The following is a 56,421-nucleotide window of genomic DNA, read 5'->3' on the forward strand; positions in this document are numbered from 1 at the left end:
CCGGTTCCCGACCCGCTCGAACAGCGTCACGCCCAGAAATGCCTCGAGCCGCCCGATCTGGCGACTGACGGCGCCCTCGGTGCGCGCCAGCTCGTCGGCGGCGCGCGCGAAGCTGCCGTGTCGGGCGGCCGCCTCGAAGGCCAGGAGCGCGGAATTGCTCGGGATCTTGCGTCGCATCGGGTCTCGCCGGTTGGGGGCATGTGACGTCAGCTTGAGCAAATATCACTGAAGGCTGACTTTAAGTCGATATATACACGGGAAACAGCAGATTAGCATTACGTCACTGCACTGAACATCAAGTGTTCGCCGAGCAGGATGCTTACCCGTCACGAAGGACAGCCAGATGATCTACACCGTCGAATGCAGCTTCGCCGATCCCGGCAGCGAAGCCGAATGGAACGACTTCTACAGCCTCGAAAAGCTGCCGGCCCTCATCTCGGTGACGGGTTTTCACTCGTCGCAGCGTTTCAAATCGATCGGCGACGGCTGCCCCGTCTATCTGGCCATCCACACGATCGACGGTCTCGACGTGCTGACCGGGGATGAATATCGGCAGAAAGGCGGCGGCAATTTCGCGCGGTGGCAGCAGCACATCACCGACTGGCACCGCAATCTCTACAGCGATATCGGTCTTGCGCCGGCGGTCGAGGCCGACGAGCTGCTCGTGCTGAGCGCAAGCAGCCCCGATTCGCTGATCGGGATCGGGCTCAAACCGCTGGCCATGCAGGCCGTTGCGCTGGAGCAATGTCCGGCGCGCCGCTGGCTTGCCGTGCTGCCGCGGCGCGACGCCCCGCTTGTCGAGAATGGGCCGGCCGACCTTTACCTTTACGCACCGATGACGGAGCAACTGACCAGGGAGGCATCGCGATGCCAAACGTGACTTTCCATATCGACGCGGAACGCATGCCGGCTGACGAGCCGCTCGTCGGGCTTTCCGGCGACTGCGTCGGCCTCTGTACGGACATTCTTCGGGCAGAACGCAGAAACGTCCACATCGTCTATGTGAGCGTCCGGCACGGATACGGACATCCCGTTTTCGTGGAAGTCCAGTACCGTGCGGAGTCGTTTCGTCCGCCCGCGGTCATGAACGCGTTCATGGAAGCGCTGGATCACGCGATCGTCCGCCGCACGGGCCTGACGGCGCGCATCCGTTGCTTCGGTCACGCCGCACCGAACGTTCACGCCCGAAACTAGCCGGTCAGGAGAAGAGCCGTGTCCACCGTTACCTTTCCCGGCCAGCAGGTCGGCGATTTCACGATCACCGCGATCAGCGATGGCTACCTCGCGGCCAGCCTCGATTTCCTGTCGAATATCGACGCGTCCGAGGCGTCGAGGATGCAGCACGATGCGGGGCAGGACGAGCCCTCTGCAGTGCATATCAACTGCTACGTGGTGCGCGGCAAGGGCCGCACCGTTCTCGTCGACGCCGGGGCTGGCGGCATCAAGCAGTGGGGCGGCCGCCTGCAGGACAATTTACGGCTTGCCGGCATCGAACCTGCCGATATCGACACCGTCCTGCTCACGCATGCGCATCCCGATCATGTCGGCGGGCTGGTGAATGCCGCCGGGCAGGTGGCGTTTCCGAATGCGGAGCTGGTTGCGCATCGGCGGGAGGTCGAATTCTGGCGGGACGACGGCAATCTGAGCCGCGCGAGCGAGCGGGCCCGCGGCAATTTCATGATTGCGCGTCAGGCATTCGACGGCTATCGCGACGTGCTCCGGACTTTCGACGAAGGAGAAGTGCTGCCGGGGATCCGCGCCATGGCGTTACCGGGGCACACCGACGGGCACACCGGGTATGTCGTCGAATCGGGCGGTCAGGGGCTGCTCGTGTGGGGCGATATCGTTCATTTTCCGCACATCCAGATCAAGCGGCCGGACGTATCGATTGCGTTCGACCAGGATGCGTCCCGGGCCGCGACCACGCGATCGCGGCTGCTGGACCGGGTCAGCGCGGAAGGGCTGTTGATCGCCGGCATGCATCTGGGAGAGGCGGGTTTCGCGCGCATCCGGCGCACGAAGGGCGAATACGGCCTGTTTTACGAGACTGAAGCCTGACACTCGAGCGCCCCTTTTCAGGCTGCCTTCCGTGGAGGAGAATCCATTCGGAATTCTCGTCGGAGGTTGCACGTCATGGTTTCATTCCAGCCCGATGGATGGCATACCGTCACGCCCCGCATCGTCGTGCCCGATCCGGAAAACCTGATCGCCTTCATCCGGACGGTGTTTCACGCACAAGGCGAATTCCGCGTCGGCTTGCCTGCCGACATCCGGATCGGCGATTCCGTCGTGATGATCAGCGGCGGAGACGGCCTGCGCGACCCGATGCCGGCGTTTCTGTACGTGTATGTCGAGGATGCCGATTCGACCTATCGGCGGGCGATCGCGGCGCAAGCGCTGTCGCTGGAAGCGCCTGCCGACATGCCGTACGGCGACAGGCGGGCGATGGTGAAGGATGCGTGGGGCAACGTCTGGCAGATTGCCACGCACCGGCACGACCTGTCGGCCGACGAGATTCGTGCCAGGCTCGGCGACGGCGGATAGCCGCGCTGCCGCCGCCGCTTCATCTGTCGCAATCGTCAAGATTCGCGTCGCATGCAGGTAAAACCTGCCCGTTCCCCCCGCCGTTAACCCGTTCGCAGCCCCCGCGCCACGTGTTGCGACGTGGCGCGCGTCGTTCGTGATCCGGCATCCACATCCGCCGCTGGCCGTGCGTGGCCAGCCCAAGGGAACGTCATGCGAAAACAACTCACTATCCGTGGTGGACTCGTTGCGACCATCGCCGGCTATACCGTGCTGCTCGTGCTGGTGGTCGGCGCCTGCATCGCGGCCCTCTACACGGGCAACGGCTCGCTCGAGGCGATGTACCGCGACGACACCGCGTCGCTGCTGCACCTGAAAACCAGCTCCGAGCGGATGCTCGTGCTGCGCGAACGCATGAGCGATGTCGCGCAGGTCGTCAGCGCCGGCCAGTCCGCGAAGGACGAGGTTGCGCAACTCCACTCGCTCCTCAAGCAGAGCAACGACGAACTGGATGCGTACACGCGCCTGCATGCGCGCGACGCCAGCGAACAGGCGCTGTTCGACACGCTGCAGAGTCGCCGCCGTGCACTGCTCGACCGCGTGTTCCTGAAGGCGCTGTCGCAGCTGGACGGCGACGACGCATTCAACTTCCTCGACACGCAGCGCACCGCGCCGCCTGCGTTGTTCGCCGCCTACCAGGAGGCGATCGACGCGCTCGAATCGTTCCAGGTCGCGCGCCAGAAGGCACGCTACGACGCGGCCGGCGTGCAATTCCACCGGATCGTGTGGGGGATGGGGGCGGTCGCGCTGCTGGCGCTCGTCATCGGCTTCGTAGCACAGCGCGTGCTCGCGAAGGCGATCATCGAGCCGATCAATCTCGCGGTCGGCCAGTTCGAAAAAATCTCGAAGGGCGACCTGACCGGCGCTGTCGTCATCCCGGGCGAAAACGAAATGGCTTACCTGCTGAATGCGTTGAAGCGGATGCAGGACGGCCTCGTCGATACCGTGAGCCAGGTGCGCGCGAGCACCGAGACGATCGTCGGCGACGTGCGCACGATCGCGAGCGGCAACGTCGACCTGTCCACGCGTACCGAGCAGCAGGCCGTGTCGCTGCAGCAGGCAGCCGCAAGCGTCGAGCAACTGACGGCGGCCGTGCGCCAGAATGCGGACAACGCGCGCGATGCGCGGACCTACGTCGAGGGTGCGGCCGGCATCGCGTCGCGCGGCGGCGAGGCGATGCAGCGCGTCGTCGAGACGATGTCGGAGATTTCGAACAGCTCCACCCGCATCTCGGGCATCGTCGGCGTCATCGAGAGCATCGCGTTCCAGACGAACATCCTCGCGTTGAACGCGGCCGTCGAAGCCGCGCGCGCGGGCGAGCAGGGGCGCGGTTTCGCGGTCGTCGCGACGGAGGTTCGCGGGCTCGCGCAGCGCTGCGCGGCGGCGGCGAAGGAAATCCGCGAACTGATCGGCAATTCCGCGCGGCGCGTCGAGGACGGCAGCGGTCTCGTCGCGCTGGCCGGCTCGGCGATGGCCGAGCTCGTCGCCGCGGTCGAGCGCGTCAACGCAATCATGGGCGAAACCAGCCTGGCCTTCGAGGAGCAGTCGTCGGGCATCGAGCAGGTGAACGCCGCGGTGATCCAGATGGAGCAGACGATGCAGCGCAATGCCGCGCTGGTCGAGGAGGCGGCGGCCGCGGCGCTGTCGCTCGACGAGCAGGGCTCGCGGCTGAGCGCGGCGGTCGCGCAGTTTCGGTTGCGTGACGAGGCGGTCGCGTAACTCCGGGCCGCGTCACCGTTCCGGGTAAGGCGGCCGCTCCGTGAACGGCTTATTGCGCCGCGTCAGGGAGTTCATAGTCGAAGCTGTACGAGTGCCGGCCGTTGTCGATGTGGATGATGATCGAACCGGCGAGCCCCAGCAATTCTCCGGTTCCGGAATCGGGCACGACGGTGATCGACTGCTTCGGCTCCCCGCGCGTCATCGTGGAGCTGTGCTGCAGGACGAAGCTGCCCTGGCGCCCGCCGAGCGCGCCTTGCACCGTTTCCATCGCCACATAGCCCGCGGAACCCTGGACGCTGCTGCGAAACGCGAGCATCTCGCCGTGGCTGACGGCTTCCAGGTCGCCGTGAAATTGTTTGTCGAGCGACATGCGGCCGAGCCCGCTTTGCGCCGCGACGGCGCTCAGGGATTCCGGATTCAGCTTTACTTCGAACGGACCGTTGGCCTGCAGTTTCATTGCAGCTCTCCTCGTTGAATGGGCACCCTGCACTATAGGTCAACGGGGTTCTGCCGGAGGTAACGGTTTGTCCGATGCGCGGATATCGGCCCTGATCGTGTGGGGCTTGAGGGATAATCGACCTCCAGTCTTCGACCACCCCCACCCGTGACGACCTCTGCATTCGCCCCCTTTCAGGATCTGGCAACAGCCTTGCTGGCCCGCTGGCACGACGCCCATGGCGACGGTGCCCACGACACTTCGCATCTGCAGCGCGTATGGAAGAACGCGGCGGCGATCCAGGCCGTGGAAGGCGGCGATGCCGAAGTGCTCTGTGCGGCGACGCTGCTGCACGATTGTGTGCCCGTCGAGAAAAATTCCCCGCTGCGTGCGCAGGCATCGCAGCTGTCGGCGGAAAAGGCGCGCGAGCTGCTGAAGTCGCTCGACTGGCCGGACGCGAAGATCGACGCCGTCGCGCATGCGGTCGAGGCGCACAGTTTTTCGGCCTGCATCGCGCCGAAGACGCTAGAAGCCAAGGTGCTGCAGGATGCCGACCGGCTCGATGCGATCGGCATGGTGGGCGTCGCGCGCTGCTTTTATGTCGCGGGCCGGATGGGCAGCGCGCTGTACGACCCGGCCGATCCGCACGCGTCGGAACGGGCGCTCGACGACACGCGATTCGCGATCGATCACTTCCGCACGAAGCTGCTGAAGCTGGCCACCGGGTTCCAGACCGTCACCGGTACGCGCATGGCCATCATCCGTCGCGATCGGTTGCAGCGCTTTCTCGACGAGTTTTCCGACGAGATCTGAGGTTGCGGGCAGGGCTTGCATACCGTTCTTTGACCGGCGGGGATTGATGCGCCGCGTGTTGCATCAATCGTCACTTGAGCGGTAAAGCGCCTTCATCTGCGACAACTCGTCGAAGAATTGATCCCTGAGCGCCTGCGGCCCGAGGATCTTCACATGTGCGCCATATCCGAGCAGCTTGCGCGCGCCGTGCTCGATCGATTCGATCGGCATCAGGAAGGTTTTCCATCCTGGCGGCACCCCCGTGTTGCCGGCGTCCGGCGGCGCCGGTGCGGTTTTGATCCGTGCGTTGGCCAGCCAGGTTTCGCCGCGCGGCGATACGGCGACATGGGCGGTCAGCCGGTGAAGATCGGCTTCATGCCGGCTCATCGCGTCCCGCCAGTGCGTGGCCAGATCGAAGCGCACCGGGCGCCTGAAACGGCGGCGCGTCGTGTCGAGTGCGTGGATGTTCGCCAGCCGGAAGGTGAGCGCGTCGGGCTTGCCGGCCACCCTGGCAATCAGGTACCACGCGCCACCCTTGAGCACGAGACCGAGCGGCTCCAGCGTGCGACGGGACACGCCGCGCCAGCTCTGGTACTTCACGTCGATACGGTACGCGCCCCACACCGCATCGGCGACTTCGCGCAGAAATTCGGGCGTTTCCTGCGCACGGTACCAGTCGACGGTATCGACGTGCAGCCGGCTGGCGACGCGGTCGGCCTGCTCGCGCGAGCCCGGCGGCAGGCTTGCCATCATCTTCAGCCGTGCGGAGGCCGCCATGCCGTCGAGGCCCAGTTCGCTCGCCGGCCCGGGCAGGCCCGCGAGAATCAGCGCATGCGCTTCGTGCTCGGTGAGCCCCGTGAGATCGGTGCTCCAGCCGTCGCGAAGCTGAAAGCCGCCGTTGCGGCCGCGATCGCCCCAGATCGGCACGCCGGCCGTGGAGAGCTGGTCGATATCGCGCAGGATCGTACGCTCCGACACCTCCAGCGCGTCGGCGAGCGCAGGCGCGGTCATCCGGCCGCGCGCTTGCAGCAGCATCATGATCGACAACAGGCGGCTCGCTTTCATGCGCAGCACATTACCGCAAATACCTGACATCAGGTGTCATGTTTTCGGGCTTATGCTTTGCCGCATCCCGATCCGTTCCATCGAGGCGAAAGGAAACCATGAAGATCCTGTCAGGACCGCTGAGCATGTTCGGTGCAAAAGTCGAGATTGCGGCGCACGAGAAGGGCATCGATTTCGAGCTGGTGATGGTGCCGTTCAGTCAGCAGCGCGGCTACGACCCCAGGCATCCGGACGTCTTGCGCATCAACCCGAAGCGCCAGGTGCCGGTGCTGATCGACGGCGCGCTGGAGATCTTCGATTCCACGCAGATCTTCGAGTATTTCGAGGACCTGAAGCCGGCGCCCGCATTGTGGCCGGCGCATCCGGCGGCGCGCGCCGTTGCGCGTCAGCTCGAACACGGCAGCGACGAAGTCTATTTCCCGCACATCATCCGGCTGATGGGGCTTGAAGACACGCCGGACGATCCGGCGGCGCAGGCCGCGCGCGCCGCGGCGTCGCAATACTACCGGCGCATGGAGCAGGTGCTCGCGGATCGCGAATTTCTGGCCGGAACCTATTCCTTTGCCGATATCGCGTTCTACATGGCGCAGTTGTTCGGCGCGCGCAAGGGGGCGCCGATGACCGACGAGACCCCCAACCTGCTCGCGTGGCGCGAGCGGATGACGGCGCGTCCCGCCGTGCGGAAGGTAGCCGGCGCGATGGCGGCGTACCTTGCGTCGATCGGCGAAGCGGTTCCAGATTTTCTTCGCGCGCTCGACTAGCCGCGTTTGCCAGCCCGGCGCGGCACGCCTGGCGGCATCGGCCGTCCGCCCGGTTTGGCTATGCATCGACTCCAGGTTTAAAGTTGGGCTTAATGTCAATGCACTGGCGAGGCGGGTATGAGAATTGGGGAGCTCGTGAAGCTCAGCGGCCTGTCGGCATCGAGGATCCGCTTCTACGAAGCTGAAGGGCTCATCACGGCGGTCGAGCGCAGCACGAACGGCTATCGCGATTACGCGGAGGACGCGGTGTGGATGCTCGAGATCATTTCCAGCGCGCAGAGCGCGGGGTTCTCGCTCGAGCAGATCCGTCATCTGTTGCCGGTGAACGCCGGCAACTGGGAGCACGACGGCCTGGTGGCGGCGCTCGAACGGAAAGTCGCCGAGATCGAGGCGATGCAGAAGCGTCTCAAGGAAAACAAGACGCAATTGCTCGTCGCGATCGACAGTATCAAGAACCGGCCGACCGAACTGAACTGCACCGAGCGCACGCGCTGGGTGATGGACCGTCTGCGCGATCACGGCGTGGTGCCGATCCGTGGCAAGGGGCGCCGCGCCGCGGCCAAATGATCCGGCGCCGGAGCGCCTGGGCGCCGCGCAGACGAAGTCCGACATGTTCCTCTATTCGGGTGCCTTGACCTTAAAGTTGACTTAAAGCTTAGAGTGCTGCTGACGACAGTGAATCAGCAGGCTTCGGGTGTTGCCTGCCACGGTCAACCATCGACGAGAGGCAACGAACATGGACAGGCGCTTTACACAGGTCGAATTCGGGCCGCATACGGTCGACGTGCCCGAAGGCGGGTACTACGACCGGTTCCGGATGAATCCGGACCTGGACGAAGTGGCACGCGATCCCGCCGCGGGGAACATCGATTTTTTCCGACGGATTCCGAAGCGTCAGGTGGCGTCGCGGGTCGGCCCGACCTGGGCGCCGAACTTCTACTACCGTTCCAGCAGCATTCAGCTGCTGTTCCTCGCGCCGCTCGAGCGCCTGCGCAGCACGCTGCCGGCGCCGCTCGAGCCGCTGCGGGCGCTGCCCGGGTACGGGCTCGTCGCACTGACGTTCTTTTCGTATTCGGTCTGCGACAACGATCCGTATGACGAAGTATCCGTCGCGGTGGTGATCCGCCGGCCGGGCGCGAAAGGCTCGCATGCGCGCGAGCTGATCGATTCGATGCGGCGCCGGAGTTTCGTCGCGCACGTGCTCGCGTTGCCGGTCACGACGGAAATCGCGCGGGTGCGCGGCGTACACGGTTATCAGCTGCCGAAGTGGCTTGCCGATATCGACGTGAACATCGGCGCCACCGCCCGCGCGAGCATTGCGGGCCCGGGCGGGCAGCCGGACCTGAGCCTGAGCGTGCCGCTGCCGGCGCTGACCCGCGTACCGTCGCAATCGCACATGAGTACGGCGACGATGGTCAACCGCATCGACGGCGAATGGCACCAGTCGTCGGTGCAGACCAACCTGCTGTCGTTCGCGCAGCGCCTGTTGCCGCGCAACGTCGAACTGGTGCGGCACGGCGGGCCGCTGAGCCAGTTGCTCGACGGGCTCGGCGCGTCCACCATCATGCGTCTCGACGTGGTCAAGGATGCCCAGCTGGTCCTGAACCTGCCGACGCCTTTGAAGGCCTTCGATGAACCCGGAAAGCCACGCTAACGATACGGATGCGCGCGACGCGCGCGCGCCGAAGGAGCCGTCCATGCCCCGACCGACCTACGATCTCGTCGTATTTGGCGCCACCAGTTTTGTCGGGCAGATCCTGGCCCGCTACCTGTCCGACTATCTGTCCGGCACCGGCGAGACGCTGCGCTGGGCAATCGCCGGCCGGTCCGCGGCGAAGCTCGGGCGGGTCAGGGATGCACTGGGTCCGGCCGGGCAGACGGTGCCGATCATCGTCGCCGACGCGGCCGACGAAGCGCAGCTTCGGGCGCTGTGCGCGCAAACGCGGGTGGTCGTGTCCACGGTCGGCCCCTACGCGCTTTACGGCGAGCCGCTGGTCCGGGTCTGTGCGCAAACCGGCACCGATTACTGCGACCTCACCGGCGAGACGCAATGGATCAAGCGGATGATCGACAAGTACGAGCCCGCGGCCCGGCAATCGGGCGCACGCATCGTGCATTGCTGCGGCTTCGATTCGGTGCCGTCGGACATGGGCGTGTTCTTCCTGCAGCAGCAGGCACGGCAGCAGTGGGGTGTGCCGGCCGCACACGTGAAGATGCGGGTCCGGACGCTGAAGGGCGGTGCGTCGGGCGGCACCGTGGCCAGCGTGATCAACGTCGTGCGGGAGGCGGCGGCCGACCCGGCGTTGCGCAGGGAATTGCTCGATCCGTATTCGCTGTGCCCGAAAGGGCACGGGTTCACGGCGCGGCAGCATGCGGTCCGATCCGCCGAATTCGATCGCGACTGCGACGCGTGGATCGCGCCGTTCGTGATGGCGGCGATCAACGAGCGTGTCGTGCACCGCTCCAATGCGCTGGCGGGCAATGCGTACGGCAGCGGCTTCACCTATGACGAAGCCGTGATGACGGGTACCGGCCTCAAGGGCCGCCTGACCGCGCTGACGATGGTGGCGGGGCTCGGCGCGTTCATGGTGGGTGTCCTGATCAAGCCGGTGCGCGGCCTGATGGAGCGCTTCCTGCTGCCGAAGCCCGGCGAGGGGCCGAGCGTCGAGGCCCAGCAGGCTGGCCGCTACGACTTGCGCTTCTTCGGCCGCACCGACGACGGGCGGACCTTGCGCGTGAAAGTCACGGGCGATCGCGATCCGGGCTATGGCTCCACCGGCAAGATGCTCGGGCAGGCCGCGATCAGTCTCGCGCTCGATTGCAGCAGCGACGGCGTCAAGACCGGGCGCGGCGGCGGTTTCTGGACGCCCGCGACGATGTTCGATCCGCGCTACATCGAGCGCCTGGTTCGCCATGCGGGGTTGCGCTTCGAGGTGGTCTGAGCGCAAACCCTGTCGGCCATGCCGAAGGAAAGGACCAGGACAGGATGACGAATCAACGTGAGGAGACGCCTTAACGTCACGGCGGGTCAGAGGGTCGGCTGCAATCCGGCCGGGGAGTATCGGAACATGAAGATCGGGGAGCTGGCTGAACGCACGGGCCTTACCCCTTCGCGCATCCGTTTCTACGAGCGCATCGGCTTGTTGACGCTCGTCGCGCGCGAAGCGAACGGCTATCGCACGTATCCGCCGGAAGCGGTGACGGTGCTCGATCTGATCACTGCGGCGCAGAAGGCGGATTTCAGCCTGGACGAGATTCGCACGCTGATTCCGCCCGACTTCGCCCAATGCCGATGGGAGGCGTTGCGCGATGCACTGTGCCGCAAGGTGCAGGACATCGAGGTGCTGGAGGCGCGGCTCGCGCACAGCAAGGCGCACATCGTCGCGCTGATCGCCGGGATCGGTACGAAACCGGATACGGTCGATTGCCCGACCAATGCGAATCGGCTGCTGTCGCGAATTCCGTCCGGGGAGGCGGCAAGCCCGGGTGACGCTGCAAGTACGGATGCGGATGCTGAGCTGCCTCCGCGTTCCACGGCTGCCCGTTAGACGGCCGCCGGCCCATCGCGTTACAGCAGCGCGACGACCTGTTCGGCCGTTGCCTTCGCCGATTGAGGATTCTGGCCGGTCACGAGGCGGCCGTCGACGACGACGTTCGACGTGAACGGCAGCAGCGCCTTCTCGTAGCGCGCGCCACGCTGCTGCATCTGCTGCTCGACGTTGTAGGGCACTTTCTTCGCGACGCCGGCGAGGATTTCCTCCAGCCACGAATAGCCGGTGATCCGGCGTCCGGCGACCAGCAGCGAGCCGTCCGACAGCGTCGTGTTCAGCAGCCCGCAGTAGCCGTGACAGACCGACGACACGACGCCGCCGCGCTCGTAGATCGCGCGTGTGAGCCGCTGCAGCCCCGCATCGTCCGGGTAGTCCCACATGACCGCATGGCCGCCGGTGAAGTAGATCGCATCGAAGTCGGCCGGATCGATCTCGTCCGGGCGCGCGGTGTTCGCGAGCAGCGCCTCGTTGGCCTTGTCGGCGCGCCATGCCTTCGACGCGGCATCGGCGTGCGGCCATTTGAGCGAGCGCGGCTCCAGCGGCGACACGCCGCCTTTCGGGCTCACGAGTTGCTGCCCATAGCCTTGCGCTGCGAAGATCTCGTGCGCATGCGTCAGCTCGGACAGCCACAGGCCGGTCGGTTGCGACGGATCCGCGTAGTGGGCGACATTGCTGACGACGTGAAGGATGCGCTTGCTCATGATGCGGTTTCCTTGTGATCGGCCAGGGGCGGACGTCCTGGATCTGCCGCCGGATTGTCGGATGGCAGTACCCATACCCACACGGCCTCGATACGCTGCCTGGGAAAACCATAACCTTTAAGTGAAGTTAAAGGTCAAGCCTTTTTCGCCTTTGCCGCCCGTGCGCGCTGCTCGGGCAGCACGAGCCCGTCGAGCAATGTCGTCAGCGCGTCCTCGATCGCGTGATCGCCGACCTTCTCGCGCACCAGCCGCCCGTCGATCGCAAGCATCGTCAGGCCGTGGAGATGCGCCCAGCACGCGGTTGCCTGGCCGAGCGCCGAGCGCGGGCGGATCGTGCCGGCGCGCTGCCCGTGCTCGAGGATCTCGACGACCAGCAGGAACGGCGCCTGCACGCGCGGATCGAGGTGGATATCCGACGGCTCCCCGGCATCCGCGGCAAACATCAGCCGATACAGATCCGGGTTGCGTTGCCCGAACGCGAGATGGGCATAGGCGAGCGCGAGCAGCACGTCCGGTGCACCCGCCGCGGGATCGACGGACGCGGCGAGATCGTCGCGCAGCCGATCGAAGCCGATCAGCGCGAGCTCGTGCAGCAACGCGGCCTTGTCCGGGAAATGCCGGTACGGCGCGGAGTGGCTGACGTTCGCGCGCCGCGCGATTTCGCGCAACGTGAACTGCCAGCCTTGCTGTTCCTGCAGCGTGTCGAGTGCCGTGTCGATGATCGCGCGACGCAGATCTCCGTGGTGATAAGCCTTTTGCCCGGCGTCCGCATCTGCCTCTGGCGGCATCGTGTTGCTCCCATGTTGACAAGGAACACATTGTGGTCCTATGATCCCTCGCATGCAAGTTGACAGTGTCTACATCAACGCAACCTCGTGAGGTACACCATGGCCGTTTCCGCAGAATCCAGCTCGAGCTTCGATCCGGCGGCGTTGCTGGCCCGCCAGCGCAGCGCATTCGTTACCGAGGGGCCGCCGAGCCTGCAGCAGCGCAAGGCGCGGCTCGCGCGGTTGCGTGCCGTGGTGCTGGCCCATCGTCGTGACGTGGAGGAGGCGGTCAGCGCCGATTTCGGGCATCGCTCGCACCACGAGACCGCGATCATGGAGCTGGTCGGCGTGATCCAGGCGATCGACTACCTGACGCGCAACCTGCGGCGCTTCATGAAGCCGCAGCGCCGGCACGTCGGCCTGTTCTATCGCGCCGGGCAGGCGCACGTGGAATACCAGCCGCTGGGCGTGATCGGCGTGATGGCGCCGTGGAATTACCCGTTCGCACTGACGTTCATTCCGCTCGCGACCGCGCTGGCCGCCGGCAACCGCGCGATGCTCAAGCCGTCGGAGCTGACACCGCGCACGAGCGAGGTGATGCGGCGCATGCTCGCCGACACCTTCCCGAGCGAGGAAGTCGCGGTCGTGCTCGGCGGCCCGGAAGTCGGCGCTGCGTTCAGCGGCCTGCCGTTCGATCATCTGCTGTTTACCGGCAGCACGCAGGTGGGCCGCAAGGTCATGAAGGCGGCGAGCGACAACCTCGTGCCGGTGACGCTCGAACTGGGCGGCAAGAGCCCCGCGATCGTCGCAAGGGGGCATGTCGACGGCCGGACGATGTCGAGCATCGTGTTCGGCAAGCTGTCGAACGGCGGACAGACCTGCGTGGCGCCCGACTATGCGCTCGTACACGAAGACGATCTGGACGCATTCGTCGCGCAATACGATGCGGCCGTCGCGCGCTTCTATCCGAACGGGCCGACCAGCGCGGATTACACGTCGATCGTCAGCGACCGGCATTTCGATCGCCTGAAAGGCCTCGTCGACGAAGCGCGCAGCAAAGGCGCGCGCGTGATCGAGGCGGGCATCCATCCGCAAAGCGCGGCGACCCGCAAGCGCACGCTCGCGCCCACGTTGATCGTCGGCGCAGGCGACGACACGGCGGTCATGCAGGAAGAAATCTTCGGGCCGATCCTGCCGGTGCGCACGTATCGCACGATCGACGAGGTCGTCGATTACGTGAACGCGCGCCCTCGGCCGCTGGCGCTGTATTACTTCGGTGCGCGGGATACCGATTGCGAGACGCTGCTGAAGCGGACCACGTCGGGCAGTGTCGGTATCAACAACACGATCCTGCACGTCGCGCAGGAAGACCTGCCGTTCGGCGGCGTCGGGCCGAGCGGGATGGGCGCGTATCACGGCATCGAGGGATTCCGCGCGATGAGCCACGCGAAGGGCGTGTTCGTGCAGGGGCGCTGGAACCTGCCGAGCCTGTTGCGTGCGCCGTTCGGCAAGCTGGCGGACGTTTCGCTGGCGGCGCTGCTCGGACGGAGCCGGGAGCCGGCCGGCGGGCGCGTCGAATGGAGTGCGAAGCGTTGAGCCGGGCGGGGCACGGCGCGTGCCGCGCTCGCTACGCCCGGCTGCGTGCGCCCGCCCCCGTGCGGGCGGCCGTCTCGTCCAGTATCGTCGCGGCGAATTCGACGGCTGCCGGCATCCGGGCGTCGTGCATCATCACGAATTCCATGTCCGGCAGTTCGGGCAACCCTTCTGACGGGCCCAGTTCGCGGAGCGTGTCGTCGATCGCGCTGCGCGGCAGCGGGGCGATCGCGATGCCGGCCCGTGCGAAGGCCCGGATGCCGGTCACGCTCGGGCTTTCGCAGGCGATCCGGTAGCGCATGCCGGCCAGCGCGAGCGCCTTGACGGCGGCGCCGCGGTACGGGCACGGATCGGGGAAGCACGCGAGCGGCACGTCGCCTTCCGGAAGCGGTTCGTGGCGTGCGAATGCCCAGACGAGCGGTTCCCGCCACAACGTCGCGCCCTGGCCCGCATGCGCGCACCGGCTGCCGATCACGAGATCGAATTCGCCGCCGGCGTGCCGTCGAAACAGGCTGTCGCCGATGTCGGCCACCAGATCCATCCGCAGGCCCCGCCGCGCGGCGCCGTGACGGCGCATCAGCTCGGGCAGCCAGCCTTCCGCAAAATCCTCCGACACGCCGATACGCAGTTTGACGTCGACGACGTGACCCGTTCCGAGTCTTGCCCGCGCTTCCTCGCTCAGGTTGAGCATCGCGCGCGCATAGCCGAGCAGCGTCTCGCCATGCGCGGTGAGCGTGACGCTGCGCGTATTGCGCACGAGCAGCGCCTGGCCGACCTGTTCTTCCAGACGAACGATTTGCGCGCTGACCGCGGACTGGCTCAGGTTCAGGCGATGGCCGGCACCGGTGAAGCTTCGCACGTCGGCGACCGCAACGAACGTATGCAGCAATGCCGTGTCGAGGGGAGCGCTCATTGATCACCAATCCGGGTTAATTCAATCAATTAATATCGTTTCCGGATTATAGGCCGGCCCGATAGGCTGCGAATCGCAGTGGGCGAGCGCGCATCCGGCGCGCCGCCGTCACTCCTGACCAGGACCGGCTCCATGACACGCGTGCTCTATATCGAAGGCTCACCCAACAAGGCGTACTCGGCGTCCATCGAGGTGTGCAATGCATTTCTCGATGCGTATCGGCACGCCCATCCCGATCACGAGATCCGGACGCTCGACATCTGGGATCTGGCGATGCCCGAATTCGACGCCGCTACGCTGGCCGCGAAATATGCCGGGCTGAGCGGCACGGCGCTGACGCCGGAGCAGGCGGCGGCGTGGCAGCAGATCGAGCGGCTCGCGGCGCCGTTCCACGAAGCGGACAAGTTTCTGTTCGGCGTGCCGCTGTGGAATTTCAGCATTCCGTACAAGCTCAAGCACCTGATCGACGCGATCTCTCAGAAGGACGTGCTGTTCACGTTCGACGCATCGGGTTTTGCCGGCAAGCTGGCCGGGAAGAAGGCTGCGGTCGTCTACGCGCGCGGGCTCGGCTATCAGGCGCCGGGGTCGTTTACGCCGGCTGCCGAATTCGACCTGCAGCGCCCGTACATGGAAACGTGGCTCAGGTTCGTGGGCGTGACGGACGTCGCAGGGATCGTCGTCGAACGCACGCTGTTCGGGCCCGACGGCAAGGTCGATCGCAGCCGCGCGATCGACGAAGCCCGGGAGATTGCGCGCACGTTCTGATGCTGCCGCGCCGCACATCCGGTGCGCGGGCGGCGTATGCCGGAGGTTGTCAGCGCCCGCCGCGCGCAATCGCGAGCGCGACGCCGAAGCCGACGAGCAGGCATCCGAACGTGCGATCGATCCAGTGGCGCAGCGACAGCAGACGATCGCGGACCGCCGTGGCCGAGAAGCAGACGGCCACGAGGCTGAACCAGCCGGCATGTGCCGCCGCGATGAAGGCGCCGTAGCCGAGCTGCACGATCAGCGGCGTATCGGGCCGGACGGCCTGCATGAACAGGCTGACGATGAACACCGTGGTCTTGGGGTTCAGCGCATTGGTCAGGAAGCCCGTGCGCAGCGCGGCGAGATCGGACAGCGGGACCACTTTTGCGTCGGGTTGCCCGTCGCCGGCCTTCGCCATGAGCATTTTCGCGCCGAGGTAGATCAGGTAGATCGCGCCGACCAGCTTGACGGTATTGAAGAGCCACGGCGACTGGCGGATCAACAGGCCCACGCCCAGCAGCGTGTAGCTCACGTGAACCGTCACGCCGAGCCCGATACCCAGCGCGGTGAGCACGCCGGCGCGGCGCGACAGCATCAGGCTGTTGCGCGTGACCATCGCGAAGTCCGGGCCCGGGCTGATGACCGCAAGCAGCGTAATGGTGACTACAACTATCAGTTCGGTCATTGCGTTTTCCTTTCGATGGAAGTCTTCGTGTCACAATATTAAGAATCATGTTTCATCGAGAAAAGCGATGATTTCTGACCGGAATGGTGAGATTGACTCACAGTTGATTCGAGCGAACCTGCCGTCGCTGATGGCGTTGCGCTGTTTCGAGGCGGCGGCGCGTCACGAGAATTTCAGTCGCGCGGCCGACGAGCTGTGCCTGACGCATGGCGCGGTCAGCCGTGCGGTGCGTCTGCTCGAAGACGACCTGGGCGTGACGCTGTTCGAGCGGCGCAGTCGTCGTGTGTTCCTGACCGAAGCGGGCCGCAAGCTGGCCCAGGCCGTCCATGACGGTTTGGGCCTGATGCGCCACGCCGCGCACGCGTTGCGCACCGAGGCTGCCCGTGCGCGGCGTTGGGTGCTGTCGTGCGAGCCGACGCTGCTGATGCGCTGGCTGATTCCGCGCTGGCCGGCTTTCCAGGCGCAACATGCGGGCGTCGATATTCATCTTGCTGCTGCGGGCGGCCCGTTTTCGTTTGACCGCGGCATCGACATGGCGATTCGTCGCAACGATTTCGCGTGGCCGGCGGGGTGTCACGCCGAGCCACTGTTTGCCGAACGGATCGGACCGGTTTGCCGGCCGGACAAGGTCGGTGCGTGGTTTGCGGCGCGTCGCGGCGGCCGCACGTTGAAGCACGACGCCGCGCTATTGCATACGCGTACCCGGCCCGACGCGTGGAGCGCGTGGGCGGTGGCGGCCAACCAGCCGGCCGCGAGCGGGCGCGGGCAGACGTTCGACCATTTCTACTTCAGTCTGCAGGCCGCTGTCGCGGGGCTGGGGGTGGCGATCGGCCCGTGGCACCTCGTACGCGACGATATCGAGAGCGGTGTGCTGGTCGCGCCGATGGGGTTCGTCGACGATGGTTCGCATTACTGCCTGTTGACGCCGGCACCGGTGGTGGAGGGCAGCGCGCAGGCGGCGTTGCTGGGGTGGCTGAAGGCGGTGGCGTGACCTCAACCGAACGCGGCAAGGTCGGGCGTGACGGCCGTGGCCCGGCGCGCGCACGCTCGCGGCGAGATCGATCTCGAGCGCGCCCCCGATGCCGTGCTCGCGATGCGGTTCGACCTGGTGCGCCACGATCTGGTCATGCACGCCAAAACACCGACGCGCGCACGCATCCAGTCGATCGTCGATGAACTCTTCCCGCCGCTCGTCCGGCTCCATGCCACGGGCTGAGTCCGATCGGAATCAGCCTGTCGAGGCGGCATCGCCATCGTGAAGCGGGCGACGGCAAGTGCGCCGACGAACGCGCATGCCACGTGCAAACGGAATACCCAGGCGGGCAGCGGCTGCGCCGGTGTCGCGAGCGCCAGATTGAGCGATGCGACAAGGCCGGCGCTTGCCGCGCCGGTTGCGAATGCCAGCAGCCACGATCTGAATCGGAGATTCATCATGAGACTCCGTTTCGATCAGTACGCCCGGTTCCGGCGCTGGAGCGCGATCTAGCCCAAATACGGCCGTTCGACGGCGAACAGTGCCCGTTGCGCAAAGGTGCGCCACGCTTCGGGCGCACGATCCTTCATCACGTAGATGCCGGCGACCAGTGCCTGCGCACGCAACAGCGCGGGCAAGCCGTCGAGTGCGCGCGCGGCTTCCGTCGCGTCGCCATGGCGGGCCAGCGTGAGGAAGCGGTTCAGGCGGGCCGACAGATCGGGAATCTCGTACTGCGTCGCGAGCGTCGACAGGCGTGCCTGGATGGCCGGCGTGCCGGCAGGGGTTCCCATCGCGAGCGCCAGTATCGCCGTGTACTGGTCGATACCGTCGTCCGCCGCGAGGCTCTGCGCCCGTGTGCGCAACGCCGCCGAAGCCCCGGACGACGCGGCCGCCATCCGCAGCACGTGGGCGTGAGCGGGCGTGCCGGCGGAAGCCGCTACGGCATCGTCCAACCGCCCGCCGGCAAGCAGCGCAAGCGGCTGATACGCGCCTGCAGTCGGCGTGTCGCCGGGTTCGTACATCAGCAGTCCGCGCACCGTGGCGGATTGCGCGGCCACCGATGCGGCGCGGGATCGGGCGGCGGCCGGATCGACCACGCGCGCCATGCGCAGCAATTCGACCGCCGCGTACTCGCGCAGCGCGGGGCTGCCGGCCAATACCGTTTCGTAGTCGGTCAGCGCGTCGCGGTAGTGACCCTGGATGTCGGCATTCCAGCCGGCCGCATTGGCGAACCATGCGGAATCGGGCCAGCGCCGGTGTCCGGCATCGAACGCGGCATCCTGAGCGGCGCCCGCCGGCATGCACCGCGTGACGAGGTACGCGAGGTCAGGCTGATCCGGCGCGGTGTCGGCCAGCTTCCGCTGCCGCGCACACACGGCAGCGCGTGACGCGCTGTCCTTGGCCGCGACCTGCTCGAACCGCATGGCCACGACGTCGATCGGGAAGCGCGTACGGCGGGCGGCGAACGCGTCGTCGAAACCCGGAACGGTGCTGGCCAACTGCAGCCAGTCGTTCAGGCGGGCGCTGTCGGGTGCGTCGAAACGAACATGGGACAGCAGCATCGGCGCTGCCGCGGCGTTGTCCTTCAACTGCTCGACGAGTTCGGCGGGCGCCATGTCGTCGCCGCTGTCGAGGACGGTGCGGATCGCACCGCCGCCCTTCGTCTGGATGCTGGCGGGCGGCGCGGCAAATACCACGTCCGTGATGGCCGGCTGCCAGCGCTGCGGCGGCAGCAAACGCGGCGGTTCTGCGCTGGCCGCGCCATAGACGGCCGACCACTGACGCAGCGGTGCGGCGCCTGCAACGGTATAGACGACGTGATGGTCGGCGCGATCGATCGACGCCTGGAACGCATCGATCGCGTCGCCGTCCTGCGTTCGCGCGGTCACGGCGATATCCCGTCCGGCGTGAACGTCGATGCTGGCGTGCGCATCGGGCGCGAGCGTGACCGTTTTGCCGTCGACGGTGGCCACCACCGTTCGCGCCAGCGGGTTGTAGACCGTCACGGTCGATTCGTCGAGCGACCAGCCGAACACCAGTACCGCGCCCACGATGCCGACGGCCACGCCGGCGCGTGCCAGCCCCGGCAGGAACCCGCTGGCCGAGCGGAAGCGCTCCCAGAAGTCGGGGTTTTCGATCCGCTGGAAGCGCTCGGTATCGACGACGAGCGTGGGGTAGGCAGCGGGCGCCGACGGGATGCCGGCCGGTGCATCGGGCAGCGGTTCGCCGCGGGTGGCGGCCGCGATGCTCGCTTCGGCCTGCAGCAACTCGGCGAGCACGACGCGCCCGAGCCGCGACAGGCAACCGGCCGCATGATTGACCCAGCTGTCCGCGACGCGCAGCCAATCGCCGATGTTCTCCCGAACCGGATTGCCGAGGCCCAGTGCGCCCAGCATGGTCGACCAGCTTTCGTGGCCCAGCTCGGCCAGCACGCGCTCGCCAGGATGAACGTCGTCTCTCGCGCCGAACACGTCGACGAGCGCTCGCTGCACGGTTTCCGCGCTGGCCAGCACGACCTTTATCCCGCGCGCGTTGACCGATCCGCTCGCACTCGCGCGTTGCCAGCTGCGGGCGAGGGCGGCTTGCGTATCGCGCAGTTCGGCCTCGGCGTGGTGCGCGTAGTGCAGCACGTGCAGCAGCCCCTTCAGATAAGCCGGCCACTGCGTCGACAACTGGCCGGCATGCGCCTGGTGCAGGCTTCGGACCTGCTTGAGCAGGGTGGTCAGGCGCGCGCGGATTTCGGCGCGCTCCGCCACCACCGAGTCGATCGCCGGCTGCAGTTCGCTGTGCTTGAGGATGCGTCCGCGGTGCCGGATCACGCCGTCGGCGGTGGTGTACACGCCGTCGCGCAGCGAGCGCAGCAGGGCATGTTCGTGGTCCAGCGCGCGCAGCGCCTCCAGATCCTGGCCGATCGACGCCGGATACAGCGTGTCGGGATCGAGCGCGCTGTCGGCCGGCACCGCGGCGTACAGCTCGTCGGCACGGGCGGTGTGGCGCGTAATCGGGAAGCCCAGGTAGATGCCGCGATAGTGCGGTTTGAGTGGTTCGATCGCGAACTGGTCGTCAAGGCGTTGCAACGTGACGTCGGGCTCGACCACGGCAAGTTCGGTCGCGCCGATCAGCTCGCGGGTCATGCATTCGCGCAAGGCCGGTGCGCCTTCGAAGAGCGTCCACGCGCTGCGCGTGTCTTCCGGCGACGCAAGGTAAGTGCGCTTCGCGTTTTCTTCGCGCTCGTGGTTCTGCGGATGGGTGGCCCACATGCGCGGCGGCTGGGCCAGTTCCGCCTTGAAGACGCGGAAGGCCGCGGCATCGGTAACGGGCACCTGCGGCCGCTGGCCATAAGCCGGATCGTTGTAGATCTGCCCAAGCCGGGTGGCGATGGCCTGCTGCACGACAAAGACGTCGCGCGGCGGGCGTTCGGCGCTGGCTTCGCCGCGCACGAACCCCACGGCGCGCTCCCAGGCGTCGTCGGCGACCTGCAACCGGTGCAGCGCGTGGATCAGCGCATCGCTGCCGGTGAGCGACACGGCCACCAGGTCGGCCTGCATTTCCATTTCGCGCGACAGGGCACGCTGAACGATCATCACCAGCCGGAATCCGCTATCGACGATCGAGCGCAGCGCCCATACGATGAGGCTCAGCCCCCAGCCGATCCATGCGACACGAATGTCGAAGTGCGACAGCTGTCGCAGGAAGCCGTCGAGCGCGTCGCGCTTGCCGACGATGTGCGCGGCGATCTGCTGGGTGGTGTACACCCAGCGACCGAGTGCCATCGAGCGCTGCGCGAAATGCCCGAACTCGTGTGCGCAGACCGCCTTGAATTCGCTCAGGTTGAGCATGTTGACCAGCCCCAGGCCGATCTCCAGATTCTTGCGCGAAGGAAATACCAGATTGACGAGCGACAGATCGTAGAACACCGCCGCATTGACGCGCCCGCTCACGAACACCTTGTGCGGGCGCGGCGCGCCGGCATCGTCCGCCACCTGGTCGAGGAATGCGAACAGGCCCGGCTGCTCCGCGCGCTTCAGTTCGATCACGCCTGCATAGTCGCCCTTCTTGATGAAGAACAGCGCCTTGACCAGGAAAACCGTCAGGAACAGGCTGCATGCACAGACCAGGAAGTCGAGCGGGCCGGAATGCGCATTGAGCGCGAGCAGCCGATTGACGCCCGTCCACGCGAACCAGACGGTCAGCGCGAGGTACAGCACGATGAACAGGATCAGCCCGGCCACGGCCAGCCAGGCTTTGCGCTTGTACGACGCGCCGGGTTGCGTAAAACCGGCCGGTACATCCGAAGGGCCTGCGGGATAGTGATTTTCCATGACAGATCGTGTATCTGACGATTGAAAAAACGGTGAAACCGGCGTTAATGAAATTCGTTCTGGACCGGAATGACCGAGTTATTTTGATTTAGTTGTATCCGCCCCGCGTTTGGGACGTTTCCCCGAAATGACAGGCGAGTGTAAACCTACAGGTTCGCTTGATGCGCGACTGTCAATTAAGGTTAACTTCGCCGATGGAACGACCGCCGGAATCGAACGTATTCCCCGTGGATGCGTCCGGCAAAATTTTAAGCATTGTGCCTGATCGAGATGAACGAATTTTTGCAGCGATGTGTTGTTTCGGCGGAGCGGAAACCTGAGCGGCAGGGCAATGGCTGCCTGGAGTCGACGAAAAGATCGGCGGCGCGAACAGCGGGAATAGTCGGGCGGTTTGTCGGAGATGCAGGGGCAGCAAGCGTTGCGGCCATGTCGCGTCGACGATTTGAATCCGGGACCGGGGCGCGAGTTCATGCCCGAATCGGGCAACGCCGTGATCGTCGGCCGGCGATGGCCCTCTGAGTAACTGTGCAGAAACAAATCGGCTTCACTGTACATTTCATTCTCCATTTGCCTGAAACACAATTTCCGCGAGGATGGGGCCAGGGCCTGTGAAAAGGCCGCCGTCCTGCCATAGGGACTAAAAAGCCGATAACCGAAGACTGCTCCGCTCATTGGATCGCGGCGGCGATAAAAACCGGACACCCATTTCATGAACACACCCGCCGGCCAACTGCCGTCATCGCTCGGTGTTGCCACGTTCATTCCGTTTCTCGTCGCGAGCATCGCGCTTGCGGCCGCGTACGGTGCCAGCTTTCTCCTTTCCGAGCATTTGCGTCATTGCGGATTCGATGCGTCGATGACCGGTGCGGTGATCTCGACCGGCATCCTGACCATGATCGTCAGCGCGCTGCTCGCGGGATGGATCGCCCAGCGCATCGGATTGATGTCGACCATCGTTGCCGCGGCTGTCGTGATGGCCGTTTCCATGCTCGCATTCAGCCTGGCGGCGCTCGATTCGAGGTTCGCGTTCGCCGGTGGCCTGTTGCTGGGGATGGGGTGGTCGGCGTTCTACATTCTCGCGCCGCTTCAAATCATTCATCACCTGCGGCCTGACGCGCGGATCAAATACCTGACGTTGCTGTCGGGCGGCCAGATGGTCGGGCTGGGGCTCGCGTCGCCGATCGGTCATTTCGTTGCCAGCCGTTTCGGTTCGTATTCCTTTGTGTATGACGGACTGGCGTGTATCTGCCTGATTGCGGCCGTCGCCTTTTACGCGGTCCGGGAATGGGCAACCCACCCGCAAAACCTGCCGATGGCGGCCACCGGCCTGACGCCGGCGGGGATCGCCGAGATCCTGCGCAACGTGACGCGGCTGCCGATCATCATGATCGCGCTCGCCGCTTGCGTCTTTTCCGCGTTGTCGAATTTCCAGGCGGCCTATGCGGAATCGCGTCACCTGTCGCCGGATCTGTTCTTCGTGACCTTCACGTTGACGACCGTTGCCTGCCGCTTCACGCTGGCACAAACGATCAGCCGGTTGCCCGTTCGAAAGCTCGCCTGCGCGTTGTTCGGTGCGACGCTCGTGGCGCTGGTGCTCTTCGTCTCCAATCCGGGCAGCGGAATCCTGTACGTGATCGGCGCGATCGTCTTTGCAGTCGGCTACGGGCTCAGCTACTCCACGCTGAACGGCATGGCGGTCAATCTGGCCGGCGAAAGGGGATTGTCCGCGGCGGCGAGTTCTCAAGTCTTCACGATCGCCTACTTCACGGGCTTGTTCGGGTTTCCGTACATCGCGGGCGTGCTGGTCGCCCATGGCGGGGTGAACCTGATGATCGACGCGCTCATCGCCGTTGTCGCCATCAACCTGCTGATGCTCACGCACGCCAGCCTGCGCGGGGGCAAGGCGCCGGTCGCGGCGCGCTGATGTACCACGGGTAAGCGGCGCGATAGCCCGTGGAAAAAGGCGCCCGCGCGACGAGTGTCGCAAATGCCGGATCGGCCGCCGTGCCTTTTCGCTGTAATGGCTGTGAGGCATCGTGACCGGTATCGCAGGATGAACGCTATCGGCGGCCATCGACGTAGGTCGCCCGTAAGCATCGCTGCCTCGTGCACGCGATGAAAGCGCCGGCGTGCTTTCTGAAAGAATGGTGGCAAGTTCGCGGAACGGTTTCAGGCGATTCCGGGGGTAGGGCGATCGTCACCGTGCCGGGAATTGGCAGTGCGGTTGTTCCGCGATACGCTCGCCAGCATCAGCTGACACGGAGGCCCGGCCGGTCGGAGGAGACATCCGGGCGGATGCTCGTGGCAGATTGCACCGGCTCGGCACGGCGGAGGCCGGCAGGATGTCGACCGGGCTTTACCGGCATGCGTCGTCATGACACACGCTTCGCTAAACGGATGTCGCGGCGGACTTTATCGTGGCAATGAATGAACGCGGGTGCAGTCTCGGCCATTCTTCATCTTTTTTACACGCCGTCATCGACATACAAACAAAAAAGGCGGCCGTCGAATTGCATCAATCATTTTCCGTCGCCTTTAACTCTGCATTCTTTACCTGAAGACCAACGACGAGGCGAAGCCATGCAACTTCAAACCGGTAATCTATTCGGCGTCGAAGGGCGTCGCGGCGGCGACGAGCGAATCGACATGCTCGTCACGGAGCCGCGCCTGAACGTCGAGCGGATCGTATCGATGGGGCACGTGAGCCCCGACGGGTTCTGGTATGACGATTCGCGCGCCGAATGGGTCGTACTGCTGTCGGGAGCGGCCGTACTCGAATTCGAAGCGGGTTCGACCCGGCTCGAAATGCGCGCCGGAGATTACGTGCTGATCGAGCCGCATTGCCGCCACCGTGTCGCATGGACGCACGACGAGGAGCAAACCGTCTGGCTTGCGATCTATTACGAACGTTGAAGAAAGTATCGACGAACGGCACGATCTGACGACAGGCCGATATATGTCATGGGCTGAATCGGGCAAACCCTCATCAACCGGGAGCGGTCTTCGAATACCGCCGGTATCGATGCCCCTGTCGCCAGACCGCGCGCTGAATGAATCGCGCGGCGGATCACGCCGGGAATCTTATTCCTGGATCAGGAATCGAGTGCGATTCTTTGCGTCCTTGATCCATGCGGGCGCGCGACCACGGCCGGACCAGGTTGCGCCGGACTTCGGATCGCGATACTTCGCCTGCACGGGGGCTGCCGCTTGTTTGGCCGGCCGACCGCGGCGCGTACCGAAAATGTCTTTTTCGGTAATGCCGTATTCCGCGACTTTGGTGCGGATGTCGTTGATGATCGCCTGGAATTCCGCGACGCGCGCTGCTTCGGCTTTCTCCGCCAAAGCATCCATCTGGGCTTTCAGTTCCTTGTAAGTTGCCATATATCGCTCTTCAGGTATGTGTCCATACATGATAGCGGTTTCAGCTGGAAATGATGAAGAAAATCTCTTCGACTACGAACTTCATCGTCGATATGGCGACCCGGACTGCTTCGAACACCTGAAGGTGTATCAATTTGATCGTTTGCGTCCGATCTTCTCTTCCGGGACAAGCATCGGTGTCTCAATTATTCTTAATCTTTTTTCAGAAGGATTGGGGAATTCACCGATGAACAGAGACGACACGCTGAAACAGATTGCAGCCGAATTCGGATTCGATCCGGACGAAACGATCAGGATCGGCGGAAAGTACACGCCCGTTCTGGTCGACGGCAGCACGGCCTACCTTGCCGGCCAGATTCCGCGAATCGGCGAAGTCGTGCATTTCGTCGGCGTCGTGGGCGAATCCGTTTCGCTGGACGACGGCCGGCGTGCTGCCGGCATATCGGCGCTGCGCGCGCTGTCCCTGATCCGCCAGCATTGCGGCACGCTCGATGCAATTGCGACCGTGCCGCGCATGACCGTGTACGTGCGGAGCGCGCCCGGCTTCACGATGCAAAGCGAAGTGGCCGACGGCGCGTCCGACATCCTGTATGCGGTGCTCGGCGACGCCGGCGTTCATACGCGTTCGTCGGTCGGCGTGCTGCAATTGCCCAAAGGTGCGTCGGTCGAAGCCGATTTCATCTTCGGGCTGAATCGAGTCGATGCCGGCCGCTGATGCCGTCGTACGCGCCGCCCGCATGCGTTCAGCGATTGGTCAGGCGTGCGGGGATGAACGTCAGGATCAGCAGCGCCGAGAGCGTCAACGTGCCGGCCGTGAGCACGAGGCCTGACGTCAGCGTGTGCGTCTGGGACTTGAGCCAGCCGATCACGGTAGGGCTGATGAAGCCGGCCAGGTTGCCCGTGCAGTTGATCAACGCGATGCCCGCCGCGGCACCGGTTCCGCCAAGAAATGCGGTGGGCAGCGCCCAGAACATCGGCAGCGTGGTGACGACGCCCGACACCGCGAGCGTCAGGCCGATCATCGACAGCACCGGGCTGCCGCTGCCGGCCGAGCACAGACTGAAGCCCGATGCGGCGACCAGCGCGGGAACGACGGTATGCCAGCGCCGCTCCCGGGTCCGGTCCGCATGGCGGCCGACGACGATCATCGAGACCAGCGCGAACGAATACGGGATCATCGTCAGCAGGCCGATCCTGAGCGGATCGTCGATGCCGGTGCTGCGGATGATCGTCGGCTGCCAGAACCCGATCGCATACGAACCCATCACCACGCCGAACAGGATCAGGCACAGCAGCCAGACGCGCGCCGACCCGAATACGGCGCGCACGGAGCCGTGGGTCCGAACCGCCGCATCGGCGTCGATTTCGCGCTGGATCACGCGTTTCTCGTCGTCGCTCAGCCACCGGGCGTCGGCCACGCGATCGTCGAGACCGAAGTAGACGACGGTTCCGAGGACGATCGACGGCAGCGCCTCGACGATGAACAGCCACTGCCAGCCTTCAAGCCCCCACGCGCCGTCGAGCACGTGCATCAGGTAGCCGGAAAGCGGGCCGCCGAGCAATCCGGATACCGGAATGCCTGCCATCAGCAGCGCCACCATCCTGCCGCGGCGATGCGCGGGAAACCAGTAGGTCAGGTAGAGGATCATGCCGGGGAAGAAACCCGCTTCCGCCACGCCGAGCAGGAAGCGCACGACGTAGAACATCAGCGGCGTCGTGACCCACGCGGTGACCATCGACAGCAGCGCCCAGCTCACCATGATGCGGGCGATCCAGCGCCGTGCACCGACCCGGTGCAGCAGCAGGTTGCTGGGTACTTCGAACAGGAAATAGCCGATGAAGAAGCATCCGGCGCCGAGGCCGTAAGCCGCTTCGCTGAAATGCAGGCTGCCGAGCATCTGAAGCTTGGCGAAGCCGATATTGACGCGATCGAGGTAGGCGGCCACATACGCGAGAAACAGCAGCGGCATGAAGCGCCACGCGATGCGACGGAACAGCAGGTCGGACGGGTCCGTCGCGACCATCGGGGAACTGGACGTCTGGGATTGCAAGATTGTCTCCTGGCTCGCCGCGCGTTGTCGTTTTGAATGTCGTGGCGGGCGACGGGTTGGCATATTACGCGGTCGCGGTATGCAGTTCTAAATGACGACGGGCACGCATGCCCTGCGGCGGTCGAATCGAATCGGGATGGCGAGGGCGGGCGACCGCCTGTTGCGCAGACCGGACGGACTCATGCATGTGTCTCCTTCGATGTTCGTGCGGGCACCGGGCCCGGAGCGGCGCCGCGATGTCGAGATCGGGCTTGCCGGCGTGGACTGAGTATTCCGGTGCGGCAGGTGACGAACAAGCGCGAGTCGTTTGCTTTAGACGTCAATAATTTTTGTGTCCGGGCCGGATGGCGCGCCCGTGTGTCAACCCGCGTGGCCGGGCGAATCGAGGGTTGCGCCGAACTCGGTGACAACCCTGAGCAGTGCGTGCACCAGGCGCATGCGGGCGGACGAGCGCCCCCAGATCAACCCCATCACGCGTTTCGGAAACGGATGAGGCATGGGCCATCTGGCGAGCGACAGGCCGACGGCACGCGTCGTCAGCCAGTCGGGCACGAGCGATACGCCGAGGCCGCGATCGACCAGCACGGAAATCGCGTCGAGGCCGTCGAGCTCGCAGCGCTGGTGCGGCCGGATCCCGTGCTGGCGCAGGTAGGCGTCGGCCAGTTGTCCGCCGACGACGTTGCGGTCGTAGCGCAGGAACGGTTCGGTCTGCAGCACGGCATGCGGGTCGGTCACGGGCATCGAAGCCGGGGTGAGCAGCACCAGCGGCTCCTCCCGGAACGTATGCCAGTCGCAGTTCTTCGGCAGGTCGTGTTGCGGATGGACGATCATCGCCGCGTCGAGCTCGCCGCTGACGACCTTGCGGTACAGGTCGGTCGACTTGCCGGGCTCCAGATAGAAATCGATCTGCGGATGGCGGGCGAGGAGTTGCGCGAGCAGGTCGGGGACCAGGTTCATCATCATCGTCGGCGTGCTGCCGAGGCGCAGCTCCCCGCCGAGCGACGACGGGCCGACCAGGTCCGATTTCAGGTCGCGGATGTCGAGCAGCACCGCGCGGGCCCGCTCCAGGATCCGTTCGCCGGCCTCGGTCGTGCCGACCGTGCGCCCGGAGCGCCGCACCAGCTTCGCTCCCAGTTCCGCCTCGAGCATCTTCACGCGCTGCGCGACCGCGGCCGGCGTCAGGTCGAGGCGGCGAGCGGCTTCCGCGATCGATCCCAGCTCGACCACGTACACGAAGCTTTGCAGGTACCGGGAGTCCATCGATAAAAATTTTATCTTGTGAGAAAGCAGGAGGATACTGTTTCTGATGATTCGACGCCAGCACACTGCTCCCGCAGGCCGCGTACGAGACCGGCCGCGTTTCCATCAGGAGTGTTGTCATGTCGAAGATCGAATCCATTTCCGTTTGTGCGGCGGGCGTCCCGCTCGACCGCGTCACGTCGTTTGCCACGCGCACCGTATCGACCCGTCACTACGGGCTGGTCAAGGTGCGGTCGACCGACGGTGTCGAAGGCATCGGGTTTTGCTATGTCGGCAGTGCGGGCGGCGAACTGTTGCGCGTGGCGGTCGAACAGCTGCTCGCGCCGGTGCTGATCGGCCAGGATTCCTATGCGGTCGAAGGCCTGTGGCAGGCGATGTACCAGGAAGCGCTGCTGCATGGCCGCGCCGGCACCGTCATGCGCGCGATCAGCATCCTGGATACGGCGCTCTGGGATCTCAACGCGCGCACGCATCAGCTGCCGCTGCACAAGTATCTCGGCGCGGTGGAGCTGGACAGCGTGCCGGCCTACGCCAGCGGCGGCTACTACCTCGACGGCAAGACGCCGGGCATGCTGGGCGAGGAGATGGCGAGCTATGTCGAGCTGGGGTTCAAGGCCGTCAAGATGAAGGGCGGGCGCCTCAGCCCCCGCGAAGAGGAGGCTCGGGTTCGCGCGGCGCGCGAAGCGATCGGGCCGGATGTCGAGCTGATGATCGACATCAACAACGGCTGGACCGACACGACCCAGGCGCTGCAGCATCTGCAGCGCATCGAGCAATACGCGCCGTATTTCGTCGAAGAGCCGTTCTCGCCGGACGACATCGACAATCACGCACGCCTTGCGAAGCTGACGCGGGTGCCGATCGCCACGGGCGAGATCGGCTACGGTCGCTGGTACCACAAGGCGTTGCTGGAGAAGGGCGGCGCGGCCATTCTGCAGACCGACGCGGTGGTGTGCGGCGGCATTTCCGAGTGGCGCCGGATTGCCGCGACGGCGGCGAGCCACGGTGTCGTGATGTGCCCGCACTGGTTCCACGATGTCCATGCGCCGCTGGTGGCGGCCACGCCGAACGCGCGCTACGTCGAATTCTTCCATGACGACCAGGTCCTCAACTTCCGGCGCCTGATCGATCGTCAACTGGAACACCGCAACGGCCGCGTGATCCTGCATCGGACGCCGGGCCTCGGGTTCAGCTTCGATGAAGCCGAGGTGGCGAAATACGGGAAATGGAGCGTGGTGGCATAAGCCGCGATGCGATCCAAAACAATTCGGATAACTTAATAAATGTCGGCGCGCGTGATATCTCGCGCGCAGGCAATACAAAGGAAATCGTCATGGATCTTGGTTTGCAACACAGGACGGCCCTCGTGATGGGCGGCGGTGGCGGGATCGGGCGGGCGATCGCGGTTGCGCTCGCGCGCGAAGGCGCCAACGTCGCGCTCGCCGATCTCGACGCCGCCGCGCTCGAACGGTCGGTCGAGGCCGTGCGCGCGGCCGGCGGGCAGGCCGTCGCGCTGCAATGGGACATGAGCGACCTGTCGGTGGTCGACGCACGCATCGGCACGATCGAGGCGCACTTCGGTCCGGTGGACGTTCTCGTGAACAACACCGGCGGGCCGCCGCCGACGCCGGCGGCCGGCCAGTCAAGCGATGCGTGGGAGAAGTACTTCCGCCTGATGGTGCTGCCGGTGCTCGCGGTCACCGATCGCGTGCTGCCCGGCATGCGCGAGAAGCGATGGGGCCGCGTGATGACGAGCGCGTCGTCGGGCGTGGTGTCGCCGATTCCGGAGCTGGGCATTTCCAACGCGCTGCGCCTGTCGCTGGTCGGGTGGTCGAAGACGCTCGCGCGGGAAGTCGCGGCGGACGGCATCACGGTCAACGTGATCGTGCCGGGCCGCATCGCGACCGATCGCATCCGCTTTCTCGACGCGGCGAAAGCGCAGCGGGAAGGGCGGCCGGTCGACGAGGTCTCGGCGCAAAGCACCGCGTCGATTCCCGCCGGCCGTTACGGGCGGCCGGAAGAATACGCCGACGTTGCCGCGTTTCTTGCCAGCACGCGTGCGTCGTACATGACGGGCGGCATCGTGCGTGTCGATGGCGGCCTGATCGCCAGCATCTAACCCTCGCCGCTGCACACGGGTCGTGCAGCGGTGTCATACGGAGATCGATTCATGTCCCTCGATTCGACGATCGTCGACGCCCTTGCGCGCGTGTCGACCGCAACCCTGACGACCATCCTGCTGAAAAAAGGCCTGCGCAACGTGTGGCTGCGCGGCACGCGTCCGTTGCGCCCGGACCAGCCGCGCGCGGTCGGTCGCGCCTTCACGCTGCGCTTCGTGCCGGCGCGCGAGGATCTCGCGACACCGGAATCCTGGTCGTCGCCACGCTCGACCCGCGCGGCAATCGAAGCGATGCCGGCCGGGTGCATTGCCGTCGTGGACGCGACGGGCGTCACGGATGCCGGCATCTTCGGCGACATCCTGTGCGCCCGCATGCGCAAGCGCGGCGTTGCCGCACTGGTCACGGACGGAGTGGTGCGCGACGTGACGGGCGTGCTCGGCACGGGCCTGCCGGTGTGGTGCCGGGGCACGGCCGCGCCGCCGTCCGTGGCCGGCCTGACCTTCGTCGGCTGGCAGGAGCCGGTCGCATGCGGCGGTGTCGCGGTGTTTCCGGACGACGTGATCGTCGTCGATGCGGACGGCGCCGTCGTGATTCCCGCCGCGTTGCTCGGCGACGTCGTCGCGGCCGCGACCGAGCAGGAACGGCTCGAAAACTGGATCATGGCGGAAGTCGAGCGCGGCGCGGCGCTGCCCGGCCTGTATCCGCCGGATGCGGAAAACCGTGCGCGCTACGAAGCCGCGATGAGCGAACGACGTAGCGGATAGGCGACGACGTGCGCGGTCGCCCGGTCGCGAAGGCGCAGCGGACATCCGGTGGAAAACGACGCTGCGTCGATCATTCGCGCGCCATCCGCGAACGGGCCGCTTCGGGCGTCATCCCGGTCCATTCGTTGAACGCGCGGAAGAACGAGTTCGGATCCTGGTAGCCGAGCAGGAACGCGATCTGGCCGCAGGGCAGATCGGACCGATCGAGGTAATGCCAGGCGAGCTTCTCGCGCACTTCCGCGAGCAGGGTCTTGAAGGTTGCGCCTTCGTCGCCGAGCCGCCGTTGCAGCGTGCGCTTGCTGATGGCCAGCGCGTGCGCCACGCCGTCGGCGGTGGCGAGCCCGCCCGGGATCAGTTCGAGCAGCGCCGCGCGCACGCGCTCGACGATGCCGGCCTCGGCCGACAGCGCGTCGAGGCGGCGGCGCAGGTCGGGTTCGAAGATTTGCCACATCGCGTTGTTGGCCGTCACGAACGGACGGCGCGCGTCTTGCAGCGCGATGCTCACGGACGGTGCGTCGCCGTACCGCGGTGTCACGCCGAAGTACCGCGCATAGCCGGGATCGGGCGCGAGGCCCCGCGGCAGCGTGACGGCGCGGGCAGGCAGTTCGGTCCGGGTCGCCAGCCGCGCCAGTTTCACGAAGAAGCCGAGTTCGGCCGCGAGCAGCATGCCGGGTGGCGGCACGTCGCGCTCCAGGAAGTCGACGGCGAGCACGAGCGCGTCGGCCTCGTGCGCGACGCGCAGGCGGATCGGGCCGATCAGCGGCTTGAACTGGCTGATGCGCCGGATGGCGATCTCCAGGTTCGGGCTGCACAACGCGGCGAACAGCGGCGGATCGAAGGTCTCGACCGAGACCAGATCGAGGAGGCGCAGCGCGACGGCCGGCGCGTTCGTCATCGCTTCCATCGCGTGCCACATGCGGAAGTACTCGCGGGTCGTCAGCCCGCCTTCCTGCCGCGTGAACAGATCGGCGGGCAACTGCGCGCGCCGCAGCAGTTCGTCGACACGCAGGCCGAGGTCGACCATCATGACCTGCCAGCCCGGCGAAACCGCGAAGCGGTTCATCGCCGCAACTGCCCGGTTTCGACGAGCTGCTGAAAGAAGTCGTTCATCGACTCGGCGAGCGGGCGATAGCGGATGCCGAGCTCGTTGCGGCTGCGGCTGTTGTCGCCGCGCCAGGGCAGCCCGACGTTGCGTGCGATCATGCGACGCGTCACGCTCTTGTTCGCGAGCGGGCCGACCAGCCACACCAGCCATTTCGGCAGGACGCGACGCGGAACCGGATAGTCGGCGCCATACCGTTCGAGCAGCGTGGCCGCCATCGCCGGCAGGTTCGTATCGTGACCCGACACGATGTAGCGGCCGTTGGCGTCGGGCAGGAACGCGGCGCGAACGTGCGCGTCGGCCACGTCGCGGACGTCGACCGCGCCCATGCCGAGATCCGGCACGCCGGTCTTCATCGTGCCGTTGCCCATCTGCCGCACGATCTCGAAGCTTTCCGACGTTGCGTACGGGTTGATGCCGGGCCCGATCACGAGCGACGGATTGATGGTCACGAGATCCCAGCGCTGCTGTGCGCCGGCGATTTTCCACGCTTCGCGCTCGGCCACGGTCTTCGAGTACGAATAGGGTTGGTGGGTCAGCGACGAGCTGGTGTTCCAGATCGCTTCGGTGAACACGCCGTTCGGCGTCGCGGCGAGATCGGCGTTGTCGCCGTAGATCGCCGCGCAGCTGCTGGTCAGCACGACCCGCCGCACCGACGGCGTGCGGTTTGCCGTCTCGAGCACGTTGCGCGTGCCGAGCAGCGCCGGATCGACGAGTTCCTTCTGCGGATCGCGGACGGCGACCGTGAACGGCGACGCGGTGTGGAACACGGTCCCGCACCCCGCCATCGCGTCCGCGTACGATCCCGGATCGAGCAGGTCGGCCCGGAAATAGCGGATCGTGCCGGGCTTGTCGGCCGCGATGCGCTGGAGATGCTCGAGCTTCTCCGGGCTGTCGGGATCGCGGACGGCCGCGTGGACCGTCACGCCGGCTTCCAGCAGCCGCTGCACGAGCCAGCCTGCAACGTACCCGGTTGCGCCGGTCACCATCACGGGGAGGTCGGTATCGATATTCATGGGCGTGATTCCGTTGCAGAGGGGATTCGCCATCATGCCGCCTTTCGCGCGCCACTTCACTCGCAAAGTGCGCCAATCGGCATGCAAGGGGCGACAGGCGTCGTGTGCGTGGCCGGGCGTGCCGATGGGGGGATTCAAGGTCGACCGGGCCGTTCGTGGAAGGCCGGCGCGCTGTTTGTCAGCCGATATTGACGCGTCGCCCCGCGTCCGATTACGCTCGTCCGCGATCCCGTGCCTGGCTTTCCGGCCGTCCGGATGCGCCGGATTGCCGAGTGCGCCGGGTCGTACTTGCACCGGCAACGGATGCCAAGCCGCGTTGTCACATTGACGAATGGCCGACGATTCGGGTTCGGTCGAAGGCAGGAGCCCCGCCATGACGAAAGCAAAGAAGCAACTGCTGCCGAAGGACTTCGACGAACTGCTCGACGAGGGCGACCTTGCGAAGCTCCAGGCGGTTTTCGACACCTGCGACGTGAATGCGCGCGGCGGGTCGAGCAAGCGAACCGCACTGTCGTTCGATCGGTGTCCAGACGATCTCGCGCGCTGGCTCGTCGCGCAGGGCGCGGACATCGGCGCGGCCGACGCGTCTGGCAACACGGCGCTGCACGCTCGCGCCCGCAGCCGGCGCAGCCGTTTCGACGTGCTGTTCGAACTGGGTGCGGACGTTCACGACGACGGTGCATCGATCGGCACCGCGCTGCACGCGGCGGCCGATTCGCGCCATGCGCGGTCCGCCGCCTGCTGCTGGAGCACGGCGCGCGCGTCGACGCGCCGAACCGCGACGGGCATACGCCGCTCGCGCGTGCGCTGCGCACGTGCGGCAATGCGGATCTCGAGCACATGGTGGCGCTCGCCGACGTGCTGCTTGGTGCCGGTGCGGCGAAGACGCCGCAGATGCAGGCGAGCGTGACCGAAATCGGCGAGCGCTTCGAGTTCATGCGCGAGCGCTTCAATCCGGAAACCGTCGATGCCGCCAGTGCCGCGCTGGACCGGCTCTATGTGATGTTCGACGTGCCGCCGGTGCCGCGTCGTCAGCTGCACGACGGCCGGTCGCCGATCGTCGTCGCGGCCGGCACGTGGCAGGAACAGCACCGGGCCTTGTGGGCGCAGCTGGTGCCGGGGACGGGGCATGCGGCAACGGTGCAGGGTGAACTCGTCCGGATCTCGGGCCGCATCGCGCACGAGCTCGAGTCCAACGGCGGCGGCAACTGGGACGCCGATTTCCGCAAGATGGCCGATGCGTTCGCGGCCATCGTGCGCACCGGCACGCCGTTGCCGGCGGCCGATTTGTCAGACATGGAGGCCGTCGTGCAGGACGTCAAGCGTCAATCCGGCGAGCCGGCGCAACTGTGCCGGCTCGCTGTCGCGTGGGTGCGCCTGAATCCCGTTCCGCTCGACCTCGCGCCGCCGTCTTATCGTCGGTAGTCCAGCGCAGCGTCGCGTTGCCGCTGCAGCCCCCCGTGTCATTTCCGGTAACCCCCGCCCGCCCGATATCGTCCGGCATCCCCATTTTTGGGGATGCCGTCGCCTGACGGTACGCCTACGATGGACAGCAGTGCACCGGGGACCGGATGTCACCAGAACAAACAGGCAGGCCCGTCGTTGCGTGTCGATCGCTGCGAACGTCCGCGCAGTTGACTGACACAACCGTCACGTACGCTGACGTGCAGCGTGTGCGGTGCGTTGCTCGCATCGCTGCACGATGGCGCGTTGATGACGGAAGGCCTGATGTCGTATTTCGGGGAATTTCAATCAATATGCTGGCACGAGACTATGTGGAACGAGAGCTCTCTCACATCCAGAGAATGGTGGCTCTCCTGGACAGCGAGACGGCCGCTGACGACGTATCGATGTCGGGCGCGGGGCGCGTCAGGCATCCGAGCTACTGGCGCGGGCGTATCGAGGAGCTGCTGTCGGCGCCCGATATCCCGCGTCACGTCAGGAAGCTCAGCGAAGCGGTGCTCGCGAAGCTCGACGAGATGGAGTCGCGCTTCGCGACGATGAAGTAAGTGCATCGTCGGATCGCGTGTCGACACGCGCGCCATCGCGTCGTCGAGAGCGTTCGCGAGAACCGTTGCTCATTCGCGTGCGATCACGTCGAGCAGCGCCGTGCGAAACGCAGCCATTTCCGCGGCGGTGCCGATGGACACGCGCAGGTATTCGGGCGGGCCTGACTCGCGAATCAGCACGCCGTGGCCGAGGAGTCCGCGCCAGGTTTGGTGGCGGTCCGCGAACTTGCCGAACATCACGAAGTTGGCATCGGAATCGGCCACCGCGAACCCCAGGGCGCGCAGCCAGTCGACCGTCGCATCGCGCTCGGCCTTGATCGCGTCGACTTGCGACAGCATCTCGTCGCGCGCGGCCAGCGCCGCGCAGGCCGCCGCCTGCGTGAAGACCGACAGGTGATAGGGCAGCCGTACCAGCTTCAGCGCGTCCACGATCGCGGGCGCGCACGCGCAATACCCGACGCGGCCACCGGCGAACTTGAATGCCTTGCTCAAGGTGCGGGAAACGATCAGCCTCGGGTAGTCGGGCAGCAGCGCGACCGCGCTGCGCACGCCGTGACGCCGGAACTCCGCATAGGCTTCGTCGACGACGACCACCCCCGGTGCGACGTCGAGTATCGCGCGAAGGGTGTCGAGCGGCAGCGCGGTCCCGGTCGGATTGTTCGGCGAGGTCAGCAGGATCACGCTCGGCCGATGCGTGCGGATGCTGTCGATCGCCTGATCGAGGTCCAGCGCGAAATCCTCGGTTCGCGGCAGCGCATGCAGGTGCGTGAAGGTCGTCCGGCAGTATTCGTCATACATCGGATACGCGGGCGTGAAGGCCAGCGCCGATCGCCCGGGGCCGCCGAATGCCTGCAGGATCTGCTGGATCACTTCGTTCGAGCCGTTGGCCGCCCACACGTTCGATGCGTCGACGGATACGCCGCCGTCGTGCGTCAGGTAGTCGGCCAGATGCGAGCGCAGCGCGGCAAAATCGCGATCGGGGTAGCGGTTCGCCTGTCGCGCCGCGTCGGCAACCGCGATCGCGATGCGTTCGACGAGCGCCTGCGACGGCGGGTAAGGATTCTCGTTGACGTTCAGGCATACGGGCACATCGAGCTGCGGCGCCCCGTACGCATGCTGCAACCGGAGATCCTCCCGCAGCGGCAGCTCCGACAGGGACACTTCTTTCCAGCGTGGTTGCATTGAAAACACTCCGTACGTTATCGGTTGATCGGCACAGCAGGTCTTGACGGCGCAAAAAACAAAAAAGGCGCCGGAGGCGCCTTGGTTGTCGTCCTGATCGGGAACGTGCCCGATGCAGTGTCTAGATGCGAAACGAACCACGGCGCAATGGAGGGCGGCCGTGGTGATGGTGCTGCGAGGTCGTGATGTTCCGGATCGTCATGCGCCACATCTTGGCATACCGCGGCGTGGATGAAAAGCCGGTGCGCGTCCGCGCCGATGACGCTGCCGTGTCGAAAGCAGCGATTACATCTGACGAAAGACGGTAACAAACGTGGTATTTCGATCAAACGCGTATCGTTCATTTGAACGACGAGGCCGATTGAGTAAGATGCCCGAACGACGTTCGACAGAAACGCACGGCGCGGGGTGGCCAGATGCACATGAACGGGTTGGTTCCATCGGCATGGATCGATGACATCTACGCTGCGGCACTGGGCGATCAACGATGGGAAACGGTGCTGGACGAGTTGCGTTCGTCGGTGGGCGTGCGCATGGCCACGCTGCTGTCGTTCGACGAGGCGGCGAGGGTGCCCGCGATCGAGCAGGCCGCCGGTGACGATCCGTCGTGGGTCGCCGCGTGTCACCACAGCTACAACACCGAGTTCTACCTGTACGACCCGGTCGTGCCGATTGCCGGCGACTGGCCGGCCGGGCGCTGGTTCGAGGACGTCAAGCACCTGTCCGAGCAGCAGCGCGCGCACAGCGTGTTCTATCAGGAATTCATGCAGCCCTTCGGGCTCGGCAGCATCTCGGGCCTGTACATCCATCGCGGCGAGGGCTTTGGCGCGTTCCTCAGCGTACAGAGCGGCCTCGACGCGCAAGGGCTTTCCGACGACCAGCGCCGCACCATCGAAATGATGGGCGCGCACATCGGCCGCGCGCTGCGGATCCAGGCGCGCATCGGCGAGCTCGAAGCGCGCGTGGCCGCCGCGGAATCGGCGCTCGATGCGATTCCGGTGCCGGTGTTCCTGCTTGGCGCGCGGCGCGAGCTGCGCTATACGAACCGTGCGGCCGATCAGCTGATCGCCGCCGAACCGGCGTTGCGGGTCTTGAACGGGCGCTTCGCGCCGGAAGGCTGCGTCGACGACGCGCAATGGCGGCACGCGTTCGCGCGCGGCGGGCTGCTGCTGCGGCGGGCCACGGGCGAACCGCTACCGCTTGCGCTGATCCCCGTTCCCGAACAGTCGCGCCTCGCGCACGAGCGGCCCGGCGTCGCGGCATTGATGACGGCCGCCGACCTGCGTTCGCCGTCGGCGCGCGCGCAGCGGTTGCGCCTGTTCTACGGGTTGTCGTCGGCCGAGGCCGAGCTCGCCGTGCTGTTGTGCTGCGACGGGCGTTCGCCGCAGGAATGTGCTGCGCTGCGCGGCGTGTCGATCGGCACGGTCCGCGCGCAGATCAAGTCGATCTACGCGAAGACGGACGTGGCGCGCGCGGCGCAACTGACGTCGCTCGTCATGCAGACCTGAACGCGGCGTACGCGCGGGCGCGGCGGGTTTCCCGCGCGGGTGCGGGAAACCCGGTTGCGCTGGCCGTGCGTTACAGTGCCGGCGCCCATGTCGAACCGAACGGGTTCGACTGGTCGATGCCCGGGAAGTCGACGAACGCCTTGCTGCAGTCGAGCACGCTGGCCGGATCGATCGTATGGACCGCCGTGCCGTTGACGACGACCCGGTTCGCGGTCGACGGGAACACCGGCAGGTTCACGTTGTGCAGCGTGAGGGTCGCGTCGGATGCGATCGTCGAGATGCCGTCGGGCGTGTCGGCCACCACGTCGCTCAGCGACATCACGAGCGGGAAGGCCGGCTCGCCGTAGCCGCCGGTGTTCGCCTCGAACCCTTGAAGCTTCACGCCGGCCGTGCCCTCGATCACGACGTTCGCGAGCGAGATGTCGTGGAAGTTCGGGTACAGCGGGCCGCTCGCGGGCACGGCCTTCGTGCTGTAGTACGGCGTGAACAGCAGCGCGTTCTTCGCATCGCGGATGCAGATGTTCGAATAGCGGATGTTGCTCACTTCGCCGCCGCGCGCATAGTCGGACTTGATGCGCAGCCCTTCCTCCGAATCCTGGAACGCATTGTCGTACACCTGAACGTTCGTCACGCCGCCGTTGGTCTCGCTGCCGATCGAGATGCCGTGCCCCCAGTAGATGTGGTTGTGCGCGATCACGACACCCCATTTGCGATCGGCGCGCACGTCGCGATTGCCGTCGATGCCGAACAGCCCCGAACCGGCGGGCGCCGGGTTGTTGCTGCCCTTGAGCGCGATGTCGTCGTCGCCGGTGCTCACATAGTTGTACGCGAACACGAAGTTCTTCAGGTAGCCGTCGAACGAAACCGCGGCGGCGGACGTCGTCGTGCTGCCGGTCGACAGCGCCACCGACGTCGGCTTCGACGCGGAGCCCGGATCGAACGCATCGGTGTTCTTCACGTTGTCCGCATTGAACGTCTGCCCGTTGTACAGCGGGTTGCCGTTGCCGGCCGGGTTCGCGAACGCGGCGAGCGTTGGCGTTTGCACCTTCACGTTCCAGATCGTCAGCCCGTCGACGCCGCTCGGCACCACGTGGAAATTCGGGCTGTTGTTCAGCGTGATGCGGTAGAGCGTGAGGTTCTTCGCGTAGTTGAACACCATCAGCCGGAAATTCGACTGCGAGCCGAAGCCGGTCGTGCCGTTCTGCACCATGTTGCCGAGATACGCGAGATCCCACCACGTCATGTTGCGTACCGTCGATTTCGAATCGACGACCGTGCCGCCGTCGTCGCACGCGGTGCCGTCGGGCGCCACCGTGCCGCCCTTGTACGCCGCGTAGGTGTTCGAGCAGGTCAGGTCGACCTTCATCAACGGATATTTCGCATCGGACGTGACGAGCTCCGCGTAGCCGCGCCCGTCGATGCGGCCGTCGCCGACCACCGCCGCGTTCACGAGGTTGGTGCCGGTGATCAGCGCGGCGCAGTTCGACGAGCTGCCGGCCTTCGTCGCGCTGACGGCGGTGTTGCCGCAGTACGGGCCGGCGGCGTTCGGCGAATACGCCTTCACGTCGCGCGACGCGTACAGCGTCGCGCCCTTGTCGATCCACAGCGTGACGCCGGACGGCAGCGTCAGCGGCCCGCTGATGAAGCCGTTGCCGGGGCCCGCGTGGTTGACGACGAGCCGCACGGCGAACTTGCCCGCGCGGTACTTCGCCTTCGCGAGCTCCTCGCCGGACGCGCCGGCGAGGTTCACGTTCGGCACCGCGGCCGCCTTCTGTGCTGCGGTGGCTGCGGCATCGGCCGCCGCGATCGTCGCGCCGACTTCGGCGTCCACGGCCGCGCCGCATGCGTCGAGCGCGGCCTGGATGCGCGCCTGGTCGGGGTTGGCCGTCGCAGCTGCCACGGCCTTGCCGACGCCGGCCGTCGACGGGTCGGCTTCTGGCGGCAGCGAGCCGTCGGGGCGGCTCACGAGCGTATTGGCGGCCTCGAGCGTGCTGCAGACCTGCGTATCGGCGGGCAGCGCGGGCTCGGCCGGCAGGTTCGCGTCGACGGTCGTCGTGCCGACCTGGAACACGCTGGTGGCGGGCGGAGCGGTGGAGGCGACGCCGCCGCCGGTGCTCGAGTCGTCGCCGCCGCACGCGGTGAGCGCCGCGGCCGTCGTGAGCAGCGCCGCGAGCAGGCCGAGCCCGCGCGGGCGCCGGTTCGGCCGGGAAAGGGGGAATGTCATGACGGAGGTCTCCTGAAGGGGCATCGATCGGTTGCGAGCGATGCCGGGTGGGTATCGGGTCGTTCGGGCAGCACGCGTGGCCGCGGCGCGAACGCGGGCGGGCTGCCGGCAAGGCTGGAGCGGACGGGCGCGGCCGCCGGCGCGGGTCGTCGGGGCGGGTGCCGCGGGTGCGAATCGCGTCGCGCACGATGCGTGGCCGGCGCGTGCTCGTGGCATCGCGGCGGCGAGGCTGTTTAGTAGTCAGTCATCCTATAACGACGGTAAACGAAGCGAAAGAACGCGTTCCGGTGTCGGGAAACCGCCACGCAAGCGCCCGATTCGAATAGGGACCCATTTCCGGAAAACGTTTCGCGGAAAGCCGCTAAAACAGAGAACGGGATTCCCCGATTCATGCCGTAAGCCCGTGATGGCGGCGGTTATAGGGGTATGCACCAAGTGAGTTAAACGATTAACCGACGTACATTCGCTCGACACGTCATACGACGTATGACTCTGCGATTCAGGAGTGCGCGTCGCCGAAGTACGCGCCTGCCGACGGATCGCCGCACAACAACGATCGACCATCAAGGAGACTCACCATGAAGCACCGATTCACCGGCTCCCGTACCGCCCTGGCCGTTGCACTGATGGCCGGCTTCGCGATGTCCGCGCAGGCGCGCGTGTTCCGCTCGGCGGACGTGCACGGCGACAACTTCCCGACCAACATGGCCGTGAAGTTCATGGGTGACGAGCTGTCGAAGCAAACGGGCGGCAAGGATTCGATCAAGGTGTTTGGCAACAGCGCGCTCGGCTCCGAGAAGGACACGGTCGACCAGGTGCGGATCGGTGCGATCGACATGGCGCGCGTGAACGGCGCGTCGTTCAACGAGATCGTGCCGGAGTCGCTGATCCCGTCGTTCCCGTTCCTGTTCCGCGACATCGACCATTTCCGCAAGGCGATGTACGGCCCGGCCGGCCAGAAGATCCTCGATGCGTTCACCGCGAAGGGGATGATCGCGCTGACGTTCTACGAGAGCGGCGCGCGTTCGATCTACGCGAAGCGCCCGGTGCGCTCGCCGGCCGACATGAAGGGGCTGAAGGTGCGCGTGCAGCCGTCCGACCTGATGGTCGACGAGATCAAGGCGATGGGCGGCACGCCGACGCCGATGCCGTTCGCCGAGGTGTACACGGGCCTGAAGACGGGCCTCGTCGATGCGGCGGAAAACAACATGCCGTCGTACGAGGAAACCAAGCATTACGAAGTGGCGCCCGATTACTCGGAAACGCAGCACGCGATGACGCCGGAAGTGCTGGTGTTCTCGAAGAAGATCTGGGACACGCTGTCCCCGCAGGAGCAGGCGGCGATCAAGAAGGCGGCGGCCGATTCGGTGCCGTACTACCAGAAGCTGTGGACCGCGCGCGAGGCGTCGGCGCAGCAGACGGTGACGAAGGGCGGCGCGAAGATCCTGCCGGCCGCGCAGATCGACCGTGCGGCGTTCGTGAAGGCGATGCAGCCGCTGTGGACGAAGTACGAGAAGACGCCGCAGATGAAGCAGATCGTCGACGAGATCGAGGCCACCAAGTGACGCGTCGTACTTCCCTGAACAGCGCGGCGGCCGCGGCCGCGTCGGCCGCCGCCCCGGACGGCGCGGTGCCGGCGCGGCCGCACGGCGCGCCGCTCCTGCGCTGCGTGAACGACGTGGTGTTTCGCGTGCTGGCCGTGATCGCGTCGGCGTGCCTCGCGGTGCTCACGGTGCTGGTGTTCTACTCGGTCGTGATGCGCTACGTGTTCGAGAACGCGCCGGATTTCGTCGAGCCGATCGCGCTGCTGCTCGTGATCGTGATCGCGATGTTCGGCGCGGCGATGAAGGTGCGCGACGGCGGCCATATCGGCCTCGATTCGCTCGTGCGCCGGCTGCCGCCGAACGGTCGCACCGTGGTCGTCGCGATCCAGCACCTGAGCCTGATCGCGTTCGCGATCATGATCATGGCCGGTTGCGGCAGCATGGCCGCCGAGACGATGGGCGACCGCATCCCGATCATCGGGCTGCCCGAAGGCGTGCGCTACCTGATCGCGATGCCCGCGGCGATCGCCATCATCCTCTTCTCGCTCGAGCACCTGCTCGCGCTTCGTCGTTCTTCGTCGGGACAATAACGCCATGGAACTCGCGATCCTGTCCGTCAGTTTTCTGATATTCCTCGTGCTCGGCGTGCCCGTGTCGTTCGCGCTCGGCATCGCCTGCGTGCTGACCTACATGGTCGAAGGCCTGCCGATCGCGACCGCGATGCAGGCGATGATCTCGGGGATGAACGCGTTCTCGTTCCTCGCGGTGCCGTTCTTCATCTTCTCCGGCGAACTGATGCTGCACGGCGGCATCGCGGACCGGATCCTGCGCTTCGCGCAGGCGACCGTCGGCCATTTCCGCGGCGGCCTCGGGATGGCGAACGTCGTCGCCTGTACGCTGTTCGGCGGCGTGTCGGGTTCGCCGACCGCCGATACGTCGGCGATGGGCGGCGTGGTGATTCCGCTGATGAAGCGCGAAGGCTACAGCGCCGCGTACGCGGTCAACGTGACGACGCATGCGTCGCTCGCCGGCGCGCTGATGCCGACGTCGACCAACATGATCATCTACGCGTTCGCCGCGCAGGGCATCACCGGGATGCTGCACGGCCAGCCGGTGAGCGGCGTGTCGATCGGCGACCTGCTGTTCTCGGGGCTGCTGCCGGTGTTGTGGGTGATGGGCTTCGTGCTCGCCGCCGCGTACTGGCAGGCCGTGCGTCACGGCTACCCGCGCCGTGAAGACGGTTCGTCCGCATTGCCCGCGTTCCCCGGCTGGTATGCGGTGCTGCGCAGCTTCGTCGGCGCGGTGCCGGGGCTGATGGTGATCGCGATCATCCTCGTGTGCGTCGCGAAGGGGATTGCCACCGCGACCGAAGCGGCCGCGATCGCCGTCGTGTATTCGCTCGTGCTGACCGCGTTCGTCTACCGGACGCTGACGGCCGCGAAGCTGCGCCGTGCGCTGTCGCATGCGGCGCGCACGACGGGCGTCGTGCTGCTGCTGATCGCGGTGTCCAACATGCTGCGCTTCCAGATGTCGTACCTGGAGATTCCGGATGCGATCGAAGGGCTGCTCAAGCAGTCGACCGCCGCGCCGTGGCTGATGCTGCTGTACATCAACGTCATCCAGGTGTTCCTCGGCACGTTCGTCGACATGGCCGCGCACATCCTGATCACGACGCCGCTGTTCCTGCCGATCGCGATGGCGTGCGGCGTCGGGCCGGTGCAGTTCGGGATCATGCTGCTGCTGAACTGCTCGCTCGGCCTCGTGCACCCGCCGATCGGGTCGGTGCAGTTCGTCGGCTGCGCGATCGGCAACGTGTCGATCGGCGAGACGACGAAGATGGCGTGGCCGTACTACCTCGCGATCTTCAGTGCGATCAACATCGTCACGTACCTGCCGTTCTTCTCGACCTGGCTGCCGAGCCTGATCAGCGGGCACGCGGTGTTCTGATCTCGCGTGTCGCCCGTCGCGGCGCCGGACGACCGAGGTTGTCCGGCGCCGCGGTCGCATCCGCGGTTCCCTTTTACGTTTCCGGAAGCTCCATGAACACCAAGACACTCTGGCGTGCCGTCGCGGCGGCCGCCTTCGGGATGGTCGCGTCGCTTGCGCACGCGGCGACGTATGCGTACGTATCGAACAGCGACAGCCGCGACATCTCGGTGTTTCGCGTCGACACGTCGAACGGTGCGCTGACCGCGATCGAGACGGTGCCGGTCGGCGGCACCGTGATGCCGATGGCGCTGTCGCCCGATCACCATCGTCTCTATGCGGCGCTGCGCTCGACGCCGTATCGCGTCGTCAGCTTCGCGATCAATCCGCTCGACGGGCGGCTGATCGAGCTGGGCCGCGCGCCGCTCGCGGAAAGCATGGCGTATGTGTCGACCGATGCGTCGGGCCGCTACCTGTTCTCGGCGTCGTATGGCGGCAACCTGCTCGCGGTGAACCGGATCGGGGAGAACGGCGTCGCGGGCGACGTGCAGCAGACGGTGAAGACCGGGCCGATGGCGCATGCGATCCGGCAGTCGCCGGACGGCCGTCATGCGTTCGCGTCGGTACTCGGCGCCGATGCGTGGCTGCGCTTGCCGTTCGATGCGTCGACGGGGACGCTGACCGACGATGCGACGCCGGCCTACCGGCTGCCGGACAAGTCGGGCCCGCGCCATTTCGTGTTCTCGTCGAACGGGCGCTTCGCGTATCTGATCGACGAACTCGACGGCAAGCTGCATGTGCTCGCACTGTCGCGCGGCGGCGCCGATGTGCGGCCGATCCAGACCGTGTCGATCCTGCCGCCGGACTTCCACGGCGACAAGCCGTGGGGCGCCGACCTGCACCTGACGCCGGACGGGCGCTTCCTGTACGCATCGGAGCGCACGTCGAGCACGCTCGCCGCGTATCGCGTCGACGCCGGGTCGGGCAAGCTCGACCGCATCGGCACGTTCGCGACCGAGAAGCAGCCGCGCGGCTTTGCAATCGATCCTTCGGGCACGTATCTGCTCGCGGCGGGCCAGCTGTCGCCGATGCTTGCTGTTTACCGGATCGAGCGCAACACAGGGCACCTCGACGCGATCGGCAAATATCCGGTCGGCAAGGGCGCGAACTGGGTCGAGATCGTCACGTACGACGGGATGAACTGACCGCCGACGGCAGACCGGAATCCGTTGCGCGTGGCGGGATGCAACGCGTGCGGATCGTCATGCGCAGCGCCGGCAACCTGTGCGATGATGCCCCGCTTCGCGTTCGTCGCAGAACGCCGCCGAGTCCAGACCTCCGGAGACAGCATGCCCGCACACCTCGTTCAAGGCAGTACCCTGCATTACCAGGATCACGGCGCCGGGTTTCCGGTGCTGCTCGGACACAGCTATCTGTGGGACGCGGCGATGTGGGCGCCGCAGATCGACGCGCTGTCGCGTTCGTACCGTGTGATCGTGCCGGACCTGTGGGGGCATGGCGCATCGGGTGCGCTGCCGGACGGCACGCACACGCTCGACGATCTCGCCGCGCATGCGAGCGCGCTGCTCGACGCGCTGGACATCGAACGGTGTGCGGTCGTCGGGCTCAGCGTCGGCGGCATGTGGGGCGCCCGGCTCGCGTTGCGCGAACCGCAGCGCGTGCGCTCGCTCGTGCTGATGGACGCATCGCTCGAAGCCGAACCCGAGGCGACACGGCTGCGCTACTTCGGCATGCTCGGTGCGATCGAGGCGGCCGGCAGCATTGCGCCGCCGCTGCTCGATGCAATCGTGCCGCTGTTCTTCCGGCCGGACGTCAATCTGGCGGACCCGGTGCCGACCGCGTTTCGCGATGCGCTGGCGAACCTGCCGGCCGACCGCTTGCGGCAATCGATCGCGCCGCTCGGCCGGCTGATCTTCGGCCGGCCCGACACGCTGTCGGCACTGGCCGGACTCGACGCCGGGCGCACGCTGCTGATGTGCGGCGCGGGCGACATGGCGCGCCCGCCGTCGGAAACGGTGAAGATGGCGAGCGTGATCGGTTGCGCGCATGCGCTGGTGCCGGATGCCGGCCACATCTCGAATCTGGAAAACCCCGCGTTCGTCACGCGCGCGCTGCTCGACTGGCTCGACGCGCAGCAACTGTCGTCGAACTGACGCACACGCGGACGGCGACGCCGGCGCATGCCGCGCGGCGTCGCCTCGCGCTGCGTCACGCGCGCTTGCCGACCGGCGTGAACTTCCGGTCGCGCACGCGCGCGCCGTCCGCACCGCCGCGCACGAGGTTCAGCGCTTCCGCGCGGCTTGCGACGCACGGCCCCGAACCGGGCAGCGGCTGGCGCGCCGTCTCGCGCAGCGCGAGCACCGACACGATGCCGATGAACGACGCGCCCATCAGGTAGTACGCGGGCATCATCAGGTCGCCGGTGCGATCGACGAGCCACGCGGTGACGAGCGGCGTCGTGCCGCCGAACAGCGATACCGACACGTTGAAGCCGATCGCGAGCGCGCCGTAGCGGATCCGCGTCGGGAACAGCGCGGGCAGCGCCGACGGCATCACGCCGGTGAACGTCGACAGCAGGATGCCGTAGACCAGCATGCCGCCGAACACGGGCAGCATGCCGCCGGTGCGGATCAGCATCAGCGCGGGCACCGACAGCACGAGCAGGCCCACGCAGCCGGCCATCATCACGGGCTTGCGGCCGACCTTGTCCGACAGGTGCCCCGCGTACAGCGTCATCGGCATCATCAGCACCATCACGAGCAACACCATGAACAGGCCGTGCGATTCGCGGAAGTGCAGCGTCGCGGACAGATAGTTCGGCAGGTACGACAGCGCCATGTAGTCGGTCACGTTGAAGATCAGCACGAGGCCGACGCACTGCAGCAGCGGCCTCCATTGTTCGACGAGCAGCGTCGCGAAGCGTTGTTTCGGCCGCGCGCGTTCGTCCGCCTCGCGTGCTTCGGCTTCCTTCTTGAACGCCGGCGTTTCCTCGAGTTTGAGCCGTACGTAGAGGCCCACGAGGCCGAGCGGCCCCGCGATGAAGAACGGTACGCGCCAGCCCCACGACAGCAGTGCTTCCTGCGACAGCGTCGCGGTGAGCAGTGCGACGGTGGCCGCGCCGAGCGTATAGCCGATCAGCGTGCCGAACTCGAGGAAGCTGCCCATGAAGCCGCGGCGCCTGTCGGTCGAGAATTCGGCGATGAAGGTGGCCGCGCCACCGTATTCGCCGCCGGTCGAGAAACCCTGCACGAGGCGGGCGACGAGCAGTAGCACGGGCGCCATGATGCCGATCGACGCATAGCTCGGGATCAGGCCGATCGCGAAGGTGCCGGCGGCCATCATGATCATCGTCGCGGCGAGCACGCGCTGGCGGCCGATGCGGTCGCCGAGCGGGCCGAACACCATGCCGCCGAGCGGGCGCACGAGGAACGCGGCCGCGAACGTGCCGAAGGTCGCGAGCAGCTGCGCGGACGGGCTGCCGGACGGGAAGAACACCTTGCCGAGCGTGACGGCGATGTAGCTGTAGACGCCGAAGTCGAACCATTCCATCGCATTGCCGAACGCCATGGCGCCGACCGCGCGTTTGAGGACGGCCGGATCGACGATCGTGATGTCGTCCAGCTTGACGGACTGGCGCGAAGACCGGGCTTTCGCGGGGTGCGCTTGCGACGGACTCAATGAACTCTCCTGGAATTGCCTTGGCAGCCGGCCGGGCTGGAATGCAGTGGAGTCGTGCGGGCCGAGGAGCAGCGAAGGCGGATGTCTCGGGGGTGCCTCGATGCCGGTGGCGCGACGCGCGCAGCGGACGGGAACGGGCAGGTGTGTTGTGTGAACCAGTTTAGAGAAACGGGCGCTACCGGCTATCGGTCATGCGCCCGGAACCCGGTGGTAAACGACACGGATCCCGGACGGTGCGTAGCGTGCCGAATCGGCATCGGCTCGACGTGCGCGGTAATTTCGCCACGCGCCGGCACGCCGGGCGGAGCAATGCCGCGAATGTCGCTTCGTCCCCGCGCAGGCGTCGCAGGCGCGAACAGCCGGCGCAGGGGTGCAGCGCCGGCCGGCTCGACATCGACACATCGATTGCCGTGGCCATCCCGGCCGCGGCGGGCGGCATGACCGCCGTCGCCACCGCGGTTCGTCAAGCCGATGCAGGATCAGAATTTCCAGAAGTACCCGCCGGGTGATTGCGGGCCGAAGACCTGGCACTGGCTGTTGCCCGCGCTCAACACCAGCGTGTCCGACAACGTGCTGCCGGCGGCCACCGCGTAATGAAATACCTTCTGCGCGGTGGTCGTCGCGTTCGCATAGACGATGAACGTCGAAGCCGCGCGCGACTTCGAGTTGTCGAAGGTCAGCGTGATCGATGTCCCGTTCTTGCTGGCCGAGACGGTCGCGTCATAGGGCAGCGGGCACGCCGATCGTGTTACGGCAGCGACGCCCGGTACGAACGCGTCGTTGTCCGTGTACGGATAGGGCGCATAGACTGAGTTGGGCCCGTTGACCGGCTCCATGATCTTCCAGCCGGTGACGTCGGCGTCACTCGGCGTGTTGGCCGGCGAGACGAGGTTCAGCGTTTCCGTCAGGTCGCCGCAAACGGCGCGGCGCCATGCCGAGATGTTCGCGCACTGGACGGCGTTCTCCGGATATCCCTTCGCGACGAGCCAGGTCTCGAGGAAGCGGATCACCGACGTATGGTCGGACAGGCGCGACGCCACGCGTCCGCCCTTGCTCCATGGCGAAACGACGATCATCGGCACGCGCGGCCCGAGGCCGATGGGTTCCGAGCCGTAGGTCTCGGCGGACAGGTCGATGGGGGCACCGCCGGCCGTCGTGAGGTTATGCTTGCCGTAGCCGGCAAGCGGCGGGATCGGTGCAGGCACGTGATCGAAGTACCCGTCGTTCTCGTCGTACGTGATGAAGATCGCGCATTTCCCCCAGACATCCTTGCTGCCGATGATCGCATTGATCACGCGTTCGGCGAACGATTCTCCCGCACTGGACGTGGCAGTCGGATGCTCGGAGTACGTATAGGGCGCGACGATCCACGATACGGCGGGAAAGGTGCTTTTTCCTTGCGCGTCCTTTCCCTGCAGGTCGGCTTGCAGTGACGCGACGAGTGCATCCGCGGAACGGACGTCGTCGTCGCCGGATTTGCCGGCATACGTGCGTGCCTTTGCGATCTTTGCCGCATCGCCGCCGCGCCGGAAGTTGTTGAAGTAAGCAAGGGCGTTGTCGCCGTAGTTGCCGTAGCCTTGGTAGACCTTCCAGCTGACCTTGTTGTCTTCCAGTACGTCCGCATAGGTGCGCCAGTCCCAGCCGTTCTGCCGGCCGCTGTCCTTCGCGGGGTCGGAGGTCACGTTGGCTTCCCACGCATCGTCGTTCTCGACGATGTAGTGCTTCCAGGCCGGATTGGTGATGGTGCTGCCGCCCGACGTTCCGGTCCACAGGAAACGCCGGTTCGGGTTGGTCGGTCCGAAGAGCGAGCAGTGGTAGGCATCACAGACGGTGAACGCATTTGCCAGTGCGTAGTAGAACGGCAGGTCGGCGGGTTTCAGGTAACCCATGGTCCAGTAACCCTTCTTCTGGGCCCATACGTTCCAGTTTTCCCACGTGCGCTGCGATCCCTTCCATGAATGATCGAGGTTGACACCCTGGTAGTTGACCGGCGTCGACGTCGCGGGATTGAGCGGGTAGGGCATCACGTTCGCGACGACCTTTCCCGACGGGTCTTTTGCCTGGTAGCTTCCGGTGGCGAGGTTCGGCTGGTACCAGATCGGCCGGCCGCTCGGCAGCGGGGCGGGATGCGGATCCGTGAAACCGCGCACGCCGGGCAGCATGCCGAAGTAGTGGTCGAAAGAGCGGTTTTCCTGCATGAAGATGATGATGTGATCGATGCCGGCCAGCGTCGTCGGCTGCGTGGTCTGGGCCAGCGCGTTGCGGATCGCAGGCGGCAACGCCGAAATCAGGCCGGCAGCAGCCAGCGTATTCGTTCCCAGCTTGAGAAAATCGCGGCGTTTTTTCGATGTCATAGGGGAGTCTTTGTATGGGGAAAATGATTCGAATCACGAATCAATGTGCGTGATTGTTGGAGTGAAAGACACTAGCATTGCCTAATGAAACTGGAATGGCAGACTGACCATCGAGTCCTGCTCGAGGAATTTATTCATGAAGAGAAGGACACCTGAAGAATGAAAAGAAGCGAATAAAACGAATAGCCAAAATTCGACGGATTCATGTCTTGGCGCGACTTCGTTGCAGGCAACGAAAGCCGGGACGTGGATTGGGAACGATCGCGCCGGCCGGGCGGATCGATAGACACGGTGTCTGGGCCGGGACGATGCCGCCGAACGGGCGATCCCGATGCTGAGTGTCTATGCGTATGCCGATTCCGATAGCGCCTCGATCCGGCATCTCGCTGTCACGTTGTCGGATGTGTTCCCGGGCGACGGTGGAGCGTGCGGGCCAGACTGGCCGGATGCGCCGTCCGGCCTTGATGCCCGAGCGCGTGCCGGCGCGGAATGCGCGTCACGGGTAGTCGCTGAACCGCGACGTCGGGGCCGGCAGCGTCGGCGTCGAATACCCGGGAACGTTCGCGCGGAACTGCTGCAGCAGCCCGTTGTCGATGCGGCTCAGCCCGTTGAGCTGCAGTTGCACCAGCACGCGCGTCCCGGTGGTCGGCGACGTCGTGCCGTTGTAGTTCGTGTACTTCTGCAGCGCGAAGCTGACGGCCCAGCAGTCGGCCGCATACTGGAATCCGAGCAGCCCGCTGACGAGCCGGTGCGCGGCGAGATCGTAGTCGACCGAGCCGACGCCCGACAGCGCATGCGTGAGCGGCCATTGCGCGGACAGCAGCACCTGGTTCTCGGGCTCGTCGTCGAGCGTCGCGTTGCCCCGCGCATACAGGTACGCGAGATTGACGACCTTGCCGTCTGCCGGTTTCCAGTCGATTCCGGCCGTGGCCTGGGTCAGCTCGTTGCTCGACTGGTTGTATTCGACGGCCTGCTGCAGCTCGAGGCCGGTGCCGACATGGAACGCGGCGCCGGCGATCACGTCGGACGGGCCGACCGTCGGCGGCGTGTCGTCCGGCATCGTGACCTGCGACGCGCGGAAGTAGTACTCCTGCGCGAGGACGAAGCGTGCGAGCTCGGCGCCGGTGCCCGCATCGACGAAACGCGTGGTGACCCCTGCCGTCACCCGGTTCATGTCGCTCACGCGGTCGCCGCCGACGAAGCGGTTGCTCGAGAAGATCTCCGCGAGCCCGAAATCGAGCGGCGCGGTGTCGAATACCGGTGCGAAGGCCTGGTTGCGGTACGGCGTATAGACGTAGAACAGCCTCGGTTCGAGCGTCTGGATCATGTCGATGCCGAACAGGCGCACCGCGCGCTCGAACGTCGCGCCCATGTCGAGGCTCGCGGTCGGCACGTTGACGGTGAAGTTCTTCGGCTGGCCGGCCGGCGCGTCGCTGCCGATCGACGTGAGATCGTACGACGCCGCATGCCACTGGAGCTTCGGCGTTACGTACCATCCGGGCGCGATGATCGGGTAGCTGACGTACGTATCGAATGTCAGCCGGTTGCCTTCGGTCGAATCGGCGGTCGGGATCGTGAAGCGCGTTGCATTCACGTTGGCACCGAAGTCGAAACCGCCGACGTTGTAGCGCGTGTATTTCGCGTCGAGCTCGGGCTCGCGGTTGTAGGGCGGTGCGGTCGTGAACGACTGCCAGTTCTGCACGCGCGCGAGCACCGACCACGGCCCGTGGTTGTAGGTCACGCCGGCTTCCTGCTGGAACAGCGTCTGCGAGCCGACGACGAGCGAGTTCGCGCTGGAGAAATCCGACGGCACCGACGCATCGGACACGCGGTTGTAGTCCGCATAGGCAGCGAAGCCGTTGCCGAGGTTCTCGCGATGCTGGAACGTGATCGAGTAGCGGTTCGTGTGCGTTGTCGCGTCGTCCGGCAGCGCGCTGACGGACAGCGAGCCGGAATAGGTCGGGCTCAGGTAGCGGTAGTCGGTCGTCAGCATCGCGCCGCGCTTGGTCATCAGCCTCGGCGTGACCGTCAGGTCGTAGTTCGGCGCAAGATTGAAATAGATCGGGACGGCGATGTCATAACCGCTGGTCGAGCTGACCGCGAACGTGGGCGGCAGGATCCCGGTCTTGCGTTCGTCGTTCAGCGGAAACGACATCCACGGCGACGCGAACAGCGGTACGCCGGCGAAGTAGAGCACGCCGTCGTGCGCGACGCCTTCCCCGGCCGCGTTGTCGAGATCGAGTCGCGCTGCCCTGAGATACCACGCCGGATCGGCCGTGCAGTGGCAGGTCGTGTACGTACCGTCGTGGATCACTTCGCGCGAATCGTCGAGCAGGTCGACGCGCGAGCCGGAGCCCGAGCCGCCCGTCAGGTTGAAGTGATAATGCGGCGCCGTCATCGTGCCTTCGACGCTGTCGAGCTGCAGATGCGCGTCGGGGCCGGCAAACGTATTGCCGTCGTTGACGACGAGTACGTGACCGTATGCATCGGTCATGTCGGTGTCCGCATCGTAGTGGATCGCGTCGGCCTTCACGATCGATGCGCCGCGCCGCAATTCGGCGTCGCCGTGCAACGACAGGTCCTGGTCGACGGTGCCGGTGGCCGCCGCGCCGATCCCGAACGTCGTCGCGGCCTGGCCGGCCGCAAGCGGATGCTCGACGAGTTGCGACGCGACGCGCAGCCCCCACGCGTCGCCGATCCGGTACGGGTCGGCCGCGGCGTTCTGCAGTTGCGCATCGGCGTCGCGCGGCGTGCCGAGCACGACCGACAGCGCGACATCGACGAGCAGCGCGATCGCCGCCGCGCGCAGGCGAGCGACGATGCCGCCGCGCATGGCGGGCCGCGGGCGGCGGGCGGAATCAGAACGACGTGCCAATCTGGAACTGGAATTTCTGGTACTGGTCGCCGGTGTGGTGTACGACCGGCAGCGCATAGTCGATCTTCAGCGGGCCGATCGGCGAGATCCATTCGAGCCCGACACCGTAGCTGTAGCGCAGCCCGTTCGCACCGACGCTGTTGCCTTCGGTGCCCCAGATGTTGCCGCCGTCGACGAACGTGAACACGCGCAGCGTGCGGTCGTAGCCGGTGCCGGGCAGCGGCACGGTCATCTCGACGTTGCCGACGATCATCTTCGAGCCGCCGATCGGGTCGCCGGTGGTCGCGTCGCGCGGGCCGAGCGAACCGGGCTCGTAGCCGCGTACCGACCCGATGCCGCCCGCGAAATAGTTCTTGAAGATCGGGTACGGCTGCCCGCCGAGGCCGTTGCCGTAGCCGGCCTGGAAATTCAGCCCCAGCACGAGGCCGCGCGCGAACGAGTGGTAGTACTGCGCCTGTACGTCGGTCTTGTAGTACGAGACGCTGCCGATCGGCGTGCCGTATTCCGCGTTCGTCTGCAGGTAGTAGCCGCGCCCGGGAATCAGCGCGCTGTCGCGCATGTCGCGCGACCAGCCGATCGTGAACGGCGCGACGTTCGATACGCGGCCGAACGTGTTCACGTAGTCGAGATAGCTCTGCGGCGTCGTCGAATCGACGTCGAGCCGATCCTGCTCGAGCCCGAGCCCGAAATACACCATGTCGCTTTCGGAGAACGGGATGCCGAACTTCGTGTCCACGCCGTACGAGATGATCCGGAAGCTCGTGTCGTTCGTGCTCGAGTAGTAGAGCGGCTGGGTCGTCCGGTAGTACACGTCGGTAATCCGCTTGACGCCGTCGATCGTGAAGTACGGATCGGTTTGCGACACGCTAAGCGTGCGCATCGTGGTCGCCGTGTTTGCGTTGACGGCGATCGACTGGCCGCTGCCGAACACGTTGTCCTGCGATACGCCGGCCGAGATGATCGGACCTTCGCCGGAGCCATAACCGAGGCCGAGCGAGATCGTGCCGGTCGGCTTCTCGGTGACCTTCACCTCCACGTCGACCTGGTCGGCGGTGCCCTCGACCGGTACGGTCGTGACGTCGACGTCGGTGAAATAACCGAGCCGGTTGATGCGATCCTTCGACAGCTTGAGCCGCGACGAATCGAACCACGCGTCTTCCATCTGCCGCATCTCGCGGCGGATCACTTCGTCGCGCGTGCGCGTGTTGCCGGAAATGTCGATATGCCGCACGTACACGCGGCGTCCGGGCGTGACCTGCAGCGTGAGGTCGACCGTATGGTGCTGCTGGTCGATCTGCGGCACGGAATTGATCGTCGCGAACGCAAAGCCGTATTCGCCGAGCTTGTCGATCAGCGCCTGCGTCGTGTCCTTCAATTTTGCCGCGGAGAAGCGCTCGCCGGCACGGATCGCGACGAGCCGGTTCAGCTCGGCCTCACGCCCGAGCAGGTCGCCGGCCAGCCGCACGCCCGAGATCGTGTACGGCTTGCCTTCGTGCAGCGCGATGGTCAGGTCCATGTCCTTGCGGTCCGGCGACAGCGACACCTGGGTCGACTCGATGTTGAACTCCAGATAGCCGCGATCGAGGTAGTACGCGCGCACCGCATCGAGATCGGTCGCGAGCTTGTCCTTCGAATACAGGTCGTCCTTCGTGTACCAGGAGAACCAGTTCGGCGTCGACAGCTGCATTTCGTCGCGCAGCGTCGCGTCGCTGAACACGCGATTGCCGATGAATGCGACCTGCCGGATCTTCGCGCTCGGCCCTTCGATCACGGAGAACAGCAGCCCGACGCGGTTGCCGTCGATCGGGCTCACGGTGGTCGTCACCTCCGCCGCGTAGTAGCCGCGGGTCAGGTACTGCCGCTTGAGCTCCTGCTCGGCCTTGCTGACGAGCGACGGGTCGTATGCGTGCCCGGATACCAGGCCGACCGATTTCATCGCCTTTTCGATCGCGTCCCGGTCGAACTCGTGAAGCCCCGTGAAATCGATCGTGCCGATCACCGGACGCTCCGCGACGTTCACGATCACGACGTTGCCTTCCGTCGCGATCCGCACGTCGTTGAAGAACCCGGTCGCGTAGAGCGCGCGGATCGCGGCCGACGCCTTGTCGTCGGTAAACGTGTCGCCGATCTTGAACGGCAGATACGAGAACACGGTGCCGGGCTCGATGCGAGTCAGACCCTCGACACGGATGTCCTGGATGGCAAAACCGCTCGGCGCAGACGCGTCTGGTGCTGCTTGCGCGGCCGGAGCGGCCTGCGCGTGAATCGAGAATGCCGCCGGCGTGAGCCACCACAGCCGTGCGAGACGGCCAAACCTGATCGAACGCATCTTCACTGCCAGTCGACCCCGTCTTCAAAAGCATGAACGCGATATCCGGCGTCGTTCCGTGCATCGCGCACGAGCAGGTGCGACACCGTGTCGACATGCGATTCAGCGAGTTGATGCACGGTCGCGTAGCCATTGCCGCACACGACGCTCAACGACAGCCCCTGCGTGTAGCGGCCGGTGAGCCGGCAGCGGAAGATCGTGCGTGCATCGACCGGCATCAGATACCAGGTGCCGGTGCCGAGATCGGTCGGCGCATAGGCCGCGGGGTGCCGCGCGGGCGCGGTGGTCGACGAAGAGGTTTGCATGATGGGCATGTCCTTGTGGAAAGGAACGGAACACCGCGATTCGAGCCGATGAGGTCCGGATCAGGATAATGATTCGTATACCGAATTAAATAGCGTGCGATTTTTGCGGGAGAGAAGGCGACCGGTCAGCGCCGGGCGCGCATCAGTTCAGCATCGCATGGTCGACCGGGGCGGCCATTTCCGGCGCAGTGGCCAGTGCTTCGACGAGGTTGGTCAGGTTGTCGGCGGGCAGTGCGAATGCGATCCAGCCCATCCCGACATGCCGGATCGACAGCACCGCGCCGTCGTAGTCGTCGAGCCGGTCGACGCGCCAGCACGGATCGATCTGCAACGGGTACTGGCCCTCCGGCGGCGCGACCGGATGCGTCGGCTGCATCTCGGCGCGGGCGGTCGCGAGTTGCAGGATCATCTGGTCGATATCGTGTACGCCGAGTACGGAAGTCTGGCCGTCGATCGTGAACCGGATCACTGGATAGCCGGATTCGGTGGACACTTCCATGCGCATCGTGTGATACATGATCGGGCCTTTCACTTTCACTTTCGGGGAGGACTGCCGCCATCGGCGTGGCCGGTGCGCGGTGTGACGGAAGCATAGGTCACACGATCGTCAAATAAATTTCAGGATTGTTTCGTCATATTCAGGACTGCAGGATTGCCGCGTTGTAAGCGGAATGAAGTGGGTCGTGCACAAGAGTGGCCGCTCATTATTGAGATATTCGGCGATGGTGACAGCGGGCAATGTGTGCGATCGGTCATCGTTGCCGCGCAATCGCGTGAAACGGCCCCGGGTTTTCGGTCATTCCGCGTGCGAAATCGCATTTCGGCGCACCGGGCGGCTGCAATATTTCAAACGATTGCGGTGAAGCAGGGCGCGATGCAGTGCCGGCCACCGCGAACGGCAGCCGGCGTCCCGTTCGATCAGAACCGGTGGCGGATGCCGAGGCTGACCATTTCCTGGCTGTCGGTACCGGCGACGCCGTACGAACCGATCGACGCTTCGGCGCTCGATACCGAGCCATCCGCGTTCAGTTGCGTGCCGGTCGCCTTCTGCCATGCGCCGACGAGATACACGTCGGTGCGCTTCGACAGGCTGTAGTCGCCGCCGAGCGATACCTGGTTATACGACGCGTTGGTATCGCCGTTCGCGTGCGTATAGCTGTAGCC

Annotated in this window: 52 protein-coding genes and 1 pseudogene (2 of these 53 running past the window's edge); 29 read left to right on the top strand and 24 right to left on the bottom strand. The window is 66.0% G+C overall.

Going from position 1 to position 56,421, the window contains the following annotated elements:
* A protein-coding gene (locus AC5LXK_RS32910) for a LysR substrate-binding domain-containing protein (protein WP_493394798.1) crosses the window boundary here: on the bottom strand, positions 1–177 show its 5' end (the start). Its footprint begins 708 nt before the window's first position; 177 of the gene's 885 nt are visible here — the first part of the coding sequence; the start codon lies at positions 175–177; the stop codon falls past the left edge of the window.
* Positions 178–343: 166 nt separating this feature from the next.
* On the opposite strand from AC5LXK_RS32910, the gene AC5LXK_RS32915 reads away from it, so the two are divergent.
* The 5 genes from AC5LXK_RS32915 to AC5LXK_RS32935 all read left to right on the top strand — a co-directional run bounded on the left by AC5LXK_RS32915 (position 344) and on the right by AC5LXK_RS32935 (position 4,302).
* Positions 344–880 carry a sugar ABC transporter gene (locus AC5LXK_RS32915; protein WP_493394799.1) on the top strand — a complete coding sequence of 179 codons (537 nt, stop codon included), beginning with the start codon at positions 344–346 and terminating at the stop codon, positions 878–880.
* Positions 868–1,194, top strand: coding sequence for a hypothetical protein (locus AC5LXK_RS32920; RefSeq protein WP_493394800.1), 327 nt, complete (start codon positions 868–870; stop codon positions 1,192–1,194). Before AC5LXK_RS32915 ends, AC5LXK_RS32920 begins: the two co-directional genes overlap by 13 nt.
* Before the next feature lie 18 nt (positions 1,195–1,212).
* The gene (locus AC5LXK_RS32925; protein ID WP_493394801.1) at positions 1,213–2,058 is read left to right on the top strand and encodes an MBL fold metallo-hydrolase; all 846 of its coding nucleotides are present in this window, start codon (positions 1,213–1,215) and stop codon (positions 2,056–2,058) included.
* Positions 2,059–2,133: 75 nt separating this feature from the next.
* On the top strand, positions 2,134–2,544 hold the full coding sequence (locus AC5LXK_RS32930; protein WP_493394802.1) for a VOC family protein: 411 nt from the start codon (positions 2,134–2,136) through the stop codon (positions 2,542–2,544).
* A gap of 192 nt (positions 2,545–2,736) precedes the next feature.
* Positions 2,737–4,302 (top strand): methyl-accepting chemotaxis protein, encoded by a 1,566-nt coding sequence (locus tag AC5LXK_RS32935; RefSeq protein WP_493394803.1) that lies wholly within the window; start codon positions 2,737–2,739, stop codon positions 4,300–4,302.
* A 49-nt stretch (positions 4,303–4,351) separates the two neighbouring features.
* Here AC5LXK_RS32935 and AC5LXK_RS32940 read toward each other — a convergent pair whose 3' ends face one another.
* On the bottom strand, positions 4,352–4,759 hold the full coding sequence (locus tag AC5LXK_RS32940) for a DUF3224 domain-containing protein (protein ID WP_493394804.1): 408 nt from the start codon (positions 4,757–4,759) through the stop codon (positions 4,352–4,354).
* Positions 4,760–4,906: 147 nt separating this feature from the next.
* On the opposite strand from AC5LXK_RS32940, the gene AC5LXK_RS32945 reads away from it, so the two are divergent.
* On the top strand, positions 4,907–5,551 hold the full coding sequence (locus tag AC5LXK_RS32945) for an HD domain-containing protein (RefSeq protein ID WP_493394805.1): 645 nt from the start codon (positions 4,907–4,909) through the stop codon (positions 5,549–5,551).
* Between the two features lie 63 nt (positions 5,552–5,614).
* On the opposite strand, the gene AC5LXK_RS32950 is transcribed toward AC5LXK_RS32945, so the two are convergent.
* Entirely contained in the window at positions 5,615–6,595 is a 981-nt protein-coding gene (locus AC5LXK_RS32950; RefSeq protein WP_493394806.1) for a helix-turn-helix transcriptional regulator, read from the bottom strand.
* A gap of 98 nt (positions 6,596–6,693) precedes the next feature.
* Here AC5LXK_RS32950 and AC5LXK_RS32955 point away from each other — a divergent pair, with 98 nt between their 5' ends.
* The 5 genes from AC5LXK_RS32955 to AC5LXK_RS32975 all read left to right on the top strand — a co-directional run bounded on the left by AC5LXK_RS32955 (position 6,694) and on the right by AC5LXK_RS32975 (position 10,904).
* Positions 6,694–7,356 (top strand): glutathione S-transferase family protein, encoded by a 663-nt coding sequence (locus AC5LXK_RS32955; protein WP_493394807.1) that lies wholly within the window; start codon positions 6,694–6,696, stop codon positions 7,354–7,356.
* A 117-nt stretch (positions 7,357–7,473) separates the two neighbouring features.
* Positions 7,474–7,923 (top strand): MerR family transcriptional regulator, encoded by a 450-nt coding sequence (locus tag AC5LXK_RS32960; RefSeq protein ID WP_493394808.1) that lies wholly within the window; start codon positions 7,474–7,476, stop codon positions 7,921–7,923.
* A 169-nt stretch (positions 7,924–8,092) separates the two neighbouring features.
* Positions 8,093–9,010, top strand: coding sequence for an acetoacetate decarboxylase family protein (locus AC5LXK_RS32965; RefSeq protein ID WP_493394809.1), 918 nt, complete (start codon positions 8,093–8,095; stop codon positions 9,008–9,010).
* 43 nt (positions 9,011–9,053) lie between these two features.
* Complete coding sequence (locus AC5LXK_RS32970) at positions 9,054–10,298, top strand: saccharopine dehydrogenase family protein (protein ID WP_493394810.1); 1,245 nt, start codon at positions 9,054–9,056, stop codon at positions 10,296–10,298.
* A 126-nt stretch (positions 10,299–10,424) separates the two neighbouring features.
* Positions 10,425–10,904 (top strand): MerR family transcriptional regulator, encoded by a 480-nt coding sequence (locus tag AC5LXK_RS32975; RefSeq protein WP_493394811.1) that lies wholly within the window; start codon positions 10,425–10,427, stop codon positions 10,902–10,904.
* A gap of 20 nt (positions 10,905–10,924) precedes the next feature.
* Here the strand turns inward: AC5LXK_RS32975 and AC5LXK_RS32980 are convergent, their stop codons facing one another.
* Both AC5LXK_RS32980 and AC5LXK_RS32985 read right to left on the bottom strand, forming a co-directional pair.
* Positions 10,925–11,608 carry a type 1 glutamine amidotransferase domain-containing protein gene (locus AC5LXK_RS32980; RefSeq protein ID WP_493394812.1) on the bottom strand — a complete coding sequence of 228 codons (684 nt, stop codon included), beginning with the start codon at positions 11,606–11,608 and terminating at the stop codon, positions 10,925–10,927.
* Positions 11,609–11,742: 134 nt separating this feature from the next.
* Complete coding sequence (locus AC5LXK_RS32985; RefSeq protein ID WP_493394813.1) at positions 11,743–12,396, bottom strand: TetR/AcrR family transcriptional regulator; 654 nt, start codon at positions 12,394–12,396, stop codon at positions 11,743–11,745.
* Between the two features lie 99 nt (positions 12,397–12,495).
* Between AC5LXK_RS32985 and AC5LXK_RS32990 the strand changes: the two genes are divergently transcribed.
* Positions 12,496–13,971 carry a coniferyl aldehyde dehydrogenase gene (locus AC5LXK_RS32990; RefSeq protein ID WP_493394814.1) on the top strand — a complete coding sequence of 492 codons (1,476 nt, stop codon included), beginning with the start codon at positions 12,496–12,498 and terminating at the stop codon, positions 13,969–13,971.
* A gap of 31 nt (positions 13,972–14,002) precedes the next feature.
* On the opposite strand, the gene AC5LXK_RS32995 is transcribed toward AC5LXK_RS32990, so the two are convergent.
* Positions 14,003–14,881 (bottom strand): LysR substrate-binding domain-containing protein, encoded by an 879-nt coding sequence (locus AC5LXK_RS32995; RefSeq protein WP_493394815.1) that lies wholly within the window; start codon positions 14,879–14,881, stop codon positions 14,003–14,005.
* Between the two features lie 132 nt (positions 14,882–15,013).
* On the opposite strand from AC5LXK_RS32995, the gene AC5LXK_RS33000 reads away from it, so the two are divergent.
* Positions 15,014–15,646: an FMN-dependent NADH-azoreductase gene (locus tag AC5LXK_RS33000; RefSeq protein ID WP_493394816.1), complete on the top strand. Its 633-nt coding sequence runs from the start codon at positions 15,014–15,016 to the stop codon at positions 15,644–15,646.
* A 49-nt stretch (positions 15,647–15,695) separates the two neighbouring features.
* Here AC5LXK_RS33000 and AC5LXK_RS33005 read toward each other — a convergent pair whose 3' ends face one another.
* The gene (locus tag AC5LXK_RS33005) at positions 15,696–16,313 is read right to left on the bottom strand and encodes a LysE family translocator (RefSeq protein ID WP_493394817.1); all 618 of its coding nucleotides are present in this window, start codon (positions 16,311–16,313) and stop codon (positions 15,696–15,698) included.
* 67 nt (positions 16,314–16,380) lie between these two features.
* Here AC5LXK_RS33005 and AC5LXK_RS33010 point away from each other — a divergent pair, with 67 nt between their 5' ends.
* Together AC5LXK_RS33010 and AC5LXK_RS33015 are read left to right on the top strand one after the other, a co-directional pair.
* Positions 16,381–17,304, top strand: coding sequence for a LysR family transcriptional regulator (locus AC5LXK_RS33010; RefSeq protein WP_493394818.1), 924 nt, complete (start codon positions 16,381–16,383; stop codon positions 17,302–17,304).
* Positions 17,305–17,331: 27 nt separating this feature from the next.
* Positions 17,332–17,529, top strand: a complete 198-nt coding sequence (locus AC5LXK_RS33015; RefSeq protein ID WP_493394819.1) for a TetR/AcrR family transcriptional regulator C-terminal ligand-binding domain-containing protein — start codon at positions 17,332–17,334, stop codon at positions 17,527–17,529.
* Positions 17,530–17,795: 266 nt separating this feature from the next.
* Here the strand turns inward: AC5LXK_RS33015 and AC5LXK_RS33020 are convergent, their stop codons facing one another.
* Complete coding sequence (locus AC5LXK_RS33020) at positions 17,796–21,608, bottom strand: M48 family metallopeptidase (RefSeq protein ID WP_493394820.1); 3,813 nt, start codon at positions 21,606–21,608, stop codon at positions 17,796–17,798.
* A 78-nt stretch (positions 21,609–21,686) separates the two neighbouring features.
* Positions 21,687–22,370: a hypothetical protein gene (locus AC5LXK_RS33025; RefSeq protein ID WP_493395118.1), complete on the bottom strand. Its 684-nt coding sequence runs from the start codon at positions 22,368–22,370 to the stop codon at positions 21,687–21,689.
* Between AC5LXK_RS33025 and AC5LXK_RS33030 the strand changes: the two genes are divergently transcribed.
* Entirely contained in the window at positions 22,318–23,532 is a 1,215-nt protein-coding gene (locus AC5LXK_RS33030; RefSeq protein WP_493394821.1) for an MFS transporter, read from the top strand. The two genes, AC5LXK_RS33025 and AC5LXK_RS33030, sit on opposite strands and share 53 nt — an antisense overlap.
* A gap of 656 nt (positions 23,533–24,188) precedes the next feature.
* Positions 24,189–24,521 (top strand): cupin domain-containing protein, encoded by a 333-nt coding sequence (locus AC5LXK_RS33035; protein ID WP_493394822.1) that lies wholly within the window; start codon positions 24,189–24,191, stop codon positions 24,519–24,521.
* 168 nt (positions 24,522–24,689) lie between these two features.
* Here the strand turns inward: AC5LXK_RS33035 and AC5LXK_RS33040 are convergent, their stop codons facing one another.
* Positions 24,690–24,989: an H-NS histone family protein gene (locus tag AC5LXK_RS33040; RefSeq protein ID WP_493394823.1), complete on the bottom strand. Its 300-nt coding sequence runs from the start codon at positions 24,987–24,989 to the stop codon at positions 24,690–24,692.
* A gap of 226 nt (positions 24,990–25,215) precedes the next feature.
* Between AC5LXK_RS33040 and AC5LXK_RS33045 the strand changes: the two genes are divergently transcribed.
* A complete protein-coding gene (locus AC5LXK_RS33045; protein ID WP_493395084.1) occupies positions 25,216–25,704 on the top strand; it encodes a RidA family protein in 489 nt (162 codons plus the stop codon).
* A 28-nt stretch (positions 25,705–25,732) separates the two neighbouring features.
* On the opposite strand, the gene AC5LXK_RS33050 is transcribed toward AC5LXK_RS33045, so the two are convergent.
* Together AC5LXK_RS33050 and AC5LXK_RS33055 are read right to left on the bottom strand one after the other, a co-directional pair.
* Positions 25,733–27,013: an MFS transporter gene (locus tag AC5LXK_RS33050; RefSeq protein WP_493395085.1), complete on the bottom strand. Its 1,281-nt coding sequence runs from the start codon at positions 27,011–27,013 to the stop codon at positions 25,733–25,735.
* 387 nt (positions 27,014–27,400) lie between these two features.
* Positions 27,401–28,300, bottom strand: a complete 900-nt coding sequence (locus tag AC5LXK_RS33055; RefSeq protein ID WP_493394824.1) for a LysR family transcriptional regulator — start codon at positions 28,298–28,300, stop codon at positions 27,401–27,403.
* A 119-nt stretch (positions 28,301–28,419) separates the two neighbouring features.
* On the opposite strand from AC5LXK_RS33055, the gene AC5LXK_RS33060 reads away from it, so the two are divergent.
* The 3 genes from AC5LXK_RS33060 (at position 28,420) to AC5LXK_RS33070 (ending at position 31,184) form a co-directional block, all read left to right on the top strand.
* Positions 28,420–29,544, top strand: a complete 1,125-nt coding sequence (locus AC5LXK_RS33060) for a mandelate racemase/muconate lactonizing enzyme family protein (protein WP_493394825.1) — start codon at positions 28,420–28,422, stop codon at positions 29,542–29,544.
* Between the two features lie 89 nt (positions 29,545–29,633).
* Positions 29,634–30,419: an SDR family oxidoreductase gene (locus tag AC5LXK_RS33065; RefSeq protein WP_493394826.1), complete on the top strand. Its 786-nt coding sequence runs from the start codon at positions 29,634–29,636 to the stop codon at positions 30,417–30,419.
* A gap of 51 nt (positions 30,420–30,470) precedes the next feature.
* Entirely contained in the window at positions 30,471–31,184 is a 714-nt protein-coding gene (locus tag AC5LXK_RS33070) for a ribonuclease activity regulator RraA (RefSeq protein WP_493394827.1), read from the top strand.
* Between the two features lie 70 nt (positions 31,185–31,254).
* On the opposite strand, the gene AC5LXK_RS33075 is transcribed toward AC5LXK_RS33070, so the two are convergent.
* From AC5LXK_RS33075 to AC5LXK_RS33085, 3 genes are all read right to left on the bottom strand, one after another.
* Positions 31,255–32,247 carry an AraC family transcriptional regulator gene (locus AC5LXK_RS33075; RefSeq protein WP_493394828.1) on the bottom strand — a complete coding sequence of 331 codons (993 nt, stop codon included), beginning with the start codon at positions 32,245–32,247 and terminating at the stop codon, positions 31,255–31,257.
* Positions 32,244–33,302, bottom strand: a complete 1,059-nt coding sequence (locus AC5LXK_RS33080) for an NAD-dependent epimerase/dehydratase family protein (protein WP_493394829.1) — start codon at positions 33,300–33,302, stop codon at positions 32,244–32,246. The genes AC5LXK_RS33075 and AC5LXK_RS33080 overlap by 4 nt, the downstream gene beginning before the upstream one ends.
* A gap of 319 nt (positions 33,303–33,621) precedes the next feature.
* Positions 33,622–34,026 carry a hypothetical protein gene (locus AC5LXK_RS33085; protein WP_493394830.1) on the bottom strand — a complete coding sequence of 135 codons (405 nt, stop codon included), beginning with the start codon at positions 34,024–34,026 and terminating at the stop codon, positions 33,622–33,624.
* 116 nt (positions 34,027–34,142) lie between these two features.
* Between AC5LXK_RS33085 and AC5LXK_RS33090 the strand changes: the two genes are divergently transcribed.
* The gene (locus tag AC5LXK_RS33090; RefSeq protein WP_493394831.1) at positions 34,143–34,727 is read left to right on the top strand and encodes a hypothetical protein; all 585 of its coding nucleotides are present in this window, start codon (positions 34,143–34,145) and stop codon (positions 34,725–34,727) included.
* A gap of 332 nt (positions 34,728–35,059) precedes the next feature.
* Entirely contained in the window at positions 35,060–35,311 is a 252-nt protein-coding gene (locus AC5LXK_RS33095; protein WP_493394832.1) for a hypothetical protein, read from the top strand.
* A gap of 69 nt (positions 35,312–35,380) precedes the next feature.
* Here the strand turns inward: AC5LXK_RS33095 and AC5LXK_RS33100 are convergent, their stop codons facing one another.
* Positions 35,381–36,634, bottom strand: coding sequence for a histidinol-phosphate transaminase (locus tag AC5LXK_RS33100; RefSeq protein ID WP_493394833.1), 1,254 nt, complete (start codon positions 36,632–36,634; stop codon positions 35,381–35,383).
* Positions 36,635–36,915: 281 nt separating this feature from the next.
* Between AC5LXK_RS33100 and AC5LXK_RS33105 the strand changes: the two genes are divergently transcribed.
* On the top strand, positions 36,916–38,001 hold the full coding sequence (locus AC5LXK_RS33105) for a helix-turn-helix transcriptional regulator (RefSeq protein ID WP_493394834.1): 1,086 nt from the start codon (positions 36,916–36,918) through the stop codon (positions 37,999–38,001).
* A gap of 70 nt (positions 38,002–38,071) precedes the next feature.
* Here the strand turns inward: AC5LXK_RS33105 and AC5LXK_RS33110 are convergent, their stop codons facing one another.
* Complete coding sequence (locus AC5LXK_RS33110; RefSeq protein WP_493394835.1) at positions 38,072–40,225, bottom strand: glycoside hydrolase family 28 protein; 2,154 nt, start codon at positions 40,223–40,225, stop codon at positions 38,072–38,074.
* 578 nt (positions 40,226–40,803) lie between these two features.
* On the opposite strand from AC5LXK_RS33110, the gene AC5LXK_RS33115 reads away from it, so the two are divergent.
* From AC5LXK_RS33115 to AC5LXK_RS33135, 5 genes are all read left to right on the top strand, one after another.
* A complete protein-coding gene (locus AC5LXK_RS33115; RefSeq protein ID WP_493394836.1) occupies positions 40,804–41,790 on the top strand; it encodes a TRAP transporter substrate-binding protein in 987 nt (328 codons plus the stop codon).
* On the top strand, positions 41,787–42,359 hold the full coding sequence (locus AC5LXK_RS33120; RefSeq protein WP_493394837.1) for a TRAP transporter small permease: 573 nt from the start codon (positions 41,787–41,789) through the stop codon (positions 42,357–42,359). Before AC5LXK_RS33115 ends, AC5LXK_RS33120 begins: the two co-directional genes overlap by 4 nt.
* Before the next feature lie 4 nt (positions 42,360–42,363).
* On the top strand, positions 42,364–43,716 hold the full coding sequence (locus AC5LXK_RS33125; RefSeq protein ID WP_493394838.1) for a TRAP transporter large permease: 1,353 nt from the start codon (positions 42,364–42,366) through the stop codon (positions 43,714–43,716).
* A gap of 92 nt (positions 43,717–43,808) precedes the next feature.
* Positions 43,809–44,900: a lactonase family protein gene (locus AC5LXK_RS33130; RefSeq protein WP_493394839.1), complete on the top strand. Its 1,092-nt coding sequence runs from the start codon at positions 43,809–43,811 to the stop codon at positions 44,898–44,900.
* A gap of 144 nt (positions 44,901–45,044) precedes the next feature.
* A complete protein-coding gene (locus AC5LXK_RS33135) occupies positions 45,045–45,869 on the top strand; it encodes an alpha/beta fold hydrolase (protein WP_493394840.1) in 825 nt (274 codons plus the stop codon).
* A gap of 55 nt (positions 45,870–45,924) precedes the next feature.
* On the opposite strand, the gene proP is transcribed toward AC5LXK_RS33135, so the two are convergent.
* From proP to AC5LXK_RS33170, 7 genes and pseudogenes are all read right to left on the bottom strand, one after another.
* Positions 45,925–47,394, bottom strand: a complete 1,470-nt coding sequence (gene proP / locus AC5LXK_RS33140) for a glycine betaine/L-proline transporter ProP (RefSeq protein WP_493394841.1) — start codon at positions 47,392–47,394, stop codon at positions 45,925–45,927.
* Between the two features lie 479 nt (positions 47,395–47,873).
* The gene (locus AC5LXK_RS33145) at positions 47,874–49,748 is read right to left on the bottom strand and encodes an alkaline phosphatase family protein (RefSeq protein WP_493394842.1); all 1,875 of its coding nucleotides are present in this window, start codon (positions 49,746–49,748) and stop codon (positions 47,874–47,876) included.
* Positions 49,749–50,244: 496 nt separating this feature from the next.
* The gene (locus AC5LXK_RS33150) at positions 50,245–52,581 is read right to left on the bottom strand and encodes an LPS-assembly protein LptD (RefSeq protein WP_493394843.1); all 2,337 of its coding nucleotides are present in this window, start codon (positions 52,579–52,581) and stop codon (positions 50,245–50,247) included.
* A 25-nt stretch (positions 52,582–52,606) separates the two neighbouring features.
* Positions 52,607–54,850, bottom strand: a pseudogene (gene bamA / locus AC5LXK_RS33155) (outer membrane protein assembly factor BamA); the annotation flags it as partial.
* A gap of 104 nt (positions 54,851–54,954) precedes the next feature.
* Positions 54,955–55,257, bottom strand: coding sequence for a hypothetical protein (locus tag AC5LXK_RS33160; protein WP_493394844.1), 303 nt, complete (start codon positions 55,255–55,257; stop codon positions 54,955–54,957).
* A 142-nt stretch (positions 55,258–55,399) separates the two neighbouring features.
* Positions 55,400–55,789 (bottom strand): hypothetical protein, encoded by a 390-nt coding sequence (locus AC5LXK_RS33165; RefSeq protein ID WP_493394845.1) that lies wholly within the window; start codon positions 55,787–55,789, stop codon positions 55,400–55,402.
* Positions 55,790–56,175: 386 nt separating this feature from the next.
* Positions 56,176–56,421: the 3' end of a porin gene (locus tag AC5LXK_RS33170; protein WP_493394846.1), read on the bottom strand. It continues 921 nt past the right edge of the window; 246 of the gene's 1,167 nt are visible here — the last part of the coding sequence; its start codon lies beyond the right edge, outside the window; it ends in the stop codon at positions 56,176–56,178.

The organism is Burkholderia pulmonis, assembly GCF_984667975.1.

Excerpts from the sequence above, each read along its gene's own strand:
- AC5LXK_RS32915 (WP_493394799.1), top strand. The coding sequence starts at position 344 with ATGATCTACACCGTCGAATGCAGCTTCGCCGATCCCGGCAGCGAAGCC.
- AC5LXK_RS32920 (WP_493394800.1), top strand. The coding sequence starts at position 868 with ATGCCAAACGTGACTTTCCATATCGACGCGGAACGCATGCCGGCTGAC.
- AC5LXK_RS32930 (WP_493394802.1), top strand. The coding sequence starts at position 2,134 with ATGGTTTCATTCCAGCCCGATGGATGGCATACCGTCACGCCCCGCATC.
- AC5LXK_RS32935 (WP_493394803.1), top strand. The coding sequence starts at position 2,737 with ATGCGAAAACAACTCACTATCCGTGGTGGACTCGTTGCGACCATCGCC.
- AC5LXK_RS32940 (WP_493394804.1), bottom strand. The coding sequence starts at position 4,759 with ATGAAACTGCAGGCCAACGGTCCGTTCGAAGTAAAGCTGAATCCGGAA.
- AC5LXK_RS32950 (WP_493394806.1), bottom strand. The coding sequence starts at position 6,595 with ATGAAAGCGAGCCGCCTGTTGTCGATCATGATGCTGCTGCAAGCGCGC.
- AC5LXK_RS32955 (WP_493394807.1), top strand. The coding sequence starts at position 6,694 with ATGAAGATCCTGTCAGGACCGCTGAGCATGTTCGGTGCAAAAGTCGAG.
- AC5LXK_RS32960 (WP_493394808.1), top strand. The coding sequence starts at position 7,474 with ATGAGAATTGGGGAGCTCGTGAAGCTCAGCGGCCTGTCGGCATCGAGG.
- AC5LXK_RS32965 (WP_493394809.1), top strand. The coding sequence starts at position 8,093 with ATGGACAGGCGCTTTACACAGGTCGAATTCGGGCCGCATACGGTCGAC.
- AC5LXK_RS32970 (WP_493394810.1), top strand. The coding sequence starts at position 9,054 with ATGCCCCGACCGACCTACGATCTCGTCGTATTTGGCGCCACCAGTTTT.
- AC5LXK_RS32975 (WP_493394811.1), top strand. The coding sequence starts at position 10,425 with ATGAAGATCGGGGAGCTGGCTGAACGCACGGGCCTTACCCCTTCGCGC.
- AC5LXK_RS32980 (WP_493394812.1), bottom strand. The coding sequence starts at position 11,608 with ATGAGCAAGCGCATCCTTCACGTCGTCAGCAATGTCGCCCACTACGCG.
- AC5LXK_RS32985 (WP_493394813.1), bottom strand. The coding sequence starts at position 12,396 with ATGCCGCCAGAGGCAGATGCGGACGCCGGGCAAAAGGCTTATCACCAC.
- AC5LXK_RS32990 (WP_493394814.1), top strand. The coding sequence starts at position 12,496 with ATGGCCGTTTCCGCAGAATCCAGCTCGAGCTTCGATCCGGCGGCGTTG.
- AC5LXK_RS32995 (WP_493394815.1), bottom strand. The coding sequence starts at position 14,881 with ATGAGCGCTCCCCTCGACACGGCATTGCTGCATACGTTCGTTGCGGTC.
- AC5LXK_RS33000 (WP_493394816.1), top strand. The coding sequence starts at position 15,014 with ATGACACGCGTGCTCTATATCGAAGGCTCACCCAACAAGGCGTACTCG.
- AC5LXK_RS33005 (WP_493394817.1), bottom strand. The coding sequence starts at position 16,313 with ATGACCGAACTGATAGTTGTAGTCACCATTACGCTGCTTGCGGTCATC.
- AC5LXK_RS33010 (WP_493394818.1), top strand. The coding sequence starts at position 16,381 with ATGATTTCTGACCGGAATGGTGAGATTGACTCACAGTTGATTCGAGCG.
- AC5LXK_RS33020 (WP_493394820.1), bottom strand. The coding sequence starts at position 21,608 with ATGGAAAATCACTATCCCGCAGGCCCTTCGGATGTACCGGCCGGTTTT.
- AC5LXK_RS33030 (WP_493394821.1), top strand. The coding sequence starts at position 22,318 with ATGAACACACCCGCCGGCCAACTGCCGTCATCGCTCGGTGTTGCCACG.
- AC5LXK_RS33025 (WP_493395118.1), bottom strand. The coding sequence starts at position 22,370 with ATGAACGTGGCAACACCGAGCGATGACGGCAGTTGGCCGGCGGGTGTG.
- AC5LXK_RS33035 (WP_493394822.1), top strand. The coding sequence starts at position 24,189 with ATGCAACTTCAAACCGGTAATCTATTCGGCGTCGAAGGGCGTCGCGGC.
- AC5LXK_RS33040 (WP_493394823.1), bottom strand. The coding sequence starts at position 24,989 with ATGGCAACTTACAAGGAACTGAAAGCCCAGATGGATGCTTTGGCGGAG.
- AC5LXK_RS33045 (WP_493395084.1), top strand. The coding sequence starts at position 25,216 with ATGAACAGAGACGACACGCTGAAACAGATTGCAGCCGAATTCGGATTC.
- AC5LXK_RS33050 (WP_493395085.1), bottom strand. The coding sequence starts at position 27,013 with ATGGTCGCGACGGACCCGTCCGACCTGCTGTTCCGTCGCATCGCGTGG.
- AC5LXK_RS33055 (WP_493394824.1), bottom strand. The coding sequence starts at position 28,300 with ATGGACTCCCGGTACCTGCAAAGCTTCGTGTACGTGGTCGAGCTGGGA.
- AC5LXK_RS33060 (WP_493394825.1), top strand. The coding sequence starts at position 28,420 with ATGTCGAAGATCGAATCCATTTCCGTTTGTGCGGCGGGCGTCCCGCTC.
- AC5LXK_RS33065 (WP_493394826.1), top strand. The coding sequence starts at position 29,634 with ATGGATCTTGGTTTGCAACACAGGACGGCCCTCGTGATGGGCGGCGGT.
- AC5LXK_RS33070 (WP_493394827.1), top strand. The coding sequence starts at position 30,471 with ATGTCCCTCGATTCGACGATCGTCGACGCCCTTGCGCGCGTGTCGACC.
- AC5LXK_RS33075 (WP_493394828.1), bottom strand. The coding sequence starts at position 32,247 with ATGAACCGCTTCGCGGTTTCGCCGGGCTGGCAGGTCATGATGGTCGAC.
- AC5LXK_RS33080 (WP_493394829.1), bottom strand. The coding sequence starts at position 33,302 with ATGAATATCGATACCGACCTCCCCGTGATGGTGACCGGCGCAACCGGG.
- AC5LXK_RS33085 (WP_493394830.1), bottom strand. The coding sequence starts at position 34,026 with ATGGCGCGAATCGGCCGCCGCGTGCAGCGCGGTGCCGATCGATGCACC.
- AC5LXK_RS33090 (WP_493394831.1), top strand. The coding sequence starts at position 34,143 with ATGGTGGCGCTCGCCGACGTGCTGCTTGGTGCCGGTGCGGCGAAGACG.
- AC5LXK_RS33095 (WP_493394832.1), top strand. The coding sequence starts at position 35,060 with ATGCTGGCACGAGACTATGTGGAACGAGAGCTCTCTCACATCCAGAGA.
- AC5LXK_RS33105 (WP_493394834.1), top strand. The coding sequence starts at position 36,916 with ATGAACGGGTTGGTTCCATCGGCATGGATCGATGACATCTACGCTGCG.
- AC5LXK_RS33110 (WP_493394835.1), bottom strand. The coding sequence starts at position 40,225 with ATGACATTCCCCCTTTCCCGGCCGAACCGGCGCCCGCGCGGGCTCGGC.
- AC5LXK_RS33115 (WP_493394836.1), top strand. The coding sequence starts at position 40,804 with ATGAAGCACCGATTCACCGGCTCCCGTACCGCCCTGGCCGTTGCACTG.
- AC5LXK_RS33125 (WP_493394838.1), top strand. The coding sequence starts at position 42,364 with ATGGAACTCGCGATCCTGTCCGTCAGTTTTCTGATATTCCTCGTGCTC.
- AC5LXK_RS33130 (WP_493394839.1), top strand. The coding sequence starts at position 43,809 with ATGAACACCAAGACACTCTGGCGTGCCGTCGCGGCGGCCGCCTTCGGG.
- AC5LXK_RS33135 (WP_493394840.1), top strand. The coding sequence starts at position 45,045 with ATGCCCGCACACCTCGTTCAAGGCAGTACCCTGCATTACCAGGATCAC.
- AC5LXK_RS33145 (WP_493394842.1), bottom strand. The coding sequence starts at position 49,748 with ATGACATCGAAAAAACGCCGCGATTTTCTCAAGCTGGGAACGAATACG.
- AC5LXK_RS33150 (WP_493394843.1), bottom strand. The coding sequence starts at position 52,581 with ATGCGCGGCGGCATCGTCGCTCGCCTGCGCGCGGCGGCGATCGCGCTG.
- AC5LXK_RS33160 (WP_493394844.1), bottom strand. The coding sequence starts at position 55,257 with ATGCAAACCTCTTCGTCGACCACCGCGCCCGCGCGGCACCCCGCGGCC.